Source organism: Mycobacterium heckeshornense, from assembly GCF_016592155.1.
Taxonomy (GTDB): Bacteria; Actinomycetota; Actinomycetes; order Mycobacteriales; family Mycobacteriaceae; genus Mycobacterium; species Mycobacterium heckeshornense.
Genome location: NZ_AP024237.1, coordinates 4,121,918 through 4,179,588, shown reverse-complemented (window position 1 = coordinate 4,179,588; position 57,671 = coordinate 4,121,918). Strand labels below are relative to the sequence as shown.

Here is a 57,671-nt window from a genome sequence, read left to right as displayed (position 1 = left end):
GTCGTTCCAGCCGCTCCGCAGTGCATGCTGGATGGCCTTCGCATACAGCCAGCGCGCTCGATCGGCCAGCGGCAACCGCTCGCGCCCGAGATGACATTTCTTGTATTTGCGGCCCGACCCGCACCAGCATGGCTCGTTGCGGCCGACATCGCTCCGCGGTTCGGGCCGATGCCGCGTCAGCAGTTCCATCAGCGGGTAATCCGGGTCGACGCCGGCGCGGCGCAGCAATCCCAATCCACCTTCGACGTCGCCGCGATCGGAGGCAAAACGGGCCAGGTCCAGCAACGGCAGCGGCCAGACCGGATCGATCGACTCGGCCGCCAGCAGCTCGCGTTCGGCGGCTTCGACGGCGCCGAGGCGTTCCAGTGCCACCGCCCGCAGCCAGCGGAACGCCACTTGCGCCGCCCGGGGCACCTGCGGCTCCAGCATCGCGGCCAGCAGGGCCAGCGCGGCTGCCCCCCCTCGCAGCCGGTGCCGATCGTCTCGTCCACCAACAGCTCAGCCAGCTGCGGGTCGGCCAGCGCCGCGCCGAGCTTGCCCACCAGCTCGAAGGACCGCTCGTCTCCGGGCCGCTGTGCGGCGTCGTCGACCGCGGCCAGCGCCTCGTCGCGCGGTTCGCCCGGTTCGGCGGCGTCGATCCCCAGCGACACCTGCTTGTGCAGCTGCACCAGGGTGTACAGCGCGAACGCGTCGTCCGGGTCGATGTCATGTCGCTCGACCAACCGCGCGCAGCCACGCTCGAAATCCCAACGGGCGAAATTGAATCCGGTCGGTGCCAGCCACTCACCGCGGTGTGCCAGACCGCACTCGTCGGCGATCTCGCTCAGCGGTGGCAGCGGCTCGGTGAATGCCACGGGATCCTTGACGCACACCGTCCACACCGCCGCATCGACGTACTCCGGCTCCTCGTCGTTGACCACGGCGGCCAGCTGGGCGCCCACCTCCGCAGGTGATGCCGGCGCGGTGACCCGCTCGAGCGCCAGTCCCTCGTCGGTCAGCCGTAGCCCGACGAGCTGCCCGTCGGTCACCCCTAACGCCTGGAACGTGCCGGGCGCCAGCAGCAACACGCCGCCCGGGTCGACGGCCTCGGCGGGGATGCCGCGCTCCTCGAGCAGCTCGTCGTCGAACTCGGCCAGCGCCAGCTGCGCCGCCGACCCGTCGGCGAGCCGTTGGTATTGCTCGTATTCGCAGAGCGCGGTGATGGGATCCAGGTCCGGGGTCACTATAAGCATGTCGTGGGCTGTCTCGTCGGCGCCCAGCCGCCGGGTGAACACGCGGCCGGCGAGCACCGCCGGCAGCCAGACCCATCGATCGTCGACGAGTTCTCCTGCCGGACATTCCATTTCAATGTCAGCCGGTGACGGTATATCCGGTTCAGCCACGCCGGCCTCCCGCAGCCGCTGCGCGATTTCGGCGGTGTGCAGCGGGCCGTGTCCGGTCAGAATCCTCGCGAGGGCCCGCATCGGCTGGACCGTTTTAGCCATGGCGGCCACCCTATGCCACTCCGGCCGGCCGGTCGGGTAGCTCAGCACGCTGCGTCGAACGTTCGGCGCCACGGGGAGGTGGCGCCTGCATCATGATGCGATGATGCTACGATGGGGCGTGCGTACCACCATCGATCTTCCCGATGATCTGCACAAACAGGCGCTGGCGATCGCCCGCGATACCCACCGCACGTTGAGCGAAACGGTCGCCGACCTCATCCGGCGTGGCCTGAGCACGGGCAGCGTCGCGGCGATCTCCACGGATCCCAGAACCGGGTTGCCTCTGGTGAGCGTCGGAACGGTCGTGACTTCAGAAGATGTGCGCGCATTGGAGGATGAGCAGTGACGGCGTTGCTCGACGCGAATGTGCTCATCGCGTTGGTTGTCAGCGAGCACGTGCATCATGATGCCGCCGCCGAGTGGCTTTCGGCATCCGGCACGGCGTTCGCGACGTGCCCGATCACGCAGGGAAGTCTTGTCCGGTTTCTGTTGCGGTCTGGGCAATCCGCGGCAGCCGCGCGGGATGTCGTGGCCGGGGTCGAAAATGCGCATCGTCACGAGTTTTGGTCTGACAGTGTCTCTTTCGCCGATGTGGCGTTCAGCGGTGTGGTCGGGCACCGGCAGGTAACCGATGCCTATCTTGCCCAGCTGGCCCGAAGCCGCAACGGCCGGCTGGCGACTCTGGATAGCGCCCTGGCGCACCAGCACAGCGATGTCGCGGTGCTTATCCCTGCGCGTTAGTCGTGTCGTGCTTCGGGCTGGTTCGGGCGAACTCGTGGTTCAGCGCGGGCCGGCTTCCCGATCGGAATCCGGCGGGCCGGCGCCGCGCGGTTCTTGGGCGTGCGCACGCCACGTTCGATATCCATGCCGCGCGGCGAATACGCCGGCGACAGCGGTCACGCACCACACCGCTATCGCCGCGTAGGCCAGCGACGCCGATCGCTGCGCGATCGAGGCGCCCAGCGAGGTGTAGGCGAAGGCCCGCGGCACCGACCCGATGAACGAGCCAATGGCCATCTGCCACACCGGAACTCCGAACGCCCCGAAGGCGTAGGAGGCGAGTGCATCCGATATGCCCGGAACGAAGCGCTGCCCGACCACCGCCCATAGGCCGCCGCGGTCGATCAGCGCGTCGAGACGCTCGGCGCGGTGGGTGCCCAGCAGAGCCCGCGCACTGTCCCGCCCGGCCCGACGCCCGATGAAACTCGCGACCACCGCGGTGCCCACCGTCGCCCCGAGCGTCACCGCGACCCCCAGCACTGGGCCGAACAAAAATCCGCTGCCCGTGGCCAGAACCGGGCCCGGCACGAACAACGCGCCGAGCCCGGCCGACGCCACGACATAAGCCAGCGGCGCCACCGCCCCCGTCGCCGAAATCGCGTGCCGCAGCGCCGCGACGTCGATGACCTGCCTGACAGCCACCAGGTAGAACACCACGAATAACAGGCCGGCGAAGGCGGCCAGCCGCAGGATGTGGCGTCGACGCGATGCCATCGGGGAGGTGTGCTTCATGTCGGCGGTGATTCTTCCGTAGGGTCTGGATACGTGGCGAGAACTGACGACGACACCTGGGAAATCACCGAAAGTGTGGGCGCGACCGCGCTGGGCGTAGCGGCGGCGCGCGCAGCGGAAACCGAGAGCGAGAATCCGCTGATCCGTGATCCGTTTGCGCGGATTTTCCTCGACACCGTCGGCGAGGGTGTGTGGACCTGGTATGAGGCTCGCGAGTTGCCCGCCGAGGTGGTCGACGCCGAGCCTGAGTTGCCGCTGCGGATGCGGTCGATGGTGGACTATTTCGCCTCGCGGACACGCTTTTTCGACACGTTCTTCCTCGACGCCACCGCGGCGGGCATACGCCAGGTGGTGATCCTGGCGGCGGGTCTGGACTCGCGATCCTGGCGGTTGGCCTGGCCCGACGGCACCACGGTCTATGAGCTCGACCAGCCCCGGGTGCTGGAGTTCAAATCCTCGACATTGGCCGCGCACGGCGCGGAGCCGGCCTGCAACCGGGTCGCCGTTCCGGTCGATCTGCGCCAGGACTGGCCAACGGCGTTGCGGCAGGCGGGTTTCGACGTCTCGGCGTCCAGCGCATGGTCGGCCGAGGGGCTGATGCCCTATTTGCCGGCGGCGGCGCAGGATCTGCTGTTCGACCGTGTCCAGGGTCTCACCGTCACCGGCAGCCGGATCGCCGTCGAGGCGCTGGCACCCAACTTCGCCGATCCCGAGGCCCGCGCCAAACGGCGGGAGCGGATGGATCGCGTCCGGGAATTGATGGCCAGGGTCGACCCGCAACGCGAAGTGCCCAGAACCGACGAGCTGTGGTATTTCGAGGAGCGCAGTGACGTCGGCGACTGGCTGCGCAGGCACGGCTGGCAGGTGACGGTGACACCGTCGGCCGAGCTGATGGCCGGGTATGGCCGCGCACTTCCCAAGGAAGTCGAGGACACGGCCCCACGGAATTTGTTCGTCTCGGCTCAGCGGACGCGGACCTGACGCGTTTCGCGCTCACCTGCCGGTGCGCTCGCGGTGCTTGCATCCTGGCCAGCAGCAGGGCCGACGCTGGCCTTCTTCAAGCTCTTCTTGAGTTCGGCGAATGCGGCGCTGTCGGGTTTTCTCTTGCTTGGCGTCCTCGACCCAGCAGATAAACTCGTTGCGCGCCAGGGGTGTTATGTCATTCCAGGCGGCGAGTGCCGCGGAGTTGGCGACCAGGGCATCGCGCAGATCAGCGGGCAGCTCATGCACCACGCCGCCAGGCAGATGTTTGCTCACGCCGGCCAGGGTAACTTCCCGCGCCGAGGCCTAGCGCCGGTCCATCCGCGCGACGACGGGCAAGGCCAGCGGGGTCCGGATGAACCTGGAGGACGCCAGGAAGGTTCGTATGTGCGGCCGGCCGGGAATCACTGTCGCGCGACCGCGCTCGGCGGCCTTCGGCGCGTCGGGCGACGGCCCGCTGGGCGGGAACTCGGGCGAATGCCGGGAGTCGGCTGACCAAAAAGTCGGCGTCGGCGGCTGCCTGGAATTCGCTTGGCACCGGGCCGGGGCAGACGGCGGTCACCGTCACACCGGTGCCCGCGACCTCGGCGTGCACCGCCTCCGAGAGGGCGGATGAGCCGAATTTCTGTGTTCCGGAATGCACTATCGGCCGGCATCCGCTCGAGTTGTGCCGGCAGCACTGAACCCAACTGCGACCAGGGTCATCCAGCGGCCGATCGCGTTGAGCCCGATTGCATGGACATGTGTCTCGATTTCCCGGATCGGCACGTCCCTGCGCGCGAGTGTCGCAGCGTTGGGGCGCATGTGAATCCCGCGGTGCTCGAGAAGATGCAGGGCCTCTATGCGCATGCCAATCGGATATACAAGCGCGGCAGCCGGATTTAATCTGAAAGCACCACAGCGACAGGAGGCACCATTGAGCGAGCACGAAGTCAAGATGATCGTCTTGTCGACCGACAACCTGGACGAATCGATCCAGTTCTACAGCGAAACCCTGGGCATGCCGCTGAAGTTCCGCGACGGAGCCCACTTCGCAGCCTTAGACGGTGGGCCGATCACTCTCGCGCTGGCGACGAAGGTGGACCATCCCATACCCGGGCAGGTCGTCGTGGGTATCAAGACCGCAGATGTCGACGGCGCGGCGAAGGCTGTCGAGGCCAGCGGCGGTGGCATTGTGAAAGGCCCGTACGACGACGCGCACGAGCGCCGTGCCGTGGTCTACGACAACAAGGGCAACGGCTTGGTCTTCTACAAGCCGTTGGCCCGGTGATGACGGGTCAGCACACCGGCACGACAGTCCGCGCGTGCGACCCGGGAAAGTGCCGTCTGCGGCGAGCCGGTGTTTCCGGCAGCGGTATCGCCATCACTGGAGGTATTCACGACGCGGCCAGCCGCTGGGCCAGCCCGCTTGCTCGCAGCGCACGACGTCGAATTGCCGTCCGCACACAAGCCTCGGAGCCGACCACGCGCACCTTCCGCTTGGCGCGAGTTACCGCGGTATAGAACAATTCCCGGGTAAGCAGTCTCGAATCCTCCTGCGGCAAAAGCACAGTCACTTCGTCGGCCTGACTGCCTTGGGATTTGTGGATGGTCATCGCGTGCATAGTATCGACGTTGCCGAGCCGGCTGGTGGCGAAGTCCAGCGGCCCGGTTGCGCCCGAGATCGTGGCTCGCAGCCCGTCAGGGCCGGCCACCACTACACCGGTGTCGCCGTTGTAGACGCGCAGCCCATAGTCGTTGGCCGTCATCAGCAGTGGTCGCCCGGCATACCACTCCGACCACGGCGGCATGCCCGTCTCTTCGGCGAGCCAGGTCTCGACTTGCCGGTTCCAGTGCCCCACCCCGCGGGGCCCGTCGCGGTGAGCGCACAGCAACCGATGCGCTTCCAGCGTCGCCAACGCTTCGTCGGCAACTCCCAGCAGCGCCGCCTTGCGCAATTCAAGCGCGCGCGGCAGCAGGATGGCGCGCAAACGCGCAGTGGCATCCTCCTCCTCGACGAACTCGATATGTTCGTCGCCCGACCGCAACAACTGCACGGCCCGATCCGCATCGCCGAGCCGTATTGCGTCGGCCAACGCGGCGATCGACTTGCCGAACCGGTGCGAGGTCCGCAGCACCGCCACCTCGACGTCGTCGCGCGCCGACAGACCGTCCACCAAATCGGCCAGCACCGCGCCGGCTTCCACCGACGCGAGCTGGTCGGCGTCGCCGACCAGGATCAGCCGGGTGTACGGACGCACCGCCTCCAGCAGCCGTGCCATCATGGTCAGCGACACCATCGACGTTTCGTCGACCACAATTACGTCGTGCGGCAACCGATTGCCGCGATCGTGCTTGAACCGCGACGACGTACCGGGCCTCGGGCCGAGCAGTCGATGCAGCGTCATCGCCGGTAGCTCGCCCAGCCGCGCCCGGTCGGCGGCATCGAGCTTGCCGAGCTCGATCGCCACCGCCTCCTGAAGCCGCGCCGCCGCCTTGCCGGTCGGTGCCGCCAGCGCGATCCGCAGCCGCGATGCCCCGGCGGCTTCCGCCTGCTCGGCCAGCAGCGCGAGCAACCGTGCGACGGTGGTGGTCTTGCCGGTGCCGGGGCCGCCGGTCACCACGGTAACCGGTTGTGACAGCGCCAGTTTCGCAGCCTGCCGCTGTTCTTCGAAACCGGGTGGGAAAAGTCGCTCGAGAGCGGGCAGCTCGACCGCAGGTGTCGAGGTCAGCAACGCCACTAGGTCGGCGCACACCTGGACTTCCTCCCGCCAGTATCGGTCCAGGTAGAGCAGCCGGTCGTCGTAGAGACGCAGCACCGGCGGGTCGCCGAGCAACGGGCTTGCCCGCACCGCCGCCAACCACTGCGCGGGTTCCGGCCAGGCGACGTCGTCAACCTCGGCGGTTGAGGCGATGCTCGCCAGGTCGACGCACACCGACCCGGCCCGCAGCCCGCGCACCAAAACCGCCACCGCCAGCGCCACCCGCTCATCGGATTCCTCACCGAGGACGCAGATCCGCTGTGCCACGTGCACATCGGAAACGTCGAGAACACCGGCCTGCTTGAACGTGTGCAGCAGAGCGGTGCCGTCGGCGGCGACTTCCATGCCGGTCATGCCGGCGGTCTCCCGGCGTCGAGCACATCGGAAAGCGCCACCACCAGCTCGGCCGGCGGTTGCCAATCGAAGACCCCGCAGCCCGGCGTGTGAGGGCCGCACATGCCGCGAACGAACAGGTACAAGACGCCTCCGAGATGCCTCTCGGGGTCGTAGCCGGGCTGTCGCCAGCGCAAGAACCGATGCAGCACAACCAGATACAACAGCGCCTGCAGCGGGTAGTCGGAATGCAGCATCGCCTCGGCGAGCCGCTCGCGGCGGTAATCGGCCGCGGTGTCACCCAGGTGGGTGGTTTTGTAGTCCACCACCAGATACCGCGGCCCAGGAATACGAAGCACGGCGTCGATCGATCCGGTCAAGTATCCGCGCAATGGCCGACCACCCAACGGCGCAGAGGCCAGCCGCTCAGCGTAGGGCGCGAGCGGGTCATCCGCGGGCAGGTGCAACCGCAGCAGTTCACCCACGTCGCGCAACGACACGTCGGGCGCGGCGTCCCGCAGATCTCCTCCGGCCAGCGGTACCTCGAAGTTCAACTCCCGCAACCGGTCACGCGGTCCGATCCGCCGCAGCGTGAGTTCGTCGGCTAGTGGACCCAACGGTGTGTCGTGCATCGGGACCAGCGCGTCGGCCAGGTCGCCGGCGGAGACCTCGACCGGCCACCACGTCACGTGCCGGCGCACCTGCGCGTCAAGTTCGGAGCGAAGGTCGGCCGACGAGGCATCCGCCGTCTCCAGCACCGCGTGCACCAGCGAGCCAAATGCTGCCCCTGACGGCATTCCGGCCAGCGGCGAGGCGAGGCCGGGACCGAAAGCGGGCGCGGTGACGACGACGCTGTCCATCTCGTCGTCGCGGGCCGTGACCTCGGGTTCGCTTGCCACGTCGACGGATTCCGACTCACGCACCAGCGCCGAATACGAGGTGCGCCGCCAGCTGGTATCGATCTCGCGGTGGAAATGTCGCACCTCGAAACCGGCTGCCGGAGAGAATGTTTCGACGGCTGGCGGGGAGGCGATCACCGATTCCTCCACCGCCGGCCCGCCCGCGGCCTCCCACCGCTTGAACACTGTCCAGGCGTCGCCGTCGGCGATGCCCGGTTCACAGGTATCGGGCACCTCAGGCTCGCCGATGTCGCGGCCGCGCAACAGCCGCGAAAGCCCGCCGTTGACTTCGTCTTTGGTGGGCGCCCACCACGCCACCACCTGCGACTGTGCCCGGGTGAGCGCGACGTAGGTAGCCCGCAGGTTATCGTGACCGTCCTCACGCCGGTTCAGCCTTTTTGCCGTCTCACGTTCGGCGCTGCGATCTGGACCGCCGATGTAGAGGCAACGGGTGTCGTCGTGGTGATAGAGCAGGATCTCGTTGCTGTGCGGGTGACGGTTGAACGCGAACGGCAGGTACACGATCGGGAACTGCAATCCTTTGGCCACGAAAACCGTCATGATCTGCACCGCGTCGGCGTCGCTGTCCAAGCGGCGACTGTGTTCGGTTACCCGCCCGCGGGTATCGCACTGGCGGCGCAGCCAATCCCGCAGCGCGGGCAGGCTGCAGCGCTCCCGATGCGCCGTCTGGTGCAGCAGCTGCGCGATGTGCGCCAGGTCGGTCATGTGCCGCTCGCCGCCCTGCTCGGCGAGCACGCGTCGGCCCATGCCCGCCCGCTGCGCGGCCTCGAACACGGCGGCCACACCGCGGCGGCGGGCATGACCCGCCCACTCGCGCAGCGTTTCGGCCACCCGGTCGGTCAGCGCATCACCCTCGGCGGCCAGGGTTTCGGCGGTCTCACCGAAGAACAACGTGCACGCGGCAGCGCGGATCAGCCCGCTGCGGTGCGGCGCGTCGAATGCCTCCAGCAGACACAACCAGTCCTTGGCGGCCTGCGACTCGAACACGTCGCTGTCGCCGCCGTAGATCGCCGCAATGCCCGCCGCGGTCAGGGCATTGCGGCAGGCGCGGGCGTCCTCGTGGCGGTCGACAATCACCGCGATGTCTCCGGCCTGCACCGGGCGACCGGCATAGGTGGCGCCGCTGGCCAACAGGGCCGCGATGTCGGCGGCCAGATCGGCGGGAATGTGTTGGCGTAGTCGCGCGATCGGGATGAGGGCGTCCGCGTCGTAGCCGAGCGCTGAGCGTTTGACGACGCGCAGCCGAAACGGTGCGTTGTGCGGGGCCCCGGCCAGCCGGTGCCCGTCGTGGTGAGCGTCGATGTCGTGCACGACGATCCCGGAGTGGCCCAGCGCGGCGCCCTGCAGCACGGTTTGCAGGCTGTCGACGAGCGGTTTGTCGCTGCGCCAGTTGACGCCCAATGTGTAGCGGGCATCGGCGGTGCGGGCCGCTTTGAGGTAGGTGTGGATGTCGCCGCCACGAAACCCGTAGATGGCCTGCTTGGGGTCGCCGATCAGGATCAGCGTCGCGTGCCCGCTGAATGCGCGCTCGAGCACCTGCCACTGGATCGGGTCGGTGTCCTGGAACTCGTCGACCAGCACGATGCGCCAGCGCCGCCGCATCCGGTCGCGGGCCGGAGAGTCTTGGGCCTCAAGTGTTTTCGCGAGCCGGGTCAGCAGGTCGTTGTAGCTCAGGATGCGCAGCCGGCGCTTGCGGTGGTCGAGTTCCCGGGTCACGTCGGCGGCGAAGCGCAGACGGATGCCGGCCTCCGATTCGGGGTCGGGATCGCGGGGGCGAAGCTGCGCGCACGGGTCGTTCACGACGCAGTGAGCCAGCTCACGCGCCTGCTGGTAGCTCAGCACAGGGTCGTTTTCCGCTGACCCGAAGTGCGCGAGGTAGAGGTCGTCGACGATTTCGGTGACCAAGTCGTCGAGGTTTTCCTGCAGCTTGACATCGGCGGCTGTGTCGCCCGCTACGCCAAGCGATTTGAGTACCCGGCCGCAGAACTCGTGGGTGGTGGCGATGGTCGCCGCATCGAAGTTGGCCAGCGCGTCACGTAGGCGACAGCGCCGGACCGCGCGATCGTCATCGCCACCGCGCAGCAGATGTGCGACCAGGCCGGCGCCGGCCGGCATGCGACCCTCCAACGCCGCCACGGCTTCGACGATCTGGCCGCGAACCCGCTCACGAAGTTCACGGCTCGCGTTGCGGTTGAACGTGATCAGCAGCATTTCGTCGAGGGTGATGCCGGTCTCGGCGAGATAGCGGGTGACCAGCGCGGCCAGGGCGAAAGTCTTGCCGGTGCCGGCGCTGGCCTCCAGCACGGTGGTGGAGCCTTCCGCGGGCAGCGGCCCCAGCAGGTCGAAGCGATCCATCAGCGCGGATCCTCCGTCGCCTCGATCAGCGGCGACCACAACCGCGCCGCCAGCGCGCCCAGCCGGGTATCCTCGCCGGGCACCTCCTCACCCGGGCGTGGCGGCCCGAGCAGCACGTCGAGTGGCGCATTTTTGCCGAAAGCCGTTACGATGGCTGGCTCTTCGTGCTCGCCACGGTAGTGGTTCGCCGTAACCCAGCGGCGACGGGCGGATACTCGCGGGTCGGTGCCCGAGTCGCGGGCCCTGGCCCAGGCGAACGACGTCTTGACCGGCAGCGGCAGCGGCTCGCGGCGACCCTTGTCGTACAGCGTTGCCAGCTCACGCAAGATCTCGACAGCGTTTTCCGGCGCCCGAAGTGTCTGTGCCGTAACCCGATCGGCGTCCGCATCGCGTCGTCCTATGCACCTCGCCGCCCACGCGCGACCCGGCTCGTCGGCGGCCAGCGCAAGCAGCCGCAGCCAGCATTGCAGCAGATGCCTGCCGTCCAGCTTCGAATAGGTCACCTCCACGATGCGATCCCCGAAAACCGGGGTGACCGTGCCGGTGAGGCTGCGGCCGCCGCCGAGGTCGACGGCCACGTCGTGGGCGCGCGGATCGCCGTGGCGTGCCGCCAGGGTGGCCTCGGCGAGCTTGGCGGCGCGATCGCGAATCTTCTTGGCTGTTCGCCAGCCCAGCCGCCCGGGCGGCAATGTGCCGCGCCGCCACTCGAATTCGGCCGCGGTGCGGGCGTCGATGCCGCGCAGCATGTCGTGCAGCATCCGGTCGCCGACGATCCACTCCTGCAAGGCGCTGATCTCGACCGGCATCGCGTCCTCGACGGCGTCGACGTCCCACGGCAGCGTGTAATCCAGCGCGCGGAAGAAACCCTTGACCGGGTCCTTGAAGAACTCCAGCAGATCGGCCAGGGCGATGTCGTCGGGCGGCGGCGCGGGCAGCACGTCGGCTAAGAACCGCTTTGGTGGACAGCGGTTCCCGGCCGCCGCCTCGGCCGCGGTCAGCGCGGTGGGATCGAAGGTGAAGGGTTTGTCGGGCACCAGCTCACCCGGTGTGACGTTGCGGCGGTCGAACGGCTGCAGCGGGTGTTTGGTCATGACGTGTTCGCGCACCGGGGATTGGGTCGTCTGGTCCAGCGCATCAAGCAACTCGGCCAGCGGCACCGCGGGCGGGCGCTCGTGACCGGAGTGCTCGTCGGCGCCGGTATAGGTGATCACCAGGGTCTCGGTGGCTGCGCAGATGGCGTCGAGCAGCAACTGCCGGTCCTCGGAACGGACGTCGCGTTCACCGGTCATCGGGCGGCGGGCGAGCGCGTCGTCGCCGTCCGGGGCGAGCAGTCGCGGAAACACCCCGTCGTCGAGCCCGACCAGGCACACCACCCGATGCGGCACCGAGCGCATCGGCACCATCGTGCACACCGTCAGCATGCCGGTGCGAAAGTTAGCCCGCGTCGGTCGCCCCGCCAACTCGGTGGCCAGCAGCGAGCGCACGTCGGGCAGCCGCAGCAGCATGGATGCCCGAGATCCCGCCTGCGCCAATACCGTTGCGAATTCGCGTTGCAGCTGTGCTTGCTGCCAAGCGTCTTGCGACTCGGTCAGCTTGCCGACACCTTCGCTCAGCGCTTCCAGCCACTGCGTCAACGGCTTTGCACCGCTGAGCTTTTCGACGACATCATGCAGTCGGTTGACAAATTCGGCCAGCCGCCCCGCCAGCTCCACCCGGTCGCTGCCGACGTCGTCGAGTGGCAGCGCGGTGCCCAGCCAGGCCCGCGAATCGTCCGACATCGCGACCCCGGTCAAGATGCGGTCCAGTCCGAACCGCCAGGTGTTGTGCACGATGTGGTCCAGCCCGTAGGGCTGACGGTGTTGCTGGTCGAAACCCCAGCGGATATTGGCGTTGCGCACCCAATCGGTGATCACGTCGAGGTCGTCGTCGCTGAACCCGAACCGGGCCCGCACCGGCGGGGATTGCGCGAGGTCGAGCACCTGGCTGGCGGTGGCGCGGGTCCCGGCGATCGTGAGCAGCTCGGCGGCCACTGCCAGCAGCGGGTTGGTCTGGGTGAGCGCCCGGTCGGCCAGCTTGACGCGCAGCCGGTGCGCGGGATGGCTGTCCGCGGCGGTCTCGCCGAGCCCGAAACCGGCGACGATCAGCGGCGCATAGGTCTCGATGTCCGGGCACATCACCACGATGTCGCGCGGCTCCAGCGTCGGGTCGTCGTCCAGCATCCCGAGCAGTACCTCGCGCAGCACGTCGATCTGCCGCGCCGGGCCGTGGCAGGCGTGCACTTGCACCGAACGATCGTCTGCGGCGAGGGTGCGGCCCTCGGGCCGGACCGCATTGGCGGCGATATCGGACTGCAGCCAGCCCAGCAGCGTCTCGGGTTTGTCTGTGCCCCCGAGGAATTCGTCGGATGCAGTGTCGGCGGGCAGTGCCCGCTGTAGCTCGCGCAGGTCGCGGCCCAGCGTTTCCAGAAGGGGGTGCTTGGCGCAACGGCGGCTGGTGTCCTCGGCGCGCGGCACCGTGCCGTGAACGCTGTCCAGCGCCCGCCAGAGGTCGTTGCTGGGATGCGGCAGCCACAGGTGCAGGTCGTGGTGGGTGGCCAGCGCGTCGAGCAGCTCGACCTCGGTGCCGGCCAGCCGGGTATGCCCGAACAGCGACAGCCGTGGCGGCAGATCCGCCGGTCCCTCCCGCAGCCGGGCCACGGTCTTGTCATGCCGGACATGTGGGGGATCGGCGTCGGCGCGCTCTACCAGCGCCCGCCACAGCGGCGGCTGCCAGGCCAGGTCGGCGTCGATGCCGCCCGTGATGCCGGCCAGCCAGTCGATCAGCAGCTGCGGCCGCTGCCGGGCATACGACGCGAACAGCCCGGCCAGCCGCCGCGCCACCGAATACCGGCGGCCGCGTCGCAGCTCCGCCTCGTCGGGCTCGGGGTCGAAGTGGCCCAAGTGTTTTGCCAGCGGCGCACACCAGGGCTGGTCCAGCGAACAGTCGATGACCTCCAGCAACGGCCAGGTCATCGCCTCCGGCGACCAGGGGTCGTCGTCGAGGGTGCCGGTGATCTCGGCGATCAGCGAGTTCGGACTGCGAAACGCCACGCCGGCGCACACCCCGTCGGCGCCGCGGCCCCGGCCCAGCACGTGCGAAAGCCGCTGGCTCAGCCAGCGTTCCACGCCCCGCGCCGACACCAGCACCAGCTCCTCGGCGAACGGGTCGGGCAGCGGATCGGACAACAGCCTGGCCAGCCCGTCGGCGAGCAGGTCGGTGCGTTCGGCACGGTGCAGATGAAGCGCCATCGCGGCGTCACTATAGGCCGGGCCGCCGACACCGGCGGCGGCTTCGCAGTCGGCCGCACCGCCGATGGCAGCATGGTCGGTGGCAGCGGCGCGGACGAGAGGATGCCTTCGCCATGACGCACGACCGAAAGGGCGACTACGGAATCGACGGGGCATTCCACACCGTTTCGGCGCCCGCGCAAGGCGCGGGTATCGCCGTCGGATCCGCGGCTTTGCTGCTCTGCGCCGGGATCGGCCTTGCCCGCGGCAAACGGGTGATCGCCGCCCTGGCCGGAACCGCGGGCCTCGGGATGATCGGCAGCGCAGGTCTTTACCTGCATGCGACCCGGATCGGCAAGTTTCAGGTGTGGGACGAGATCCTCGACGACCTGCGGCTGCGCGGCGACGAGACGTTGCTGGATCTGGGCTGCGGTCGCGGCGCGGTATTGCTGGCCGCGGCGAAGCGGCTGCCCCGCGGGCAAGCCATCGGCATCGATTTGTGGCGCGCCGACCAGACCGACAATTCACCGACGGCCACGATGACCAACGCGAGACTGGAGAACGTCGCCGACCGCGTCGAGGTGCGCACCGCCGACATGACCGCGCTGCCGTTCGACGACGAAAGCTTCGACGTGGTTGTGAGTAGCCTTGCTATCCATAACATTCCGACGCGCGACGGTCGCCGTGTGGCTCTGCTCGAGGCGGTTCGCGTGCTGCGCCCGGGCGGTCGGCTGGCCATCGCGGACCTGTGGGAAACCCGTCAGCACGCCCGCCAATTGCGCGAACTCGGCTGGGCCGATGTGCAGCGGCGCAACCTCGGATGGCGCATGTGGTACGGCGGTCCGTGGGGGTCGACGCGGTTGGTGACCGCCACCAAACCGCGCTGAGCCGTCAGGCGAGTTGCATTCTGGTGGTATGACCCGAAACGAGATCACCGAGCAGATCGTGGCGGCCCGCCTGGAAAAGGGCCTGTCCTGGCAGGAACTCGCCGACGCGATCGGCAAACCGGTGGCCTGGACCACCTCGGCACTGCTGGGCCAGCACCCGATACCGGTCGAGCTCGCCAAGGTGCTCGTGGAGATGCTGGGCCTCGACGAGTCGGTGGTGCCGGTGCTGGCGGCGCCGCCGATGCGCGGCGGCCTGCCCACCGCGGTGCCGACCGACCCGACCATCTACCGCTTCTACGAGGCCCTGCAGGTCTACGGGCCGGCGATCAAGGAACTGATCCACGAGCAGTTCGGCGACGGCATTATGAGCGCGATCAACTTCAGCGTCGACGTGCAGAAAAAGCCGCACCCGTCGGGCGATCGGGTGGTCGTGACGTTCGACGGGAAATTCCTTCCCTACGAATGGAATTCGGCTCAACGCTGACGGCCCGCGCGGCAATCGGCGGCACGGCCGCCCCGCACCCTGATTAGGGCGTCGCCGCCGTGACCTCTAAGCTCCACCCAACAGGGAGGGAGCTATGGCCGACGCGCGCACCACGACAGTGGCCGATCTTGTCCTTTCCGGCGGCGGCGTGAAGGGCATCGGCCTGGCCGGGGCGGTGGTCGCGTTGAAGGATGCCGGGTATTCGGTCAAGCGGGTTTCGGGCGTGTCAGCGGGATCGGTGGTCGGCTCGATTCTGGCGGCCGCGTCCAACGGCGATCAGCTCACGGCCGAGGAGATCAAAGAACTTGCACTCGGCCTGCCCTACCACAAGTTCCGCGACGCCGGGCCGCTCGAGCGCATTCCCCTGCTGGGCCAGGCCTGGGGCCTGCTGCGCGAGACCGGGCTGTACCGCGGCGACTTCGCTCACGACTGGGTGCGCAGCGAGCTGAAGAACCTGGGTGTGACGACGTTCGGCGACCTGGCTTTCGACGACGACTACCTGATCCCCGAACGGCGCTACCGGCTCGTGGTCACCGTCGCCGATGTGACCACGGGTCAGCTGGTGCGGCTGCCGTGGGACTACCGGCGCGTCTACGGGCTCGACCCCGACGAGCAGCCGGTGGCCGATGCGGTACGGGCGTCGATGGCGATCCCGTTTTACTTCCGGCCGGTCACGTTGACCGGCGCCGACGGGCGAAAATCCACCCTGGTCGACGGTGGGGTGCTGTCCAGCTTCCCGATCGACTCCTTCGACCGGCCCGACCGCTCCCCGCCGCGCTGGCCGACCTTCGGGATCACCGTCATGCCGAACCTTCCCGAGGGCAACGACCAAGTGATCCCCGCATTAGGCGTGCTGCGTCTGCTGGGGCCGCCGAGCCTGCTGGAGCGGCTGATCACCACCATCCTGGTCGGCCGCGACCAGGCCTACCTCAACCAGCCGTGGGTGGATGCCCGCACCATTCGGGTGGACTCGACCGAGGTCAACTTCCTCGACTTCGGCATCTCCCGCCAGGACGCCGAAGCGCTGTTCGACAAGGGCTATGAGGCCGCGCATGCGTTTATCTCCACGTGGGATTGGGCCGAGTACCTCGAGCGGTTCCGCCGGCTTCGCGCATCGGTTGCGCGGGCATGATCTCGGGCGGTCGGTCGCCGCGGCGCACCACCGGTGCCGTCGGCTAGAGCCCCAACTCGGCGGCCATGCCGTCGATCCCGGCCCGGATGCCGTTGAGCGCCTCGGCGCGCGCCCGCAACTTGGTCGCGGCGTGGGCGTGCTGGTTCAGCGTGGCGAACTCGCGGGCGGCCTCTTCGGCGCGGGAACGCACCATCTCGGGCAGCACGATCTCGTCGATCCAGCCCGCCGCGATCGCGGTTTCGCCGAAGAAGGTTTTGGCCAGCCCGGCGGCCTGCTGAAACGCCGACGGCGTCAACCGAAGCTTCATGATCTCCAACGCCGGGTACGGAATCGTCATACCGATCGCGACCTCGTTGGCCTGAATGTTGTAGGCGGGCGCGGCGATTCGATGATCCCCGCTGGAGAGCAGGAACGCGCCCATGGCGATGGCGTGGCCGGTGCAGGCCATCACCACCGGCTTGGGATACGACAGCAGCCGGTGAGCGAGTTCGAAGCCACCCTTGAGCATCGCCAGCGCCGGCTGGACCTGCCCGCCGGTCAGGATTTTCAGGTCGAACCCGCCGCTGAACACCCGGTCGTTGCCGGTGATCACCACGGCGCCGACATCGTCGCGGTCGGCGTTGTCGAGCGCGTCGTTGAGGGCCTGTTGCATGGCGGGGCCCAATGCGTTGACCTTGCCGTCGTCCATCCGGATGACCGCGATCGAGTCGTCGCGACGGTAGGTGACCGGGCTGTTCATCGCGTCAGACCCGCTGGTCGTGGTGCTTGCCCAGTTCCTCCTCGGCCTCACCCCAGCGCAAGCTGACGTCGGTGGGCTCCTCGAGTTGCCGCGTGCGCCAGCGATCCTGGGTCTCTCGCACCGCGCGGTTGATGCGCTCGATCTCGCTGCGGAACACGTCGGGCCGGGTTTCTTTGCTTGCGTAGTGGAAGTAGGTCAGCAGGCTGCGCAGCAGCTCCAGCTTTTGCTTTTCCCGCTTGGCCAAATCGTGGGTTGTCATCAACTCGACGCGCTGCACCGGCGGCAGGGCATCCCAGTCCAGCACCACATTGGTCTGGAAGGGACGCCGCCCGCCCTGCCAAAACTTCCAGCCGCGCGGCTGCTCGGGGCGCTCGTAGTAGGTGACGGTGCCCAAGAAGCGCGACTCGATGCCCTCGCCGAGTTCGGCGCGGTCGAGCGCCGAATCCCACACCATGCGCCATTCCTGACCGGGCGCGAGCACGGGCAGTTCACTGGGCAGCTTCAGTTCGACGACGTCTGCATAGCCGTCGTGGGCGTTCTCGTATTCGGCCACGGTCGGCGGGTTGGTGAACGAAAACCGGATGTCGTAGGCCGCGGTCTTGCCGAAGTTACGCACCACCAGTTCGATCACATGCCAGTCGGCGGCGTGCGGTTCCATGAACATCGCGACGTGCGGCCGGATCTGCTCCGCGGTCAAGCGGTTGCGGCGCTGGATCTGCCGGTTGGTGTAGACGATCGCGATGACCGCGAGCGCGAGCGCAACCCACGCCGCCCAGGCCAGCCACGTGCCCCAGCCCGCGCCGGTCACGTCGTGCCAGCGGTTCTGGATCCATCCCGTCGAATCCATCCTCCGCTTATATCACACGCGCCCGCACGCACCGGAAAGTTGGCTGACGCACGCGCTTTGCTGAGCGGCCGATACTGCGCTTCAGCCGCCCATCAGCATTCGCCACTGATCCAGATTCGAGGCGCGGTAGACGTAGTTGGAGCGCTTGACCTCCGACAGCGCGGCACTCGGTTCGGCCGAATACCAATGCCCGGGAAACACTGTCGGGTCGCCGGGCAGCTTGGCCAACTGCTGCAGGCTGCGGTACATCTCGTCGGAGTCGCCGCCGGGAAAGTCGGTGCGTCCGCAGCCTTCCAGGAACAACGTGTCGCCGGCGACCAGCCGTCCGTCGAGCAGGAAGCACTGGCTTCCCGGTGTGTGACCCGGAGTGTGCAACAGCTCGATCTCGACGTCGCCGACCCGGACCTTGTCGCCGTGGAAATGCTCGGTCAGGTCAGCCATGCCGATCCCGGTGACGCGCGAAACCCACAGCGCCTCATGGGTATTCACGTGTACCGGGACATTGGTGCGCTCCAGCAGCTCGGCTAGGCCCTTGAGCTGGAAACCCATCATCGTGCCGCCCACGTGGTCGGGATGGTGGTGGGTGACCAGTACCCCGGACAGGCGCATCCCGTCGGTCTCGAGCGCGTCGAGCAGGTCGCCCGCCGCGTAGGCCGGGTCGACCACCACGGCCTCGCCGGTCTGGCGGTCGCCGATCAGGTAGGCGAAATTGCGCATCTGCGCCGCGAACATGTCGCCGCGGGCGAAATCGCGGCCGGAAAGCAATTGGCGGAAATACAGCCGGTCCGAATCTGGCACGCCTCTAAGAGTAGGACTGGGCGGACGTCGAAGCAGGGCGCACCGGGCGTTGCCTGCTTAACTGGTTGACGGTATGGCTAACTGGGTATCGTTTGGACATGGCGCTTCGGAAGTATGAGATCCAGATCGATGAGGAGCTCCTCAACGAGGCAATACGCCGTTACCACGTGCACGGCCCCCGTGAAGCCGTCCATCTCGCGCTGCGGACCCTGGTCCGCGGAACAGACGAGGAAGACCTTTCGCTGGAAGACGAAGACCCGTACGGTTTGAGCGCGCTCGACCCGCATCGAGCCGGGGAGAAAGGCTGACCGCGCGGTTGGCTTGAGCGGCTGGCGTAGTCCGATCCGCGCCGGCTCATGGTTTGGTCGGGCTGTGGCGCAGGCTGTACCCTCTGTTAGGCCCGCGGCACGGCTCGGTCGCTTCGGGTGACGCCCCCTTAGCTCAGTCGGCAGAGCGTTTCCATGGTAAGGAAAAGGTCAACGGTTCGATTCCGTTAGGGGGCTCGGCGGACGCCGAGCAGGCTGGCGGCGCGTACCTGGGGCGATGTAGCTCAGTCGGTTAGAGCGAACGACTCATAATCGTTAGGTCGCCGGTTCGAGTCCGGCCATCGCTACAAGACAACAACGGATCCGTGAGAGAGAACTGACGTGGCCTCCAGCACCGACATTCGACCGAAGATCACTTTGGCATGCGAGGTGTGTAAGCACCGCAACTACATCACCAAAAAGAACCGGCGCAACGACCCCGACCGGCTGGAGCTGAAGAAGTTCTGCCCCAATTGCGGCAAGCACCAGCCGCATCGAGAGACACGGTAGCCCCGGCCCACACGCGGTTACGCAGGCTGGCTAGGTAAGGTTACGGCTCGTGTCGCTGTCTTCCAAGTTGGTCGGGATGCACTATCGCTACCCCGACCACTACGAGGTCGAGCGGGAGAAGATCCGCGAATACGCCGCCGCCGTCAAGAACGACGACCCGGCGTTTTTCGAGGAGAAGGCCGCCGCAGAGCTAGGTTATGACGGTTTGCCGGCACCGCTGACTTTCATCTCGGTGTTCGGTTACCAGGCGCAATCAGCGTTTTTCGAATTCGCTAACATCGCGATCCACGAAGCTCAGGTGGTCCAGGTCGACCAGGTGCTCAAGTACCTCAAGCCGATCAAAGTCGGCGACAAGCTCTACTGCGACGTGTACGTGGATTCGGTGCGCACGGCGCACGGCACCGACATCATCGTCACCAAGAACATCTGCACCAACGATGCCGGAGAGTTGGTCATGGAGACCTACACGACACTGGCCGGTCGTGCCGGCGAGGACGGAGAAGAGGGATTTTCTGATGGCGCTGCGTGAGTTCAGCTCGGTGAAAGTGGGCGACCAGCTTCCGGAACGGACGTACCCGCTGACCCGCCAGGATCTGGTGTTCTACGCGGGGGTCTCCGGCGACTTGAACCCGATCCACTGGGACGACGAAATCGCCAAACATGTGGGGCTCGACACCGCCATCGCGCACGGCATGCTGACCATGGGCATCGGCGGTGGCTATGTCACGTCGTGGGTGGGTGACCCGGGCGCGGTGACCGAGTACAACGTGCGGTTCACCTCCGTGGTGCCGGTGCCCAACGACGGCAAGGGCGCCGAGATCGTGTTCAACGGCCGGGTCAAGTCGGTGGACCCGGAATCCAAGTCGGTGACGATTGCGCTCACCGCCACCACCGGGGGCAAGAAGATCTTCGGTCGCGCTATCGCGTCGGCGAGGCTGGCGTAACCATGGGGGCGATCAAAACCGATGTCCGCGGGATGATCTGGCGGTACCCGGACTACTTCGTGGTGGGCCGCGAACAAATCCGCGACTTCGCGCGGGCGACCAAGTGTGAGGACCCGGCCAGCTTCGACGAGGACGCCGCCGCCGAACTGGGCTACGACAACATCGTCGCACCGCTGACCTTCACCAGCATTTTCGCCCGGCTGGTCCAGCAGGACTTCTTCAAGCACGTCGACACCGGCTACGAGACCATGCAGATCGTCCAGGTCGACCAGAAGTTCATCTACCACAAGCCGATCAAGGCCGGCGACAAGCTGTGGGCCCGCATGGACATTCACTCGGTGGATGAGCGGTTCGGCGCCGACATCGTGGTGACCAGAAACCTGTGCACCAACGACGCCGGCGAACTGGTGCTGGAGGCCTACACCACGTTGATGGGTCAGCAGGGCGCGGGCTCCACCATGATCAAGTGGGACAGGGAATCCGGGCAGGTCATCCGGATCGCGTGATTGGTCACTAAGACCTGCTCCGATGTACACTCGGGCCTCGGGGTTTGCCCATCACCAGCGCGCTGTCCGGTTACCTGACGGGTAGCGCGCGCGTTATGCGCGCCGACGACGATGCTTAAGCGAAGCGATGCTGGCCCCGCAGCAACGCAGGTTGGCCGGCCAACCTCGAAGGGGCGTAGCTCAACTGGCAGAGCAGCGGTCTCCAAAACCGCAGGTTGCAGGTTCAAGTCCTGTCGCCCCTGCTGACGGGCAAGGCGTGCGGTGACGACCCGGGCTCAGACGGCCCCGGGGGAACCGGACAAAGGAACCGTGCCATGGTGGACACTGGAGGGTGGCCACAGGCAGCACAGACGAGGCGAACGAAGGAGCACGCGGTGAGCGACGAGCGCGTCGGTGCGGACGCCGGCACCGACATCGAGGGGCGGCGCGGCGGCCGGACAGCGGTGGTGACGCGGCCGCAGCGGCCCACCGGCAAGCGGTCGCGGCTGCGCGCCGACACGGCGGTGGACCTCGCCAAAAACGGCGCGGACACCAAGGTCAAGACCGCCACGAAGGTGTCCGGCCCGTCCCGCAACCCGTTCGCGTTCGTCTACGACTACCTCAAGCAGGTCGCTGCCGAGCTGCGCAAGGTGATCTGGCCCAACCGCAAGCAGATGATGACCTATACCTCGGTGGTGCTGGTGTTTTTGGCGTTCATGGTGGCGCTGATCGGGCTGGCGGATTTCGGCCTGGCCAAGCTGGTGCTGCTGGTGTTCGGCTAGGGCGCACGAAGTTATAGAGAGGACGAACAACCGTGACTACCTTCGACGGCGACATGCCTTCGGGTGAGACGGTCGACCTAGCGGAGGCGGCAGAGGCTAACCCCGACGCGGTTGCTGACGACGCCGGTGCAGCCGAGCCGGCTCCTGGCGAGCCGGCTCCTGGCGAGCCGGCCGAGGAACTCGACCCGGCCGAAGCGCTCAAGCAAGAGCTGCGCGGCAAACCCGGGAAGTGGTACGTCATTCACTCCTACGCGGGCTACGAGAACAAGGTGAAAGCCAACCTCGAGACTCGCGTACAAAACCTCGACGTCGGCGATTACATCTTCCAGGTCGAGGTACCCACCGAGGAAGTCACCGAGATCAAGAACGGCCAGCGCAAGCAGGTCAACCGCAAGGTATTGCCGGGCTACATCCTGGTGCGCATGGAACTGACCGACGACTCCTGGTCCGCGGTGCGCAACACCCCGGGGGTCACCGGGTTCGTCGGCGCGACTTCCCGGCCGTCTCCGCTGTCGCTCGACGACGTCGTGAAATTCCTGCTGCCGCAGGGCGCGGCGAAGAGGCCGGCCAAAGGCGCGGGGGTGGCCGCTGCTCCTGCCGAGGGCGGGCTGGAGCGGGCCCCGGTCGAGGTCGACTACGAGGTCGGCGAGTCGGTCACCGTCATGGACGGGCCGTTCGCCACGCTGCCGGCCACGATCAGCGAGGTCAACGCCGAACAACAGAAACTCAAGGTGCTGGTGTCCATCTTCGGCCGCGAGACACCGGTGGAATTGACCTTTAGCCAGGTCTCCAAGATCTAGCCGCCGGATAGCCGGCAACGAGCCCAGAAAGGAACACATGGCCCCGAAGAAGAAGGTCGCCGGGCTGATCAAGCTGCAGATCGAGGCGGGACAGGCCAACCCTGCGCCGCCGGTCGGCCCCGCGCTCGGCCAGCACGGCGTCAACATCATGGAGTTCTGCAAGGCCTACAACGCCGCAACGGAAAACCAGCGCGGCAACGTGATCCCGGTGGAGATCACCGTCTACGAAGATCGCAGCTTCACGTTTGCGCTCAAGACACCGCCGGCCGCCAAGCTGCTGCTCAAGGCTGCGGGCGTGCAGAAGGGCTCGGCCGAGCCGCACCGGGACAAGGTGGCCAAGGTCAGTTGGGATCAGGTCCGCGAAATCGCCGAAGCCAAGAAGGCCGACCTCAACGCCCACGACATCGACGCCGCCGCCAGGATCATCGCCGGCACCGCACGCTCGATGGGCATCACGGTCGAGTAGCGCTGGGCCGGCCGCGGCCACGAACAGACGTGGGAGGGCCAGCTGCGGCCCGCATCGCAACCACAACCGTTGATTGGATGGGTATTCAATGAGCAAGAAAAGCAAGGCATATCGCGCCGCCGCCGAGAAGGTCGACCGCACTCGGGTGTACTCCCCGCTGGAAGCGGCCAAGTTGGCCAAGGAGACTTCGTCGAAGAATCAGGACGCGACCGTCGAGGTGGCGATCCGGCTCGGTGTCGACCCGCGCAAGGCCGACCAGATGGTCCGCGGCACCGTCAACCTGCCGCACGGCACCGGCAAGACGGTAAGGGTCGCGGTGTTCGCGGCAGGGGAGAAGGCCGCTGAGGCCGAGTCCGCCGGCGCGGACGTGGTCGGCAGCGATGACCTGATCGAGAAGATCCAGGGCGGCTTCTTGGACTTCGACGCCGCGATCGCCACGCCCGACCAGATGGCCAAGGTCGGGCGCATCGCCCGGATTCTCGGGCCGCGCGGCCTGATGCCCAACCCCAAGACCGGTACCGTCACCACCGACGTGGCTAAGGCGGTGGCCGACATCAAGGGCGGCAAGATCAACTTCCGGGTGGACAAGCAGGCCAATCTGCACCTTGTCATCGGCAAGGCCTCGTTCGACGAGAAGCGACTGGCGGAGAACTACGGCGCCGCAATCGACGAGGTGTTGCGGCTCAAGCCGTCGACGTCGAAGGGCCGGTATCTGAAGAAGGTCACCATGTCGACGACCACCGGCCCGGGCATTCCGGTCGACCCGACGATCACGCGCAACTTCGCCGAGGTGTAGCTGCCCGCCGCCGGCGGCCGCTAGCCGCCGCCTTCGGCGATGCGGCGGCCCAGGAAATCGCGGCTGGGATCAGAACCGTTGATCTGCAACGCCTTTCGATACCAGACAAGCGCTTCGTCGGGCCGGCCGGCGCGGCGCAACAGGTCGGCGCGGATCGACGGCACGACGCGCGGCGAATCCGACAACCGCCCGCGTCGGCACGGAAAAGCGGGCTTTGCGTTTCCGGGCGCTATCGAGCCGCGCCCGGTTTGAGGTAGGTGACCAAGCTGCAGTCCAGCATCTCGTCGGCGAAGTAGTCGCGGCAGCCGCGCAGGTACTTCATGTACCGGTTGTAGACCTCTTCGGAGGCGACCTCGATGGCCTTCTCCCGGTTCGCCTCCAGCGAATCACCCCAGATCGTCAGCGTCTTGACGTAATGCGGCCGCAGTGAAAGTGGTTCGGGCACAATGAAACCCGCTTCCTGGCCGCGCTCGACCATCATCTCGGTGGTCGGCAGCCGACCGCCGGGGAAGATCTCGGTGACGATGAACTTGATGAACCGTGCGGTCTGGAAGTTGACCCTCTTGCCGCGCATCCTCGGGTCGTGCGGGTGGTAGCTGACGCTGCTTTGCACCGTCATCCGCCCGTCGTCGGGCATGATCGCGTAACAGTTCTTGAAGTACGGGACGTAGTTTTCGTGGCCGAAGTGCTCGAAGGCCTCGATGGACACGATCCGGTCGACGGGCTCGTGGAAGTCCTCCCAGCCCTGCAGCAGCACCCGATGTGAGCGGTTGGTGTCGACCCCGTCCAGCACCCGCAGGGAGCGGTCGCGCTGGTTCTTCGACAGCGTCAGCCCGATGACATTGACGTCGTACTTCTCGATCGCCCGCTTCATCGTGGTGCCCCAGCCGCAGCCGACGTCCAGCAGGGTCATGCCGGGCTTGAGGTCCAGCTTGTCGAGGTTCAGGTCGATCTTGGCGATCTGAGCCTCTTCCAGTGTCATGTCGTCGCGCTCGAAGTACGCGCAGCTGTAGGTCCGGGTGGGATCCTGGAACAGACCGAAGAAGTCGTCGGACAGGTCGTAGTGGGCTTGAATGTCTTCAGGGCGCGTCCGGGTCTTCGTGGTGCCAGTCGGTTGGTCAGACATGGTGGTCTTGGTCTCCTGGTCGGTATTGAAGGGCTGACGCACGCACGAACTGTCGGGCGGTGACGAGCAACCATACCTGACGTCGGCGTTGCCGCCACGAAGTTGCTCGCATCCGCAACCTACTTTTCCAGCGTGAATTGGTTGACGTCGATGTAGCCGGTCCGGAACCCCTTGGCGCACCCGGTCAGGTACTTCATGTAGCGTTCGTAGACCTCTTCGGACTGGATCGCGATGGCCTCGCTTTTGTGGGACTGAAGGGCGGCCGCCCAGTGTTCGAGGGTCTTCACGTAGTGCGGCTGCAGCGACTGCCTGCGGGTCAGCGTGAAACCTGCTCTGGCAGAGTGCTCCTCGACCATTTCGATCGACGGCAGCCGGCCGCCCGGGAAGATCTCGGTGACGATGAACTTGATGAAGCGGGCCATCTCGAAGGTCAGCGGGATGCCACGCTCGATGCACTGCGGCCCGGTCAGCCCGGTGATGGTGTGCAGCAGCATCACCCCGTCATCGGGCAGCACGTCGTGGGCCATCGTGAAGAAGTCGTCGTAGCGGTCGTGGCCGAAATGCTCGAACGCCCCGATCGACACGATCCGGTCGACGGGCTCGTCGAACTGCTCCCAGCCCTGCAGCAGCACCCGCCGCGAACGGGGAGTATCCATGTCGTCGAACATCTTCTGCACGTAGGCGGCCTGGTTCTTGCTCAACGTCAAGCCGACGACGTTGACGTCATACTTCTCGATCGCCCGGCGCATGGTGGCGCCCCAGCCGCAGCCGACGTCCAGCAGCGTCATACCCGGGCGCAGACCCAGCTTGCCCAGCGCCAGATCAATCTTGGCGATCTGCGCTTGCTCGAGCGTCATGTCGTCACGCTCGAAATACGCACAGCTGTAGGTGCGGGTCGGGTCGAGAAAGAGGGCGAAAAAGTCGTCGGACAAGTCGTAGTGCGCCTGCACGTCCTCGAAGTGCGGCGTCAGCTTTTCTGCCATGACAGTGGTGCGCCTTTCTGAGATTCGGCGGCGTTCACCGGTTTGGCCGGGCCTGCGCGGATGCAGCGTGAACTGCCCCATTGCGTGCTCGAGGCATGCTAACCGACCCCGGCGGCCCTGGCGAAATTGGCTTTGAGCTCGCTGATCACCCGATCCCACAGCTGTTCGGGCAGCTCGTGTCCCATGCCCTCGAACAGCACCAAACGGGCCCCGGTGATGGCCCGTGCGACGGCACGCCCGCCCGAGGGCCGCATCAGTTTGTCCGCCAGACCGTGCAGGACCACGGTCGGCGCGGTGATTCGCCGGTCGTAGCCGACCAGGCTGCCGCTGGCCAGCACCGCCCCGAAATGCCGCGGTATGCCCCACGGGTAAAAGCTGCGCTCGTAGCCCTCGATCGCCTCCGCGCGGATGCGTTCCTCCGGAGCGGGGTAAGCGGGGCTGCCGATGATGCGGGCGACCCGCACCGCGTTGTCGACGATCACGTCGCGCGGCGAGCTCGGTGGTGGCGCTTTGAGCACCGCCATCAAGGCTCGCGGCGCCGGCGGCGGCAGGAAGCGCCGGTTGTTGCTGGAGAAGATCACCGCCAGCGAGCGCGTCCGCTCAGGGAAGCGAGCCGCGAAGATCTGCGCGATCATCCCGCCCATCGACGCGCCGACGACGTGGGCGTGCCCGATGCCGAGGTGGTCGAGGACCGCGGTGGCATCGTCGGCCATGTCCTCGAGCGTGTACACCGATTCGGCGGGCAGGCCCAGCCAGAACTTGATCATGTTGACGATCCGCGATCCAGCGACTTTGCGCCGATCGAACTTGCTGGACAGCCCGACGTCGCGGTTGTCGTAGCGGATAACCCGCAGCCCCTCGGCGACCAGCTTTTCGCAGAACGCCTTGCGCCACAGCAACAGCTGCGCGCCCAGCCCCATGATCAGCAGCACCGCCGGGTCGTCGGGGTGGCCCATGTCCTCGTAGTAGATGTCCAGCTCGCCGGAGCGGGCCGTGCCCGACCTCACCGGAACGTGCGCCGCGTCGGTCAGCGGTTCATCCGCCATGCGCGACACCGGCACTGTCGGGGTCGTATTCGCGGCTGACCTCGACCATAAAGTTGGCGAAGTAACCGGTCAGCTGCGGGTCCGACATCATCTGCCACTTGGGGGCCAGCAGCTTCATGTACCGCTCGACGTAGAGGAATTGCTTTCCGATTAATACCAGTTCGCGGGGGAGCTTGACGTCGTAGGCGTCGGCCAGCGCCGAAAGCTGCCGGCCGATGGCGGCATAGGACATCTCGCCCAGCGACTTCATCGTCAACGGGGTGGCAAATGCCTCCAGATCCTTGGCGGCTTGCTTTTCGGGTTTGGTGGTGCCCACCGCGCCCATCAGTACCACGATCTTGCCGGCGGCGGCGTGGTCTTTTTTGACCAGCAGCGCGTAGACCAGCTCGCGCAGCAGCCAGCGGGTGCGCGGCTCGATACGGCCCATGATCCCGAAGTCGAAGAACACGATGCGGCCCTGCTCGTCGACGTAGAGGTTGCCGGCGTGCAGGTCCCCGTGGAACAGCCCGTGCCGCAGCCCGCCCTCGAACAGGCTGAACAGCAGCGCCTTGACCAGCTCCGTGCCGTCGAACCCGGCCTTGCGGAGGGCCGCCGCATCATCGATGCGGATGCCCTCCACCCGCTCCATGGTCAGCACCCGTTCGGTGGTGTAGTTCCAGTACACGGTCGGCACCCGGATGTTGCGGCCCAGCGGCGAGGCGTGCAGGTGCGCCACCCACGCTTCCATCGACTGCCCCTCCAGGCGGAAGTCGAGCTCTTCGGCCAGGTTGTCGGCGAAATCGGCGACGATGTCTTGTGCGGAGAGCCGACGGCCCAACTTGGCCAGCTCGACGAGCTGCGCGAAGCGTTTCAGGATCTGCAGGTCGGCGGCCACCCGGCGGCGGATGCCCGGCCGCTGGATCTTGACGACGACGTCTTCGCCGGTGCGCAACTTCGCGTAGTGCACCTGGGCGATGGAGGCCGAGGCGAACGGCTGCTCGTCGAACTCGGCGAACAGCTCCGCCGGCTCGGCGCCCAGATCCTCGACGAAGAGCTTGTGCACTTCGGCCGGCTTGGCGGGCGGGACCGCGTCGAGCAGGCTGCGGAATTCGCGGGAAAGCGCCTCCCCGAACGCGCCCGGGCTCGACGCGATGATCTGCCCGAACTTGACGTAGGTGGGGCCCAGGTCGGCGAAGGTCTTGGGCATCTGCTTGATGACCTTCTGCTGCCAGCCGCCACGGCCCGCCAGTTTGGGGATGACGCGGGCGGCGGTACGGGTGATCTGCCACCCCGTCGCACCGATGCGGGCCGCCTCGACCGGCAAGGGCACCCGATCAAGCTTGGCTACCTCGCGGTGTTTGGTGGAGCTCATTTGAGCAAGTGTGCCAAAGGGTTGCTGTCAACTCCCAATCGACGTGAGCCCGCTCACGTCGGCGACCCGCCGTCACGAGCGGGCGCAACCGCACGGCTGCACCGGCGTGCCGGGGACCGAAACACGCCCGCTCGCGGTGGGCTCAGCGTGCTTTGGCTCCCGGCTGCCAGGGTGTGACCCACGGCCGCGGCGGCCACTTCTCCCGCGCGGCGATCAGCTCGTACATCGTTGCGCCGTCGATGCTTTCGCGGATGATGTCGGCGTGGCCGGCGTGGCGGGCCAGCTCCCCGATCACGTGCAGGATCACCCACCGCACCGACCAGGCGTCGACGTCGTTGGGAAACCAGGGCACGTTGCGGGGCACCGGCACCGCGGCGTCGAGATCGCACGTATCGACCAGCCGCAGCGATTCGGCGTTTTGTGCGACCAGGGCGTCGCACAGCCCCGTCAGGGTGTCGTTTGGGGCCATCACGTACTCGCCTTGGTAGTTCTTGGCGGCCTCGGCGAACGGCAGGCTGTCGGCGGGCGGGGCATCGGGGGCCGCGGCGACCCGCGCCATCCAATGCCGCTGCACACCGGTGGCGTGTTTGATCAGCCCACCGATGGACAACGCGCTGACCGTCGGCGTCGAGCGGGCCTGCTCGTCGGTGAGGCCGTAGGACACCGCCAGGAAGGCGCTCTGGTGATAGGCCAGGTACTGGTGCAGGGCGTCGCGTTCGTCGGCGACGGGCGGGGCGAGGGCGGGCATGCTGGGCTAGACAGTAATGCCCAGCCGGCGGGCACAGGTAGAAACACCCGACCCGCCGAGGTCGGCGGGACCCGCGCGTCTGCTCGTCCGGGGCACCTGTGCCGGTCGTAAAGTGCGGGAATGCGGGTGCTTTCCGCGGAGTCGACCGAGCTGTTCGTCGGGCCGCCCGACGCGCCGCTGCAGCTGGCGCGCATCACCTATACCGACTGCGGCCAGCTGACACCGGTCCGCATCGACGGTCACGGCCTGGCCGGTGAGGCGGTGGCCCAAGCCGGGGACGGCGTCGTCGAAATCCCGGTAGCGGTCGACGACCCGGTCGTCGGCCGGCGGCGCGCCGCGCGCGTGCATACCGCCGGGTTGGCCGTGCCGTTCACCTTCACCGTGGCGGAGCCCGGCTGGACGGTGTTCATGATCAGCCACTTCCACTACGACCCGGTGTGGTGGAACACCCAGGGGGCCTACACCAGCGTCTGGCGCCCGGATCCGCCGAGCAGCTGCCGGAACGGCTTCGAGCTGGTGCGCGCGCATCTGGAGATGGCCCGCCGCGAGCCCGAGTACAAGTTTGTCCTCGCCGAAGTCGACTACCTCAAGCCCTATTGGGACACCCATCCCGAGGACCGCGCCGACCTGCGCCGGTTCATCGCAGAAGGCCGGGTGGAGGTGATGGGCGGCACCTACAACGAGCCCAACACCAACCTCACCAGTGCCGAGACGACGATCCGAAACTTCGTGCACGGCAGCGGATTCCAACGCGACGTGCTGGGCTCCACACCGGCCACCGCCTGGCAGCTCGACGTGTTCGGCCACGACCCGCAGTTTCCCGGCATGGCCGCCGACAGCGGGCTGACGTCGAGTTCGTGGGCCCGCGGACCGCACCACCAGTGGGGGCCGATGCACAGCGACACCGGGCTGGCCGGCATGCAGTTCTGCAGCGAGTTCGAGTGGATCGCGCCATCGGGGCGCGGCCTGCTCACGCACTACATGCCCGCACACTATTCCGCGGGCTGGTGGATGGACGAGTCGGCGTCGCTGGCCGAGGCCGAGCAGGCCACCTACCGGCTGTTCGAGGAGTTGAAGCAGGTGGCGCTCACCCGTAACGTGCTGCTGCCGGTCGGCACCGACTACACCCCGCCGAACAAATGGGTCACCGCCATCCACCGGGACTGGGCGACCCGCTACACCTGGCCGCGGTTCGTGTGCGCGCTGCCGCGGGAGTTTTTCGCCGCGGTCCGCGCCGAGCTGGACACCCACGGGTTGGCGCCGTCGCCGCAAACTCGCGACATGAACCCGATCTATACCGGCAAGGACGTGTCGTTCATCGACACCAAACAAGCCAATCGGGCCGCCGAAACCGCAGTCCTTGACGCTGAGAAGTTCGCCGTGTTCGCCGGGCTGGTGGCCGGCGCCGAGTACCCGCAGGCCGCGCTGGCCAAGGCGTGGGTGCAGCTGGCTTACGGCGCGCACCACGACGCGATCACCGGCTCGGAATCCGACCAGGTCTACCTCGACCTGCTCACCGGCTGGCGCGACGCCTGGGAACTCGGCCGGGCAGTGCGGAATAACTCGCTGGCGCTGCTGTCACGGGCGGTCACTGGCGACGTCGTAGTGTGGAATTCCTTGGCGCACGAGCGAACTGATGTGGTGACAGTTCAGCTGGACACCCCAGGCAGGGTTTTCGATGCCGACGGCGACGAAATGCCCGCGGTGCTCGAGCCCGACGGACGCTCGGTGACGTTTCTGGCTCGCGACGTTCCCTCGCTTGGTTGGCGGGCCTACCGGGTGGTTTCCGGCGAGGCCCCATCGGGCTGGAAGCCCTTGCCGGGCAACGTGATTGCCAACGAGCATTACCGGCTGAGCGTCGACCCGGCGCGCGGCGGCGGGGTGTCGTCCTGGGTGCACGACGGCCGCGAGCTGATCGCCGAGGGAAGGGTCGGCAACGAGCTTGCGCTGTATGAGGAGTACCCGTCACACCCGAGCGCGGGCGAAGGCCCCTGGCACCTGCTGTCCAAGGGCCCCGTGGTGTGCTCTTCGGAAGCCTCCGAGGTGCGCGCCTATCACGGACCGCTCGGGCAGCGGCTGGTCATCCGCGGCCGCATCGGCACACTGCTGCGCTATACCCAGACGCTGACCCTGTGGCACGGCATCGCGCGGGTGGACTGCCGGACCAGGATCGACGAGTTCACCGGCGTCGACCGGTTGCTGCGGCTGCGCTGGCCGTGTCCGGTGGCGGGCGCCATGCCGGTCAGCGAGGTCGGTGACGCCGTCGTCGGCCGCGGCTTCGCGCTGCTGCACGCCGATGGCCGGGCGGTGGACACCGCACGGCATCCATGGACGCTGGATAACCCGGCCTACGGCTGGTTCGGGCTGTCCTCGGCGGCGCGGGTGCGGGTGGGTGACGCGGTGCGGGCGGTGTCGGTGGCCGAGGTGGTGTCGCCGACGGAGACGACTTCGGCTCCGCTGGCACGCGCGCTGATGGTTGCGCTGGTGCGCGCCGGGGTCACGGCCACGTGCAGCGGCGCCGACAAACCCCGCTACGGTCACCTCGGCGTCGATTCCAATTTGCCGGACGCCCGTGTCGCCCTGGGCGGCCCCGACCAAAACGTGTTCACCAAAGCGGTGCTGGCCGCGGCCCACCCGGCCTACGGCGTCGAACTCGACCGTCAGCTCGCGCAGACCGGTCGGGCCAGGGTGTGGGTGCCCGCGGTGGCGCCGCTTGTCACGGCCTGGGTGCCCGGCGCCGACCTGCGCGAGCCGCGGGCACTGCCGGTGCTGGTGGTCGCCGGCCGCGACGACTCCGACCTGGCCGCCGCGGTGGCGGCGCTCGCCGACGACCTCGCCGACGCCGAGGTCGTCGTCACCCAGCAGGTGCCCGCCCAGCTGCCGCCGTTTGAGGCGCGCACGGTGGCGCTGCTCAACCGCGGTGTGCCCAGCTTCGCGGTCGACGTTGACGGGACGCTGCACACCGCGCTGATGCGGTCCTGCACCGGCTGGCCGTCGGGAATCTGGATCGACGGGCCGCGCCGCAGCACTCCCGACGGCTCGGGCTTCCAGCTTCAGCACTGGACCCACGCCTTCGACTACGCGCTGGTCGCCGACCGCGGCGACTGGCGCGACGCCGCCATCCCGGCCCGCAGCGCGGAGTTCTCCCATCCGCTGCTCGCCATGGCGGCCAGCGGGCGCGCCGGCCCGCTGCCCGCGGCCGGATCGTTGCTGCGTGTCGAGCCGGCCGGCGTGGTGCGGCTCGGCGCGCTGAAAGCGGCCGGCAACCCGCTGGCCCGCGGCCGCGCAACGCCCGTTGACCCCGCCGTCGTCGCCATGCGGCTGGTCGAAACCCACGGCACCGACACCGCCGTCAACGTCAGCTCGGCGCTGGGCACGGTATCGGCGGCGTGTTCGGCCGATCTGCTGGAACACCCGCGGCCGCATCAGCCGGCCAGCGTGCTGCACGGCTATCAGATCGCCACGGTCACCGCCCGTCTCGAGATGCCCGAGATCTTCGGCGCCGAGGCCGCCCTGGTAGCGGAAGCCGAAGCCGCGCAACCGCTTTACGCGCGCTACTGGCTGCACAACCGCGGCCCCGCCCCGCTCGGCGGGCTGCCCGTGGTCGCCTACCTGCACCCGCACATCGCGGCCGTCGAGCCGGGCTCCGAGGTAATGCTGCGGCTGACCGTGGCCAGCGACTGCACCGATACCGAGGTCTGCGGCACCGTCACGCTGGTATGCCCGCACGGCTGGGTGCCCGGCCCCGGCCAGCTGCCGGTGAAGTTGCGGCCCGGGGCATATCGGGAGACCGACGTGGTGGTCGCGATGCCGCCGGGCACCGAGGCCGGGCTCTACCCGATCCGTGCCCAACTGCGCCTCACCGGCGACGGGTTGCCGTCCTCGTGGCGACAAGTCGTGGAAGACGTGTGCACGGTCGCCGTCGACGCGCCCGCCGACCACCGGCTGGTGTACCTCGTCGACGGGCCAACCGACGTCGAACTCGCTGCCGGGGGGGCACGCGCGGCTGAGCGTCGTCGTCGGCACCGACGCGCACGCTCCCCCTGGCGATCGAGGCCCATCTCATCAGCCCGTGGGGCACCTGGGACTGGATCGCTCCGGGAGCTTGCGGCGCCGTATTGCCCGCCCGCGGCACGGTCAGCCTCGACTTCGACGTCACGCCACCGGTGGGCGCCGCACCCGGCGAATGGTGGGCCCTGGTTCGGGTCGGGTGTGCCGGCCAGCTGCTGTACTCGCCCGCGGTGAGAGTGAGGATCCGATGATCGTCGCGACGGTCGGCGCGGTGGCAGTGCCGGTCGAGGAGGTCGACGTCCGCGAAACCCGGTTGCGGCACGGCCCGCTCGCCTCGTCGTTACCGGCCCCCGGCACCAGCGAGGGCCGACAGCTGCGCCGCTGGTTGACCCAGCTGATCGTGACCGAACGACTGATTGCCGCCGAGGCCGATGCCGTGGGCCTGACCGCGGCCGACGCGCCCGCCCAAGCCGAGGTGCTGCCGGACCCGACGGCCCGGCTGGAGATCGGCAGCATCGCCGCGGCCGCGTTGGCCGACCCGCGGGCCAGGGCGTTGTTCGCCCACCTGACCGCCGCGGTCGAGGTCAGCGACGACGAGGTGGCCGACTACCATTCCCGCAACCCGATGCGATTCGCCGCCTCCGCGACCCGCCCCGACGGCTGGCGCGGCCCGGCCGCCGCGGCCCCACCGTTGGCGCAGGTGCGCTCCGCGATCACCGCACACCTGCGCGGCGCCGCGCGGCGCCGCGCCTTCCGGATGTGGCTCGACGAACGTCGCGCCGCCCTGGTGTGGCTGGCCCCCGGGTACGAGCACCCGGGCGACCCGCGTCAACCCGACAACACCCACCGGCACTGATCAGATGCTCACGCTCGCCCTCGATGTCGGCGGTACCACGATCGCCGCCGGTCTCGTCGACCCGGCCGGCGCGCTCGTCCACACCGCCACCCGACCCACCCCGAATTCCCCACGCGCCGAAGATGTTTGGGCCGCCGTCGCGGACATGATCGCCGCTGCTCTAGTGGCAGCCCAGGGCGCTGTGCGCGCGGTGGGCGTCGCGTCGGCCGGTCCTATCGACGTGTCCAGCGGCACCGTCAGCCCGATCAACATCACCGGCTGGCGCGGTTTCCCGCTGCGGGACCGCGTCGCGGCCGCTGTGCCCGGCGTGCCGGTCCGGCTGGCCGGCGACGGATTGTGCATGGCTGTGGGCGAGCACCGCTACGGCGCTGGCCGCGGCGCGCGCTTCCTGCTCGGCATCGTGGTGTCCACCGGCGTCGGCGGTGGTCTGGTGCTGGACGGGTCCGGCTACGGCGGGCGCACCGGCAACGCCGGACACGTCGGCCACGTCGTCGTCGACCCGGACGGTCAGCCGTGCTCCTGTGGCCGGCGCGGCTGCGTCGAGACCCTGGCCGCCGGACCGGCCCTGGTCCGCTGGGCGCGCGCCAACGGCTGGGAGGCTCCACCGAGCGTCGGCGCCAAAGAGCTCGCCGATGCCGCCAGGTCCGGCGATCCGGTTGCCGTGCAAGCCTTCCAGCGCGGCGGCGCCGCATTGGCCGCGATGATCGCCTCGGTTGCCGCGGTCTGCGACTTCGACCTCGTCGTTATCGGCGGGGGAGTGGCCAACGCCGGCCCGTTGCTTTTCGACCCGCTGTGCGCGGCGCTGGCCGAGCACAGCGGCCTGGCCTACCTCGGCGGCCTGCGGGTGGCGCCCGCAGAGCTCGGCGGCAATGCCGGGTTACTCGGGGCGGCGACGCTTGCCGGACTCTGAGCCGGGGGTGACGTGCCGTGTGGCGGGCGTCGAGCGATCACACCAGCGCGGCTTTGCCCTGCTGGCCGCGGCCGATCCGGGCGCCGTTTTGGCTGATAGCGGCCACCGCGCTATTGTGGTGGCCGATCCACCGAAGACCGTCGGTCACCGAGGAATCGGTTGAAAGCCCGGGAACATCCCGGCGGCCCACGCAGGAGGACGAGGCCACCACGTCGGCACGCGTCGACGATGCACGCCCCGACCGTATCCTGCGGCGGGGCGTTCGTGATTTCCGGGGCCAGTTCTAAGCGGTCAAAGCCGTGGATGGGCAACGACTGTCACGCCAGCACACGTCAGGAGGCAGGCATGGTCAGGGCTGAGAAGGCCACCGCGGTCGCAGATATCGCGGAGCGGTTCAAGGCCGCAACGGCGACCCTGATCACCGAATACCGCGGGCTGACGGTCGCCAACCTCGCCGAACTGCGCCGCGCGCTGGGCACGTCGGCCACCTATTCGGTGGCCAAGAACACGCTGGTCAAGCGCGCTGCTTCGGAGGCGGGCATCGAGGGTCTCGACGAGCTGTTCGTCGGTCCGACCGCGATCGCCTTCGTGACCGGTGAGCCGGTCGACGCCGCCAAGGCCATCAAGACCTTCGCCAAGGAGCACAAGGCGCTGGTCATCAAGGGCGGCTACATGGATGGCCACCCGCTGAGCGTCGCCGAGGTCGAGCGCATCGCCGACCTGGAATCCCGCGACGTGCTGCTGGCCAAACTGGCCGGCGCGATGAAAGGCAACCTCGCCAAGGCGGCGGGGCTGTTCAACGCGCCGGCCTCGCAAGTGGCCCGGCTCGCCGCCGCGCTGCAGGACAAGAAGGAGGCCGCGCCCGCCGCGGCGACAGACACCCCGGCCGAATAACCCCGTCATCCCCGCACTAAGGAAGGACCTACCCCCATGGCAAAGCTGTCCACCGACGAGCTGCTCGACGCGTTCAAGGAAATGACGCTGTTGGAGCTCTCCGACTTCGTCAAGAAGTTCGAGGAGACCTTCGAGGTCACCGCGGCCGCCCCGGTCGCGGCGGTGGCCGCCGCTCCCGGCGCCGCGCCGGCCGCCGCGGAGGAGGCCGGCGAAGAGCAGACCGAGTTCGACGTCATCCTGGAGTCGGCCGGCGACAAGAAGATCGGCGTCATCAAGGTCGTCCGCGAGATCGTCTCCGGCCTGGGCCTCAAGGAGGCCAAAGACCTCGTCGACGGCGCGCCCAAGCCGCTGCTGGAGAAGGTCGGCAAGGAGGCCGCCGACGAGGCCAAGAGCAAGCTCGAGGCGGCCGGCGCCACCGTCACCGTCAAGTAAGCCGACCCAACCCCGAAGCCGCGGCCCGCTGCGACTGTCGTACACGCTCCGGTGAATCACCGAGCGCCACAAGCAGATTCGCCGTGCCCGCGGCGAGCACGGGCTCGACGGCAGCGGCCCCGCCGGCGTAGTGGCCGGCCAGCTCCAGCATCACGAACCCGTGAATCAACGCCCAAAACTGGGCGGCTATCGCCACTACCGCGGCGTCGTTGTCGGCCGAGCCGGCGGTGATGCGGCCGGCGAGCATCGACCGGTGCACGGCCCGCACCACGTGCGCAAAGCTGGGGTAGCGATCGTTGATCTCGGCCACGCTCACCGCGAGCAGGTTGTGGGCCGGCGCGTTGATGCCGTGCGCGCTGGTACTGCCGAACATCAACCGGTACATGTGGGGGCGCGCCATGGCGTAGCGGCGGTAGGCAATCCCGGTCGCCACCAGGTCGGCGACCGGGTCAGACGTCGGCGGCACCGCCAGCGCTGCGGCGAATTGGCGCAACCCCTCCTGGGCGATCTCGGCGATCAAACCGCGCATCCCGCCGAAGTGGGTGTAGACGGCCATCGTCGAGGTGCCCGCGGCGTTGGCCACCTTGCGGGTCTGCAGCGCGTCGGGGCCATGGTCGTCGAGCAAGCCGACAGCCGCGTGTAACAGCTTGTCCCGCCCGCTGGGCTCGGTCTGCGAAGTCATCGTTGCCATCCTCGCACACCCGGTGTAACGTGCAATAACAACGTTATACCACCGTTATAGGAGTGCCCGTGTCCACGACGTCTACCTCCTCGATCCGTCAGAGCACCGCGCCGAACCCGTACCTGAACGACTTCCTGGCGCCCGTCCACACCGAGGTGACCGCCACCGGCTTACCGGTCACCGGCCACATTCCCGACTACCTGGACGGGCGCTACCTGCGCAACGGGCCCAACCCGGTCGCCGACGTCGACCCGGTGATCTACCACTGGTTCAGCGGAGACGGCATGGTTCACGGCGTCGCGCTGCGCGACGGCAAGGCAAACTGGTACCGCAACCGCTGGATCCGAAGCCCGCGCGTATCGGAGATCCTCGGCGAGCCCGGGCCCACGAGGCTTAGCCCGCGCGCCGGCATGCTCAACCTCGGCGCCAACACGAACGTGCTCACCCACGCCGGGCGCACGCTGGCGCTGGTGGAAGGCGGCGTCGCCAACTACGAACTGACCGACGACCTCGACACCGTGGGCACCTGCGACTTCGACGGCACCCTGGCCGGCGGCTACACCGCGCACCCGCACCGCGATCCGCGCACCGGCGAGCTGCATGCGGTGTCCTATTCTTTCGCGCGCGGGAATACCGTCCAGTACTCGGTGATCGACGCGCAGGGACGGGCGCGCCGCACCGTCGACATCGAGGTGGGCGGCTCGCCGGCGATCCACGACTTTTCGTTGACCGACAAATACGTCGTCATCTACGACCTTCCGGTGACGTTCGATCCGGTGCAGGTGCTACCGGTCAACGTTCCGCGCTGGCTCGGCTTGCCGGCCCGCCTGGTGCTGCAGTCGCTGATCGGACGCGTCCAGATACCGAGCCCGATTCTGGCGAGGATCAACCGCGACCCGAGGCGCAGCGACCGCTATCCCTATGCGTGGAACCCGAAATATCGGGCCCGAATCGGCGTCATGCCCCGCGAGGGCGGCAACGCCGACATCCGGTGGTTCGACATCGAACCGTGCTACGTGTTCCACCCGGTCAACGCCTACTCCGAAAACCGTGACGGCGCCGAAGTCCTCGTCCTCGACGTGGTCCGCTACGAGCGCATGTTCGAGCGTGACCGACGCGGGCCCGGCGACAGCCGTCCGACCCTGGATCGCTGGACCGTCAACCTGGCGACCGGGTCGGTGAGCACCGAACGGCGCGACGACCGCCCGCAAGAGTTCCCCAGGATCAACGAGGGCCTGACCGGCCGCCGGCACCGCTTCGGCTACACCGTCGGCCTGGACGACGGATTCCTCTCCGGCGGGGCGTCGGCATTGCGCACGTCGCTGTACAAGCACGACTACCAGACCGGATCGACCGCCGTCGCCGCCTTCGATCCGGACTTGGTGATCGGAGAGATGTGCTTCGTGCCGGCACCGTCGGCCCGCCCGCAGGGCCACGCCGAAGACGACGGCATCCTGATGGGCTTCGGCTACCACCGCGGCCGCGACGAGGGCCAACTGCTCGTGCTCGATGCCCAGACGTGTGAGCCGGTCGCCATCGTGCACCTGCCCCAGCGGGTGCCGATGGGATTTCATGGCAACTGGGCGCCCAACACCTGACGGCCGCTTGGGTCGGGGCAGCCGCCCCAGGGCAATGGTTGACCGGTTGCGCTACAGTGACACATACCACAGGCCACGAGCCGGTGGCGGGAGTTGGGCCGTCGGAAGGATTTCGCATGGGTATCGCGATCGAGGTTGAGGGGCTGACCAAGTCCTTCGGACCCCAGCGGATCTGGGAAGACGTCACGATGGAGATCCCCGCCGGCGAGGTCAGCGTGCTGCTGGGCCCGTCGGGTACCGGTAAGTCGGTGTTCCTGAAGTCGTTGATCGGGCTGCTCAAGCCGGAGCGGGGGTCGGTCATCGTCGATGGCACCGATATCACCGAGTGCTCGGCCAAGGAGCTCTACGAGATCCGGCGGCTCTTCGGCGTGATGTTCCAAGACGGTGCGCTGTTCGGGTCGATGAACATCTACGACAACACGGCGTTCCCGTTGCGTGAGCACACCAAGAAAAAGGAAAGCGAAATCCGTGACATCGTCATGGAAAAGCTGGAGATGGTCGGTCTTGCCGGTGACGAGAAGAAGTTCCCCGGCGAGATCTCCGGCGGTATGCGCAAGCGCGCCGGATTGGCCCGCTCGCTGGTGCTGGACCCCGAGATCATCCTGTGCGACGAGCCCGACTCGGGTTTGGACCCGGTTCGCACCGCCTATCTGAGCCAGCTGCTGATCGACATCAACGCCCAAATCGACGCCACGATCCTGATCGTCACGCACAACATCAACATCGCCCGCACCGTGCCGGACAACATCGGCATGCTGTTTCGCCGCAAGCTGGTGATGTTCGGGCCTCGGGAAGTGCTGCTGACCAGCGACGAGCCGGTCGTTCGGCAATTCCTCAACGGCCGGCGCATCGGCCCGATCGGCATGTCGGAGGAAAAAGACGAGGCCACCATGGCCGAGGAGCAGGCCCAGGTCGAGGCCGGCCACCACCACGGCGGTGTCGAAGAGATCGAAGGCGTACCACCGCAGATCACCGCCACGCCCGGCATGCCGGAGCGCAGGGCGGTCGCGCGTCGTCAGGCGCGGGTCCGGGCAAACCTGCACCTGCTGCCCAAGAGCGCTCAGGAAGCGATCCTCGACTCGCTGGAGGGCACCCACAAGTACCCGACGCACGAGCTGCCCGACGAGGTGGGCACCGGCCGGCACCGTGGCGACGAGGCATCGACCGCCACGATGCCCACCCAGCGGCCGTAATCAACAATCTGGCGTCAGCGCCCCGCCCGGAAGGAACGCTGCTCGACAACTTCACGACAACTTGGCGCGTCACCCCTTGACGGACGGGCGCAAACGGGTCAGTCTGTTGGGCAGCATGCGTGCACGATCGGTCGAGACGCCAGCCAGCGCCCGATATGTCGATCAGGCTCGTGCACGGTAGTTGAGGAATGCGCCGTCCTGCGCTATGGTTGGACGTTGCGCTGGCTGCTTCCTGCCCATCTCACCCACCACCTGACACCGTGGTCCTAGCCTGAGCCCCCTTTCTGGCTCAGCCGTCTAGTTGTGTGCGTGAGATCCGGACAGATCGTTCGCCAGCCGACCCAACATAGTTACCGCGGCGAACGGGTCCATCACCGGCGAGCCGCACGAGGTGCTGGAAGGATGCATCTTGGCAGTCTCCCGCCAGAGCAAGAAAAACCCCTCAGGTACTCAAAGTTCTTCCTACAACTCCGTCCCCGGAGCACCCAACCGAATTTCCTTCGCCAAGCTGCGGGAACCGCTGGAGGTTCCCGGTCTGCTCGACGTGCAGATCGACTCGTTCGACTGGCTGATCGGGTCGCCGCGCTGGCGCGAGGCCGCTATCGCGCGCGGTGAAGCCAACCCGGTCGGTGGCCTCGAAGAGGTGCTGGACGAGCTCTCGCCGATCGAGGATTTCTCCGGGTCGATGTCGCTGTCCTTCTCCGACCCGCGCTTCGACGAGGTCAAGGCGCCCGTCGACGAATGCAAAGACAAGGACATGACGTTTGCGGCCCCGCTGTTCGTCACCGCGGAGTTCATCAACAACAACACCGGCGAGATCAAGAGCCAGACGGTGTTCATGGGCGACTTCCCGATGATGACCGAAAAGGGCACGTTCATCATCAACGGGACCGAGCGGGTCGTGGTCAGCCAGTTGGTGCGCTCCCCCGGGGTGTACTTCGACGAGACCATCGACAAGTCCACCGAGAAGACGCTGCACTCGGTCAAGGTGATTCCCAGCCGCGGCGCGTGGCTGGAGTTCGACGTCGACAAGCGCGACACCGTCGGCGTGCGCATCGACCGCAAGCGCCGCCAGCCGGTCACCGTGCTGCTCAAGGCGCTGGGCTGGACCAACGAACAGATCACCGAGCGGTTCGGCTTCTCCGAGATCATGATGTCGACGTTGGAGAAGGACAACACCGTCGGCACCGACGACGCATTGCTGGACATCTACCGCAAGCTGCGTCCGGGTGAACCGCCCACCAAGGAGTCCGCGCAGACCCTGCTGGAGAACCTGTTCTTCAAAGAAAAGCGCTACGACCTGGCCCGGGTTGGCCGTTACAAGGTCAACAAGAAACTCGGCCTGAACACCGAGAATGCGCCGACGAGCACGACCCTGACCGAAGCGGACGTCGTCGCCACCATCGAATACCTGGTGCGCCTGCACGAGGGGCACGCCACGATGAAGGTCCCCGGCGGCGTCGAGGTGCCGGTGGAGACCGATGACATCGACCACTTCGGCAACCGGCGGCTGCGCACGGTCGGCGAGCTGATCCAAAACCAGATCCGGGTCGGCATGTCGAGGATGGAGCGGGTGGTCCGCGAGCGGATGACCACCCAGGACGTCGAGGCGATCACGCCGCAGACCTTGATCAACATCCGGCCCGTCGTGGCCGCGATCAAGGAATTCTTCGGCACCAGCCAGCTCTCGCAGTTCATGGACCAGAACAACCCGCTGTCCGGGCTCACCCACAAGCGGCGGCTCTCGGCGCTCGGCCCGGGCGGTCTGTCGCGGGAGCGGGCCGGACTGGAGGTGCGCGACGTGCACTCGTCCCACTACGGGCGGATGTGCCCGATCGAGACCCCGGAAGGGCCGAACATCGGGCTGATCGGCTCGCTGTCGGTGTACGCGCGGGTCAACCCGTACGGGTTCATCGAGACGCCGTACCGCAAGGTGGTCGACGGTGTGGTCACCGACGAGATCGAGTACCTGACCGCCGACGAGGAGGACCGTCACGTGGTGGCCCAGGCAAACTCGCCGATCGACGAGGACGGCCGTTTCACCGAGCCGCGGGTGCTGGTGCGCCGCAAGGGCGGGGAGGTCGAGTACGTGTCCTCCTCCGAGGTGGACTACATGGACGTCTCACCGCGCCAGATGGTCTCGGTGGCGACCGCGATGATCCCGTTCCTCGAGCACGACGACGCCAACCGGGCCCCTGATGGGCGCCAACATGCAGCGCCAGGCGGTCCCGTTGGTGCGCAGCGAGGCCCCGCTGGTGGGCACCGGGATGGAATTGCGCGCCGCGATCGACGCCGGCGACGTCGTCGTCGCCGACAAGAGCGGTGTCGTCGAAGAGGTGTCGGCCGACTACATCACGGTGATGGCCGACGACGGCACCCGCCACACCTACCGGCTGCGCAAGTTCGCCCGGTCCAACCACGGCACCTGCGCCAACCAGCGCCCGATCGTCGACGCCGGGGACCGGGTCGAGGCGGGCCAGGTGATCGCCGACGGCCCGTGCACCGACCACGGCGAGATGGCGCTGGGCAAGAACCTGCTGGTCGCGATCATGCCGTGGGAGGGGCACAACTACGAGGACGCGATCATCATCTCCAACCGGCTCGTCGAGGAGGACATCCTCACCTCGATCCACATCGAGGAACACGAGATCGACGCCCGCGACACCAAACTGGGCGCCGAGGAGATCACCCGCGACATCCCCAACGTCTCCGATGAGGTGCTGGCCGACCTCGACGAGCGCGGCATCGTTCGGATCGGCGCCGAGGTCCGTGACGGCGACATCCTGGTCGGCAAGGTGACCCCGAAGGGGGGAGACCGAGCTGACCCCCGAGGAGCGGCTGCTGCGCGCCATCTTCGGGGAGAAGGCCCGCGAGGTGCGCGACACCTCACTGAAGGTGCCGCACGGCGAGTCCGGCAAGGTCATCGGCATCCGGGTGTTCTCCCGCGAGGACGACGACGAGCTGCCGGCCGGGGTCAACGAGCTGGTCCGGGTCTACGTCGCACAGAAACGCAAGATCTCCGACGGCGACAAGCTGGCCGGCCGGCACGGCAACAAGGGTGTGATCGGCAAGATCCTGCCGGTCGAGGACATGCCGTTTTTGCCGGACGGCACGCCGGTGGACATCATCCTCAACACCCACGGGGTGCCGCGGCGGATGAACATCGGCCAGATCCTGGAAACCCACCTGGGCTGGTGCGCCCACAGCGGCTGGAAGGTCGACACGTCAAAGGGAGTGCCGGACTGGGCATCTCGGTTGCCCGAGGAGCTGCTGGAGGCCGAGCCGAACAAGATCGTGTCGACCCCGGTGTTCGACGGCGCCCGGGAGGAGGAGCTGCAGGGGTTGCTGTCAGCCACGCTGCCCAACCGAGACGGCGACGTGCTGGTCGACGGCGACGGCAAGGCGACACTGTTCGACGGCCGCTCCGGTGAGCCGTTCCCGTACCCGGTGACGGTCGGCTACATGTACATCATGAAGCTGCACCACCTGGTCGACGACAAGATCCACGCCCGCTCCACCGGCCCGTATTCGATGATCACCCAGCAGCCGCTGGGTGGTAAGGCGCAGTTCGGTGGCCAGCGCTTCGGTGAGATGGAGTGCTGGGCCATGCAGGCCTATGGCGCGGCCTACACGCTGCAGGAGCTGCTGACGATCAAGTCCGACGACACCGTTGGGCGGGTCAAGGTGTACGAGGCGATCGTCAAGGGCGAGAACATCCCGGAGCCGGGCATCCCCGAGTCGTTCAAGGTGCTGCTCAAGGAGCTGCAGTCGCTGTGCCTCAACGTCGAGGTGCTCTCCAGCGACGGTGCTGCCATCGAGTTGCGCGAAGGCGAAGACGAGGACCTGGAACGCGCTGCGGCTAACTTGGGAATCAACTTGTCCCGCAACGAATCTGCCTCTGTTGAGGACCTTGCTTAATAGTTACTAGTCCCGAAAAGGGGAAAGGGAGTTACGTGCTCGACGTCAACTTCTTCGATGAGCTCCGCATCGGCCTGGCCACCGCGGACGATATCCGGCAATGGTCTTACGGCGAGGTCAAGAAGCCGGAGACCATCAACTACCGCACGCTGAAGCCGGAGAAGGACGGGCTGTTCTGCGAGAAGATCTTCGGACCGACTCGCGACTGGGAGTGCTACTGCGGCAAATACAAGCGCGTGCGCTTCAAGGGCATCATCTGTGAGCGCTGCGGAGTGGAGGTCACCCGCGCCAAGGTGCGCCGTGAGCGGATGGGCCACATCGAGCTGGCCGCACCCGTCACCCACATCTGGTACTTCAAGGGCGTGCCTTCGCGGCTGGGGTATTTGCTCGATTTGGCGCCGAAGGATCTGGAGAAGATCATCTACTTCGCGGCGTATGTCATCACCGACGTCGACGAGGAGCTGCGCCACAACGAGCTGTCCACGCTCGAGGCCGAGATGGCCACCGAGCGCAAGCAGATCGAGGACCAGCGTGACGCCGAGCTGGAGGCGCGCGCCCAGAAGCTGGAAGCCGACCTGGCCCAGTTGGAGGCCGAAGGCGCCAAAGCCGATGCCCGGCGCAAGGTTCGCGACGGCGGCGAGCGGGAGATGCGCCAGATCCGCGACCGGGCGCAGCGTGAGCTGGACCGGCTGCAGGAGATCTGGGACACCTTCACCAAGCTGGCCCCCAAGCAGCTGATCGTCGACGAGAACCTCTACCGCGAGCTGGTCGACCGCTACGGCGAGTACTTCACCGGCGCCATGGGCGCGGAGGCGATCCAGAAACTCATCGAGAACTTCGACATCGACGCCGAGGCCGAGGCGCTGCGCGAAGTTATCCGAAACGGGAAGGGGCAGAAGAAGCTTCGCGCTCTCAAACGGCTGAAGGTGGTGGCTGCGTTCCAGCAGTCGTCGAACTCGCCGATGGGCATGGTGCTTGACGCCGTCCCGGTGATCCCGCCGGAACTCCGCCCGATGGTGCAGCTCGACGGCGGCCGGTTCGCCACGTCGGATCTCAACGACCTGTATCGGCGGGTGATCAACCGCAACAACCGGCTCAAGCGACTGATCGACCTCGGCGCGCCCGAGATCATCGTCAACAACGAGAAGCGGATGCTGCAGGAGTCGGTGGACGCGCTGTTCGACAACGGCCGCCGGGGTCGCCCGGTCACCGGGCCGGGCAACCGTCCGCTGAAGTCGCTCTCGGATCTGCTCAAGGGCAAGCAGGGCCGGTTCCGCCAGAATCTGCTCGGCAAGCGGGTCGACTACTCGGGCCGCTCGGTGATCGTGGTCGGCCCGCAGCTCAAGCTGCACCAGTGCGGTCTGCCCAAGCTGATGGCGCTGGAGCTGTTCAAGCCGTTCGTGATGAAGCGGCTGGTCGACCTCAACCACGCGCAAAACATCAAGAGCGCCAAGCGGATGGTGGAGCGTCAGCGTCCGCAGGTGTGGGATGTGCTCGAGGAGGTCATCGCCGAGCACCCGGTGCTGCTGAACCGCGCACCAACCCTGCACCGCCTCGGCATCCAGGCCTTCGAGCCAATGCTGATCGAAGGCAAGGCGATTCAGCTGCACCCGTTGGTGTGTGAGGCGTTCAACGCCGACTTCGACGGTGACCAGATGGCGGTGCACCTGCCATTGAGCGCCGAGGCACAGGCCGAGGCCCGGATCTTGATGCTGTCCTCCAACAACATCCTGTCGCCGGCGTCGGGGCGTCCGCTGGCCATGCCGCGGCTGGACATGGTCACCGGGTTGTACTACCTGACCACCGAGGTGCCCGGCGACACCGGTGAATACCAGCCGGCCACCAAGGACTCGCCCGAGCGGGGCGTGTACAGCTCGCCGGCCGAGGCGATCATGGCGATGGACCGCGGCGCTTTGAGCGTGCGGGCCAAAATCAAGGTGCGGTTGAGCCAGCTGCGCCCGCCCATCGAAATCGAGGACGAGCTGTTCGGCCGAAACGGTTGGCGCCCAGGGGATTCCTGGATGGCGGAGACCACGCTGGGCCGGGTGATGTTCAACGAACTGTTGCCGATGGGTTACCCCTACGTCAACAAGCAGATGCACAAGAAGGTGCAGGCCACCATCATCAACGATCTCGCCGAGCGCTACCCGATGATCGTGGTCGCCCAGACCGTCGACAAGCTAAAAGACGCCGGTTTCTACTGGGCCACCCGCTCGGGTGTCACGGTGTCGATGGCCGACGTGCTGGTGCCGCCGAACAAGCAGGAGATCCTCGACGCCTACGAGGAGCGGGCCGACAAGGTCGAAAAGCAGTTCCAGCGTGGTGCTTTGAACCACGACGAGCGCAACGAGGCGCTGGTGGAAATCTGGAAGGAAGCCACCGACGAGGTGGGTCAGGCGCTGCGCGAGCACTACCCGGACGACAACCCGATCATCACGATCGTGGAATCCGGTGCCACGGGTAACTTCACCCAGACCCGCACACTCGCGGGGATGAAGGGGTTGGTGACCAACCCGAAGGGGGAGTTCATTCCGCGCCCGATCAAGTCGTCGTTCCGCGAGGGCCTGACCGTGTTGGAGTACTTCATCAACACCCACGGCGCGCGGAAAGGCCTGGCCGACACCGCATTACGTACCGCCGACTCCGGTTACCTGACCCGCCGGCTGGTGGACGTTTCGCAGGACGTCATCGTCCGCGAGGCGGACTGCGGCACCGAACGCGGCATCACGGTCGAGCTGGCCGAGCGTCAGCCCGACGGCACGCTCATCCGCGACCCGTTCATCGAGACGTCCGCGTACGCACGCACATTGGGCGTCGACGCGGTCGACAAGGACGGCAACGTCATCGTCGAACGCGGTCGCGACCTGGGCGATCCGGAGATCGAGGCACTGCTGGCGGCGGGCATCACCTCGGTGAAGGTGCGCTCGGTGCTGACCTGTGCGACCGGCATGGGTGTGTGCGCGACCTGCTACGGGCGGTCCATGGCCACCGGCAAGCTCGTCGACATCGGCGAAGCTGTCGGCATCGTGGCCGCGCAGTCCATCGGGGAGCCGGGTACACAGCTGACCATGCGCACGTTCCACCAGGGTGGTGTCGGTGAGGACATCGTCAGCGGTCTGCCGCGGGTGCAGGAGCTGTTCGAGGCCCGCATCCCGCGCGGCAAGGCGCCGATCGCCGACGTCAGCGGACGGGTGCGACTCGAGGAGGGCGACCGCTTCTACAAGATCACCATCGTTCCCGACGACGGTGGCGAGGAAGTGGTCTACGACAAGCTTTCCAAGCGCCAGCGGCTGCGGGTCTTCAAGCACGAGGACGGCAGCGAACGGGTGCTCGCCGACGGCGACCACGTCGAGGTGGGCCAGCAGCTGATGGAAGGCTCCGCCGACCCGCACGAGGTGCTGCGGGTGCAGGGTCCGCGCGAGGTGCAGATCCATCTCGTCAAGGAGGTCCAGCAGGTCTACCGGGCCCAGGGCGTGTCGATCCACGACAAGCACATCGAGGTGATCGTGCGCCAGATGCTGCGCCGGGTGACGATCATCGACTCGGGGTCGACGGAGTTCTTGCCGGGTTCGCTGATCGACCGGGCCGAGTTCGAGGCCGAGAACCGTCGGGTGGTGGCCGAGGGCGGCGAGCCCGCCGCCGGTCGTCCGGTGTTGATGGGGATCACCAAGGCGTCGCTGGCCACCGACTCGTGGCTCTCCGCGGCGTCGTTCCAGGAGACCACGCGAGTGCTGACCGATGCGGCGATCAACTGCCGCAGCGACAAGCTCAACGGTTTGAAGGAGAACGTGATCATCGGCAAGCTGATCCCGGCCGGTACCGGGATCGCCCGCTACCGCAATATCCAGGTGCAGCCGACCGAGGAGGCCCGGGCCGCGGCGTACACGATCCCGTCCTACGAGGACCAGTACTACAGCCCGGACTTCGGCCAGGCCACCGGTGCCGCGGTGCCGCTGGACGACTACGGCTACAGCGACTACCGCTAGTCCTCGCCGAGCAGACGCAGAATCGCACGCCCAGTGCCTTGGCGATGCGATTCTGCGTCTGCTCGCCGTTATCCCCAGGGCTGGTTAGCCAACTTGGCGTAACCGCCGCATGCTGCCGGGGTGCACGGTGACGCGATTGCGGTCCTGGAAAAGGGCGGTGGGTTCGCAACTACAGCACAGCTGCTCGCCGTTATGACCCGTCAACAGCTTGATGTCCAAGTGAAAAACGGCGGTCTCGTCCGGGTGTGGTATGGGGTCTACGCCGCAGCTGAGCCGGACCTCTTGGGACGTTTAGCTGCGTTGGATCTTTTCGTGGGCCGACATGTCGTCGCGTGTATGGGAACCGCCGCAAGGTTGTACGGGTTCGACGTGGAAAACTCTACTGCGATACACGTTTTGGATCCTGCGGTGCGGATGCGGCCAACCACCCGGCTGATGGTTCACCAGCGGACTGGTGCAGAATTGCGGCACGTTGCAGGCCGTCTCGCGACGGCGCCGGCATGGACCGCTATTGAAGTCGCACGCGAGTTGCCACGTCCGCGCGCATTGGCAACCCTCGACGCAGCCCTGCGCTCGGGTTGGACGACCCAGCGCGAACTTGAGCGCGCTGTGCACGAGCAGCGCGGACGACGTGGCATCGTCGCCGTACGCGGGCTGCTTCCCTATGCCGATGCGCGGGCGGAGTCGGCAATGGAAAGCGAAGCACGCCTTGTGATGATCGATTACAAGTTGCCACTTCCCGAACTGCAGTACGAGATTCGGGGTCGAAACGGCGAGATATGGCGAGTGGACTTTGCGTGGCCGGAGGCGCGGGTCGCGGCGGAATACGAAAGCGTTGAATGGCATGTGGGTCGGCTTGAGATGATCAGAGACAAAGCCCGATTCGCAAGGGTGCAAGAACTTGGCTGGACGGTAATTCCGGTTGTGGTCGACGACGTGCGACGCCATCCTGATCTCTTGGCGGCCAGGATTGGCCGACACCTCGCGCGGTCCCGGATAGCGGGCTGACCCACTACACCTGGCCAGCAGACGCAGAATCGCACGCCAAGTGCCTTAGCGATGCGATTCTGCGTCTGCTCGCCGGAAACCCAGAGCGACTAGACTGGCCGACGTGCTCATTGGATCGCACGTAAGTCCCCAGGATCCCCTTGCCGCCGCCGAAGCAGAAGGCGCCGACCTCGTGCAGATCTTCCTGGGCAACCCGCAGAGCTGGAAAAAGCCAAAGCCGCGCGACGACGCCCCTCGGCTGAGGTCGGCAAGCCTGCCGGTGTACGTGCACGCGCCGTATCTGATCAACGTCGCGTCGGCCAACAACCGGGTGCGCATCCCGTCGCGCAAGATCCTTCAAGACACCTGCGACGCCGCCGCCGATATCGGGGCCGCCGCCGTGATCGTGCACGGCGGCCATGCCGACGATAACGACATCCGGGCGGGCTGCGAGCGATGGCGCAAGACGATGGAGCGACTGGAAACCGACGTGCCGGTCTACCTGGAGAACACCGCCGGCGGTGAGCACGCGATGGCCCGTCACTTCGAGACCATCGCACGGCTCTGGGACCACATCGGCGATACCGGCATCGGCTTTTGCCTCGACACCTGTCACGCCTGGGCGGCGGGCGAGGCGCTGATCGACGCCGTCGATCGCATCAAGACCATCACCGGTCGCATCGACCTGGTGCACTGCAACGACTCACGGGACGCCGCAGGCTCAGGCGCGGACCGCCACGCCAATATCGGCGCCGGTCAGATTGATCCGGAATTGTTGATCGCGGTGGTTACCGCGGCCGATGCGCCCGTCGTCTGCGAGACGGCCGATGAGGGCCGCAAAGACGACATCGCTTTTCTTCGCAATCGTGTCGGCTAGGCCGTCATTTTCGCTCGGCTCGCGGTGCTGATCGGTGTGCTCGCCGACGGCGTCGACGATTTCCCGAGGGCACCAAGCGTGTACTCACTCGATGTCGGCCGCCCGCGCGGTGGTATCGGGTGTATGAGCCCGACGGTCTGCTGGCCGTCATGCTGCACGGTGGCTTCGGCAGCGTGGAACAGGCCGAAAGTTCCTACCCCGACGCAGTGGCCCGCGCATGGAACGGTGGCCCCGCGCGCGACGGCATCGACGATGTCGGCTTGGTCACGGCTGCAGTCGATGACCTGGCCGAGCATCGATGCGACCGGTATCAGCAACGGCGGCATCATGGCCTACCGGCTGGCGTGTAACAGCGGCATTTTCGCCGCCCACAGCCGATGACAGGTGTTACGTCTCTTGTTCAGCTGTCGGAAAAATGTAACACTGAGCCCATGCCAGACACTCATGCCGTCATCAACCAGGTTCCGCCGCTGGAGAACCACAACCCGGCGTCCTCCCCGGTGCTCATCGAGGCACTGATCCGCGAGGGCGGACAGTGGGGCCTTGACGAGGTTACCGAGCTCGGCGCGATCGCGGGTTCCAAGCAAGCGCAACGCTGGGGTGAGCTCGCCGATCGCAACCGGCCCATCCTGCACACCCACGACCGCTACGGGCACCGCATCGACGAGGTGGAATACGACCCGGCCTACCACGAGTTAATGCGCACCGCGATCCGACACGGCCTGCATGCCGCACCCTGGGCGGACGCCCGGCCGGGCGCACACGTGGTACGCGCCGCCAAGACCGGCGTGTGGACCGTCGAACCAGGCCACATGTGCCCGATTTCGATGACCTACGCGGTCGTCCCCGCGTTGCGCAACAATCCGGAGCTGGCCGCTGTCTACGAGCCGCTGCTGACCAGCCGTGAATACGACCCGGAGCTCAAAGTGCCGACCGCGAAAGCCGGTATCACCGCAGGCATGTCGATGACCGAAAAGCAGGGCGGCTCCGACGTGCGGGCCGGCACCACCCAGGCCATCCGCAACGCCGACGGCAGCTACAGCCTGACCGGTCACAAATGGTTCACCTCGGCGCCGATGTGTGACATCTTCCTGGTGCTCGCCCAGGCGCCGGGCGGGCTGTCGTGCTTTTTACTGCCCCGAGTGCTGCCCGATGGCAGCCGCAACCGAATGTTGTTGCAGCGGCTCAAAAACAAGCTCGGCAACCACGCTAACGCCTCCAGCGAAGTGGAATACGACGGGGCGGTCGCGTGGCTGGTCGGTGAGGAGGGCCGCGGCGTGCCGACCATCATTGAGATGGTCAACCTGACCCGGCTGGACTGCACACTGGCCAGCGCCACCAGCATGCGCGCCGGCGTCACGCAGGCCATTCACCATGCTCAACACCGCAAGGCGTTCGGCGCCTACCTCATCGACCAGCCGCTGATGCGAAATGTATTGGCGGACTTGGCTATCGAAGCCGAAGCGGCCACCATGGTGGCGATGCGGATGGCTGGCGCCACTGACAACGCGGTGCGCGGCGACGAAACCGAAGCGCTGCTGCGCCGCATCGGGTTGGCCGCCAGTAAGTACTGGGTGTGCAAGCAGGCCACCCCACATGCCGCGGAAGCGATGGAATGCCTCGGCGGCAACGGCTATATCGAAGACTCGGGCATGCCGCGGCTGTACCGCGAGGCACCGCTGATGGGCATCTGGGAAGGCTCCGGTAACGTCAGCGCCCTGGATACTTTGCGCGCCATGGCAACCCGGCCCGAATGCGTCGACGTGCTGTTCGCCGAGCTGGCCAAGACCGCCGGGCAGGACGCGCGGCTGGACGCCCACGTCCAACGGCTCAAGCCGCAGCTCGCCGACTACGACACCATCCAGTACCGCGCTCGCACCGTCGCCGAACACATCAGCCTCGCGCTGCAGGCCTCGCTGTTGGTGCGCCACGGACATCCGGCCGTCGCCGAGGCGTTCCTGGCCACCCGCCTCGACGGCCGGTGGGGCAGGGCATTCGGCACGCTGCCCACTGGCCTGGACCTGGCGCCGATCCTCGAGAGAGCGCTGGTGAAGGGATGACTCACGCGATCAGGCCGGTCGACTTCGACAACCTCAAGACGATGACCTACGAGGTCACCGACCGAGTTGCGCGGATCACCTTCAACCGGCCGGAAAAGGGCAACGCGATCATCGCCGACACTCCGCTAGAGCTGTCGGCACTGGTCGAGCGGGCCGACTTGGACCCCAATGTGCACGTCATCTTGGTGTCCGGCCGCGGTGAAGGGTTTTGCGCGGGCTTCGATTTGAGTGCCTACGCCGACCGGACAGCCTCGGCCGGCGGCGGCAGCGCATACAAGGGCACGGTCCTCGACGGCAAGACGCAGGCGATCAACCACCTGCCAAACCAGCCCTGGGACCCGATGATCGATTACCAGATGATGAGCCGGTTCGTGCGCGGGTTCTCGGCCCTGATGCACGCCGACAAGCCGACCGTGGTCAAGATCCACGGCTATTGCGTGGCCGGCGGCACCGACATTGCCCTGCACGCCGACCAGGTGATCGCCGCCGCTGACGCCAAAATCGGGTACCCACCGACCCGGGTGTGGGGGGTACCGGCCGCCGGGTTGTGGGCGCACCGCCTGGGCGATCAGCGTGCCAAACGTCTTCTGCTGACCGGAGATTGCATCACCGGTAAGCAGGCCGCCGAGTGGGGTTTGGCGGTGGAGGCGCCGGATCCCGATGAGCTTGACGAGCGCACGGAGCGATTGGTGCAGCGTATCGCCGCCCTGCCGGTCAACCAACTGATCATGGTAAAACTCGCACTGAATTCGGCTCTGCTGCAACAAGGTGTGGCAACCAGCAGGATGGTAAGCACCGTGTTCGATGGCATCGCCCGGCACACACCGGAAGGCCACGCCTTCGTCGCCGACGCCGTCGAGCACGGTTTTCGCGAGGCGGTGCGTCACCGCGACGAGCCATTCGGTGATTACGGTCGCAAGGCTTCCGAGGTCTAAACGCATGCCTGAAGGGTTGGCGCGGATGACGGCTCGGTCGGTGGTGCTGTCAGTGCTGCTGGGCGCCCACCCGGCCTGGGCCACGTCAGCCGAATTAATAAGGCTCACAGGTGATTTCGGCATCAAGGAGTCGACACTGCGAGTTGCATTGACCAGAATGGTCAGCGCCGGCGACCTGATCCGGTCGGCCGACGGCTACCGGCTCTCCGACCGGCTGCTGGCCCGCCAGCGCCGCCAGGACGACGCGATCAGTCCACGGGTTCGTGGGTGGCGGGGCTGCTGGGCCACTGTCATCGTCACCAGCGTTGGAATCGACGCCCGCACCCGGGCTGGACTACGAAATACATTGCAGAAGAAGCGGTTTGGGGAACTGCGTGAAGGGGTATGGATGCGTCCCGATAACCTCGAGTGGAATGTGGGACCCGACATCCGCAGCCGGGTGCGGATATTGCGGGCACGCGACGACGCACCCGCCGAACTCGCCGAGCGGCTGTGGGACTTGCGCGGATGGGCGCGAATCGGGCACCGGCTACTTGATGAGATGGCGGGCGCAACCGATATCCCCGGCCGGTTCGTGGTAGCGGCTGCGATCGTGCGCCACCTGCTCACCGATCCGGTGCTGCCCGACGAACTGCTGCCGACGAACTGGCCCGGCGGCCAACTGCGCTCCGCTTACCACGACTTCGCCGCCGAGCTGATCCGACGGCGCAACCTAACCCAACTTGTGGAGGCGAAATGAGCGACGAGGTGCGGGTAGAACGCAACGGGCCGGTCACCACGGTGATCCTGAACCGACCGCATGCACGCAATGCCGTCAACGGCCCGACCGCGGCGGCACTGTTCAGCGCGTTCGATGAGTTCGACCGCGACGACACCGCGTCGGTGGCGGTGTTGTGCGGTGAGGGTGGAACCTTTTGCGCCGGAGCGGATTTGAAGGCCTTCGGTACACCCGAGGCCAATGCGGTGCACCGCACCGGGCCTGGGCCGATGGGGCCGACGCGGATGGTGTTGTCCAAGCCGGTGATCGCCGCGGTCAGTGGTTACGCGGTGGCAGGTGGTCTGGAGCTGGCGCTGTGGTGCGATTTGCGGGTGGTCGAGGAAGACGCGGTATTCGGTGTGTTCTGCCGGCGCTGGGGTGTACCGCTGATCGACGGCGGCACGATCCGCTTGCCGCGACTGATCGGGCACAGCCGGGCGATGGACATGATCCTCACCGGCCGCGCCGTCAAGGCTGACGAAGCGTTGGCCATCGGGCTGGCCAACCGCGTGGTGCCCAAAGGACAGGCACGCCGAGCCGCCGAAGAACTGGCGGCCCAGCTGGCCGCGCTGCCGCAGCAGTGCATGCGCTCGGATCGGCTTTCCGCACTGCATCAGTGGGGAGTGCCGGAGGCCGACGCCCTCGACTTCGAATTCGCCAGCATTTCGCGGGTTGCCGAGGAGGCCATGGAAGGTGCGGGACGGTTCGCCGCCGGTGCCGGCCGCCACGGGGCCCCAGCGCACTAGCCCGGCGCGCTAACCCGGGCGAACATCACCGTCAGCCCTTGGTGATGGTGTTGCCAGAGCCCAGGTTTTCCACTTTCGGGTCACCGGACTTGTACGTGACGGTGTTGTTGAGCCCGACAACGCTGAGCTGTTTGTCCACCTTGTCGAAGGTGATCTTGTTGTCGGCGCCGCCGATACTCACCGATGAGCAAGTGCCCTTCACTGTCAGCGTGTTGTTGGATCCGCCCACGTTGAGCGATTTGCCATCAGCGCAGTCGAGATCGGCGGTAGTTCCGAAGGACCCGTAATTGAGTGTGTTGCCGACCTCGAATTGGGCGGTCGAACTTCCCGAGGTAGTCGTGGTCGACGGCGCCGCGCCCTTGTTCTTCGGGCCACAGCCGGCCAGGCCCGCAGCGGCCAGCACGATGGCCACTGCCAAAACAAGCGTTGCCGCTGCCGATCTGGGGACGTTGCGCATTGCTCCTCGCTTTGTCAACTGATCAGTGGTGACGACGTTCACGCCGGAACCCGGTCGATGCGGTTGGGCATTCCCAGTTCTCGACCCCGGTCCCAGATAAACGGCTCGCCATTGCGGAAATACACCGTTTCGTCCCAGCCGTAGACCGTGATGTCGTTGACGACGGTCTCGGCGATGACGGTATTGCCCGAACCCATCATCGTCACGGCCCAGCACGTTCCCAACGCGTTGACGGTATTCGAAGTACCGTCGACCAACAGCGTGGAATCGTTGCAGTCCACGGTCTGGTTGACGCCCTGCCCCGTGACATGGGTATCACCGTTTTTGGCGTGCGCGTCCGGTACCCCGACGGCCAGCGCGGCAGGAATGGCGACGGCGCAGCCAGCCAGCGCGGCGCTGACGGTTCTCCGGTTCACTGCGAGCCCCTCTGCCCTTGCAAGTGGTCTAAGCGACTGAGCCTACGTGCATTCGGTTACACGCTGGCTGACTTCGCCGATTTGACGTCCATCTCGACACCGCCGCCCATCGGGTTGCCTCCTGGCCCGACTCCTTCGCGCGCCGCTGCGCGGCTCGTCGTCGGGCTAGAGTTCTTTGCTGACCTCGGACCCATCGAAGGGCGATCGCCATGGCAGCTCAGCCGGAACCACCGTCAGCGGGCGGTCGTCCGCGCGCTGGCGGGCGGACGACCGCCCGCCCGGCCAAGCTCAGCCGCGACATCATTGTCAACGCCGCACTGACTTTCCTGGACCGCGAAGGCTGGGATGCGCTGACCATTAATGCGCTGGCGACCCAGCTGGGAACCAAGGGCCCGTCGCTGTACAACCACGTGGACAGCCTGGAGGACCTGCGCCGCACGGTGCGGATGCGCGTCATCGACGACATCATCGCGATGCTGCATCGCGTCGGCGAGGGCCGGGCCCGCGACGACGCGGTGCTGGTGATGGCCAGCGCCTACCGCAGCTACGCCCACCATCATCCCGGCCGCTACGCGGCGTTCACCCGCATGCCGCCGGGCGGCGACGACCCCGAATACACGGCTGCCACCAGGGCAGCCGCGGCGCCGGTGATCGCGGTGTTGTCCTCTTACGGTCTCGACGGCGAGGAAGCCTTCTACGCGGCGCTGGAATTCTGGTCCGCACTGCACGGGTTCGTCCTGCTGGAGATGACCGGGGTCATGGACGACATCGACACCGACGCTGTGTTCACCGATATGGTGCTCCGACTGGCCGCTGGCCTGGAACGCCGCAGCGGAGCTGCCGGAAGCGGTTCCGCGGCCGGGCGCCCCGCGTCGCTTTGACCTGCCCGACCAGCGGCGGGTATTGTGGGTGCTCGTGCCTGGCGGCTCAAGGCGCTGGTGAGGCGCGCACGCCGGGCCAATTCGCATGTCCACGATGCCACGGATAGTGCCGGGGCAACCGCATGCGACACTCCCGGCCGCGGGGGCCCGTGGCTGGGCATAACTGCAGTACACAGACTTGAATCGAGAGCGCAACACAGGAAGCCGGTAGATGCCAACCATTCAGCAGCTGGTCCGCAAGGGTCGCCGCGACAAGATCGGCAAGGTCAAGACTGCGGCCCTGAAAGGCAGCCCGCAGCGCCGTGGCGTGTGCACCCGCGTGTACACCACCACCCCGAAGAAGCCCAACTCGGCCCTTCGGAAGGTGGCGCGCGTCAAGCTGACCAGCCAGGTTGAGGTCACCGCCTACATTCCCGGCGAGGGCCACAATCTGCAGGAGCACTCCATGGTCCTGGTGCGCGGCGGCCGGGTCAAGGATCTGCCGGGCGTGCGGTACAAGATCATCCGGGGCTCGCTCGACACCCAGGGCGTCAAGAACCGCAAGCAGGCTCGCAGCCGCTACGGCGCCAAGAAGGAGAAGGGCTGATGCCGCGCAAGGGGCCCGCGCCCAAGCGTCCGCTGGTCAACGACCCGGTCTACGGATCGCAGCTCGTCACCCAGCTGGTGAACAAAGTGCTGATGAAGGGGAAGAAATCGCTTGCCGAACGCATTGTTTACGGTGCGCTCGAACATGCTCGCGAAAAGACGGGTACCGATCCCGTCATCACGCTCAAGCGTGCCCTCGACAATGTCAGGCCGGCGCTGGAGGTCCGCAGCCGGCGGGTCGGCGGTGCCACCTACCAGGTACCCGTCGAGGTGCGCCCGGATCGGTCCACCACGCTGGCGCTGCGCTGGCTGGTCAATTACTCCCGGCAGCGTCGCGAAAAGACCATGGTCGAGCGTCTGGCAAACGAGATCTTAGATGCCAGCAACGGCCTCGGGGCCTCGGTCAAGCGACGTGAGGACACCCACAAGATGGCCGAGGCAAACCGCGCCTTCGCGCATTATCGCTGGTAGAGGCGCCGCCGGCGCCAAACTAACAGGCGCCGGTGACGCAGACGACAGCAAACGACGTAGTAGAGCAACGACAAAGAGTGGGAAGACTTCTGTGGCACAGAAGGACGTGCTGACCGACCTGAGCAGGGTCCGCAACTTCGGCATCATGGCGCACATCGACGCCGGAAAGACGACGACGACCGAGCGGATCCTGTACTACACGGGCATCAACTACAAGATCGGTGAGGTCCATGATGGCGCCGCCACCATGGACTGGATGGAGCAGGAGCAGGAGCGCGGCATCACGATCACCTCCGCCGCCACCACCACCTTCTGGAAAGACAACCAGCTCAACATCATCGATACCCCCGGCCACGTCGACTTCACCGTCGAGGTGGAACGCAACCTGCGGGTGCTCGACGGTGCCGTGGCCGTGTTCGACGGCAAGGAAGGTGTCGAGCCGCAGTCCGAACAGGTGTGGCGGCAGGCCGACAAATACAACGTCCCGCGGATCTGTTTCGTCAACAAGATGGACAAGATCGGCGCCGACTTCTACTTCTCGGTCAAGACGATGCACGAGCGGCTTGGCGCTAACGCGGTGCCGATCCAGTTGCCGATCGGTTCGGAGAACGAGTTCGAAGGCGTCGTCGACCTGGTCGAAATGAACGCCAAAGTCTGGCGCGGCGAAACCAAACTCGGCGAGCGCTACGACATCATCGACATCCCGGCCGAGCTGGCCGAGACCGCCGAGGAGTACCGCACCAAGCTGGTGGAGACCGTGGCGGAGTCCGACGAGCACCTGCTCGAAAAGTATGTCGGTGGTGAGGAGATCACCGTCGACGAGATCAAGGCCGCGATCCGCAAGCTGACCATCGCCAGCGAGATCTATCCGGTGCTGTGCGGCAGCGCGTTCAAGAACAAGGGCGTGCAGCCGATGCTCGACGCGGTCGTCGACTATCTGCCCTCGCCGCTGGATCTGCCGCCCGCGATCGGGCACGCGCCCGGTCACGAGGACATCGAGGTGGTTCGCCACGCGAGCACCGACGAACCGTTCTCGGCGCTGGCGTTCAAGATCGCCACGCACCCGTTCTTCGGCAAGCTGACCTACATTCGCGTCTACTCAGGCACCGTCGAGTCGGGCAGCCAGGTCATCAATGCCACCAAGGGCAAGAAAGAGCGGCTGGGCAAGCTGTTCCAGATGCACTCCAACAAGGAGAAC

The 57,671-nt window shown here is 67.1% G+C and carries 50 protein-coding genes, 3 tRNA genes and 4 pseudogenes (2 of these 57 running past the window's edge); 39 read left to right on the top strand and 18 right to left on the bottom strand.

From position 1 onward, the window contains the following. Window positions 1-1,484, bottom strand: a pseudogene (locus tag MHEC_RS20195) (YecA family protein) (it extends 1,075 nt beyond the left edge of the window). 118 nt (window positions 1,485-1,602) lie between these two features. Between MHEC_RS20195 and MHEC_RS20190 the strand changes: the two are divergent. Together MHEC_RS20190 and MHEC_RS20185 are read left to right on the top strand one after the other, a co-directional pair. Beyond that, window positions 1,603-1,830, top strand: a complete 228-nt coding sequence (locus MHEC_RS20190; protein ID WP_048890328.1) for a hypothetical protein — start codon at window positions 1,603-1,605, stop codon at window positions 1,828-1,830. Beyond that, window positions 1,827-2,225 carry a TA system VapC family ribonuclease toxin gene (locus MHEC_RS20185; RefSeq protein ID WP_048890327.1) on the top strand — a complete coding sequence of 133 codons (399 nt, stop codon included), beginning with the start codon at window positions 1,827-1,829 and terminating at the stop codon, window positions 2,223-2,225. Before MHEC_RS20190 ends, MHEC_RS20185 begins: the two co-directional genes overlap by 4 nt. 39 nt (window positions 2,226-2,264) lie before the next feature. Here the strand turns inward: MHEC_RS20185 and MHEC_RS20180 are convergent, their stop codons facing one another. Continuing rightward, window positions 2,265-2,996, bottom strand: coding sequence for a TVP38/TMEM64 family protein (locus MHEC_RS20180; RefSeq protein WP_048890326.1), 732 nt, complete (start codon window positions 2,994-2,996; stop codon window positions 2,265-2,267). A gap of 33 nt (window positions 2,997-3,029) precedes the next feature. Here MHEC_RS20180 and MHEC_RS20175 point away from each other — a divergent pair, with 33 nt between their 5' ends. Beyond that, window positions 3,030-3,977: a class I SAM-dependent methyltransferase gene (locus MHEC_RS20175; RefSeq protein WP_048890325.1), complete on the top strand. Its 948-nt coding sequence runs from the start codon at window positions 3,030-3,032 to the stop codon at window positions 3,975-3,977. 12 nt (window positions 3,978-3,989) lie between these two features. Here MHEC_RS20175 and MHEC_RS20170 read toward each other — a convergent pair whose 3' ends face one another. Then, window positions 3,990-4,241, bottom strand: a complete 252-nt coding sequence (locus MHEC_RS20170) for a YdeI/OmpD-associated family protein (protein WP_082169627.1) — start codon at window positions 4,239-4,241, stop codon at window positions 3,990-3,992. 652 nt (window positions 4,242-4,893) lie between these two features. Between MHEC_RS20170 and MHEC_RS20165 the strand changes: the two genes are divergently transcribed. Beyond that, window positions 4,894-5,247 (top strand): VOC family protein, encoded by a 354-nt coding sequence (locus tag MHEC_RS20165; protein ID WP_048890321.1) that lies wholly within the window; start codon window positions 4,894-4,896, stop codon window positions 5,245-5,247. A 106-nt stretch (window positions 5,248-5,353) separates the two neighbouring features. Here MHEC_RS20165 and recD read toward each other — a convergent pair whose 3' ends face one another. Genes recD through recC form a run of 3 tightly spaced genes read right to left on the bottom strand, consistent with a single transcriptional unit; the run spans window position 5,354 to window position 13,613 of the window. Continuing rightward, entirely contained in the window at window positions 5,354-7,072 is a 1,719-nt protein-coding gene (recD, locus tag MHEC_RS20160; protein WP_048890320.1) for an exodeoxyribonuclease V subunit alpha, read from the bottom strand. Beyond that, window positions 7,069-10,326, bottom strand: coding sequence for an exodeoxyribonuclease V subunit beta (recB, locus tag MHEC_RS20155; protein WP_048890319.1), 3,258 nt, complete (start codon window positions 10,324-10,326; stop codon window positions 7,069-7,071). The genes recD and recB overlap by 4 nt, the downstream gene beginning before the upstream one ends. Further along, window positions 10,326-13,613 carry an exodeoxyribonuclease V subunit gamma gene (gene recC, locus MHEC_RS20150; protein WP_048890318.1) on the bottom strand — a complete coding sequence of 1,096 codons (3,288 nt, stop codon included), beginning with the start codon at window positions 13,611-13,613 and terminating at the stop codon, window positions 10,326-10,328. The genes recB and recC overlap by 1 nt, the downstream gene beginning before the upstream one ends. 113 nt (window positions 13,614-13,726) lie before the next feature. On the opposite strand from recC, the gene MHEC_RS20145 reads away from it, so the two are divergent. The 3 genes from MHEC_RS20145 (at window position 13,727) to MHEC_RS20135 (ending at window position 16,095) form a co-directional block, all read left to right on the top strand. Further along, window positions 13,727-14,479, top strand: a complete 753-nt coding sequence (locus MHEC_RS20145) for a class I SAM-dependent methyltransferase (protein ID WP_048890317.1) — start codon at window positions 13,727-13,729, stop codon at window positions 14,477-14,479. 28 nt (window positions 14,480-14,507) lie between these two features. Continuing rightward, entirely contained in the window at window positions 14,508-14,963 is a 456-nt protein-coding gene (gene cynS / locus MHEC_RS20140; protein WP_048890316.1) for a cyanase, read from the top strand. Between the two features lie 94 nt (window positions 14,964-15,057). Continuing rightward, complete coding sequence (locus tag MHEC_RS20135; protein WP_048890315.1) at window positions 15,058-16,095, top strand: patatin-like phospholipase family protein; 1,038 nt, start codon at window positions 15,058-15,060, stop codon at window positions 16,093-16,095. Window positions 16,096-16,138: 43 nt separating this feature from the next. Here MHEC_RS20135 and MHEC_RS20130 read toward each other — a convergent pair whose 3' ends face one another. From MHEC_RS20130 to MHEC_RS20120, 3 genes are all read right to left on the bottom strand, one after another. Then, window positions 16,139-16,834, bottom strand: coding sequence for a crotonase/enoyl-CoA hydratase family protein (locus MHEC_RS20130; protein ID WP_048890314.1), 696 nt, complete (start codon window positions 16,832-16,834; stop codon window positions 16,139-16,141). Window positions 16,835-16,838: 4 nt separating this feature from the next. Further along, a complete protein-coding gene (locus tag MHEC_RS20125) occupies window positions 16,839-17,681 on the bottom strand; it encodes a hypothetical protein (protein WP_048890313.1) in 843 nt (280 codons plus the stop codon). Window positions 17,682-17,762: 81 nt separating this feature from the next. Then, window positions 17,763-18,413, bottom strand: a complete 651-nt coding sequence (locus MHEC_RS20120; protein WP_235434748.1) for an MBL fold metallo-hydrolase — start codon at window positions 18,411-18,413, stop codon at window positions 17,763-17,765. Between the two features lie 164 nt (window positions 18,414-18,577). On the opposite strand from MHEC_RS20120, the gene MHEC_RS20115 reads away from it, so the two are divergent. The 12 genes from MHEC_RS20115 (at window position 18,578) to rplA (ending at window position 23,567) form a co-directional block, all read left to right on the top strand. Next, a complete protein-coding gene (locus MHEC_RS20115; protein WP_071700551.1) occupies window positions 18,578-18,787 on the top strand; it encodes a type II toxin-antitoxin system VapB family antitoxin in 210 nt (69 codons plus the stop codon). 122 nt (window positions 18,788-18,909) lie between these two features. Then, window positions 18,910-18,982: transfer RNA gene (locus tag MHEC_RS20110), tRNA-Thr, on the top strand. A 36-nt stretch (window positions 18,983-19,018) separates the two neighbouring features. Further along, window positions 19,019-19,092 (top strand) — tRNA-Met (locus MHEC_RS20105). Window positions 19,093-19,126: 34 nt separating this feature from the next. Further along, window positions 19,127-19,294, top strand: coding sequence for a 50S ribosomal protein L33 (gene rpmG, locus MHEC_RS20100; RefSeq protein WP_048890310.1), 168 nt, complete (start codon window positions 19,127-19,129; stop codon window positions 19,292-19,294). Window positions 19,295-19,370: 76 nt separating this feature from the next. Continuing rightward, the gene (hadA, locus tag MHEC_RS20095) at window positions 19,371-19,823 is read left to right on the top strand and encodes a (3R)-hydroxyacyl-ACP dehydratase subunit HadA (protein WP_275999288.1); all 453 of its coding nucleotides are present in this window, start codon (window positions 19,371-19,373) and stop codon (window positions 19,821-19,823) included. After that, entirely contained in the window at window positions 19,810-20,238 is a 429-nt protein-coding gene (hadB, locus tag MHEC_RS20090; protein WP_048890308.1) for a (3R)-hydroxyacyl-ACP dehydratase subunit HadB, read from the top strand. Before hadA ends, hadB begins: the two co-directional genes overlap by 14 nt. 2 nt (window positions 20,239-20,240) lie before the next feature. Continuing rightward, window positions 20,241-20,744, top strand: a complete 504-nt coding sequence (hadC, locus tag MHEC_RS20085; RefSeq protein ID WP_048890307.1) for a (3R)-hydroxyacyl-ACP dehydratase subunit HadC — start codon at window positions 20,241-20,243, stop codon at window positions 20,742-20,744. 169 nt (window positions 20,745-20,913) lie between these two features. Continuing rightward, window positions 20,914-20,986, top strand: a tRNA-Trp gene (locus tag MHEC_RS20080). A 132-nt stretch (window positions 20,987-21,118) separates the two neighbouring features. Beyond that, a complete protein-coding gene (gene secE / locus MHEC_RS20075; protein ID WP_048890306.1) occupies window positions 21,119-21,505 on the top strand; it encodes a preprotein translocase subunit SecE in 387 nt (128 codons plus the stop codon). A 32-nt stretch (window positions 21,506-21,537) separates the two neighbouring features. After that, on the top strand, window positions 21,538-22,305 hold the full coding sequence (gene nusG / locus MHEC_RS20070; RefSeq protein WP_048890305.1) for a transcription termination/antitermination protein NusG: 768 nt from the start codon (window positions 21,538-21,540) through the stop codon (window positions 22,303-22,305). Between the two features lie 37 nt (window positions 22,306-22,342). Continuing rightward, the gene (gene rplK, locus MHEC_RS20065) at window positions 22,343-22,771 is read left to right on the top strand and encodes a 50S ribosomal protein L11 (protein ID WP_048890304.1); all 429 of its coding nucleotides are present in this window, start codon (window positions 22,343-22,345) and stop codon (window positions 22,769-22,771) included. Window positions 22,772-22,859: 88 nt separating this feature from the next. Next, window positions 22,860-23,567: a 50S ribosomal protein L1 gene (gene rplA / locus MHEC_RS20060; RefSeq protein ID WP_048890303.1), complete on the top strand. Its 708-nt coding sequence runs from the start codon at window positions 22,860-22,862 to the stop codon at window positions 23,565-23,567. Window positions 23,568-23,587: 20 nt separating this feature from the next. Here the strand turns inward: rplA and MHEC_RS20055 are convergent. The 6 genes and pseudogenes from MHEC_RS20055 to MHEC_RS20030 all read right to left on the bottom strand — a co-directional run. Continuing rightward, a pseudogene (locus MHEC_RS20055) lies at window positions 23,588-23,722 on the bottom strand (tetratricopeptide repeat protein); the annotation flags it as partial. A gap of 74 nt (window positions 23,723-23,796) precedes the next feature. Then, window positions 23,797-24,693, bottom strand: a complete 897-nt coding sequence (locus MHEC_RS20050) for a cyclopropane mycolic acid synthase family methyltransferase (protein ID WP_048890376.1) — start codon at window positions 24,691-24,693, stop codon at window positions 23,797-23,799. A gap of 119 nt (window positions 24,694-24,812) precedes the next feature. Further along, a complete protein-coding gene (gene mmaA2 / locus MHEC_RS20045) occupies window positions 24,813-25,676 on the bottom strand; it encodes a cyclopropane mycolic acid synthase MmaA2 (protein WP_048890375.1) in 864 nt (287 codons plus the stop codon). Between the two features lie 98 nt (window positions 25,677-25,774). After that, a complete protein-coding gene (locus MHEC_RS20040; protein WP_048890374.1) occupies window positions 25,775-26,722 on the bottom strand; it encodes an alpha/beta fold hydrolase in 948 nt (315 codons plus the stop codon). After that, the gene (locus MHEC_RS20035) at window positions 26,712-28,073 is read right to left on the bottom strand and encodes an ABC1 kinase family protein (RefSeq protein ID WP_048890302.1); all 1,362 of its coding nucleotides are present in this window, start codon (window positions 28,071-28,073) and stop codon (window positions 26,712-26,714) included. Before MHEC_RS20035 ends, MHEC_RS20040 begins: the two co-directional genes overlap by 11 nt. Before the next feature lie 142 nt (window positions 28,074-28,215). Further along, entirely contained in the window at window positions 28,216-28,821 is a 606-nt protein-coding gene (locus MHEC_RS20030; RefSeq protein WP_048890301.1) for a DinB family protein, read from the bottom strand. A gap of 120 nt (window positions 28,822-28,941) precedes the next feature. Between MHEC_RS20030 and MHEC_RS20025 the strand changes: the two are divergent. The 5 genes and pseudogenes from MHEC_RS20025 (at window position 28,942) to rplL (ending at window position 35,924) form a co-directional block, all read left to right on the top strand. Then, window positions 28,942-33,083, top strand: a pseudogene (locus tag MHEC_RS20025) (glycoside hydrolase family 38 N-terminal domain-containing protein). Continuing rightward, window positions 33,080-33,688 carry a DUF7158 domain-containing protein gene (locus tag MHEC_RS20020; RefSeq protein WP_048890299.1) on the top strand — a complete coding sequence of 203 codons (609 nt, stop codon included), beginning with the start codon at window positions 33,080-33,082 and terminating at the stop codon, window positions 33,686-33,688. Before MHEC_RS20025 ends, MHEC_RS20020 begins: the two are co-directional and overlap by 4 nt. Window positions 33,689-33,692: 4 nt before the next feature. Next, on the top strand, window positions 33,693-34,598 hold the full coding sequence (locus MHEC_RS20015; RefSeq protein WP_048890298.1) for an ROK family protein: 906 nt from the start codon (window positions 33,693-33,695) through the stop codon (window positions 34,596-34,598). 345 nt (window positions 34,599-34,943) lie between these two features. Then, window positions 34,944-35,492, top strand: coding sequence for a 50S ribosomal protein L10 (gene rplJ, locus MHEC_RS20010; RefSeq protein ID WP_048890297.1), 549 nt, complete (start codon window positions 34,944-34,946; stop codon window positions 35,490-35,492). A 36-nt stretch (window positions 35,493-35,528) separates the two neighbouring features. Further along, window positions 35,529-35,924 carry a 50S ribosomal protein L7/L12 gene (rplL, locus tag MHEC_RS20005; RefSeq protein WP_048890296.1) on the top strand — a complete coding sequence of 132 codons (396 nt, stop codon included), beginning with the start codon at window positions 35,529-35,531 and terminating at the stop codon, window positions 35,922-35,924. Here rplL and MHEC_RS20000 read toward each other — a convergent pair. Beyond that, a complete protein-coding gene (locus MHEC_RS20000) occupies window positions 35,917-36,606 on the bottom strand; it encodes a TetR/AcrR family transcriptional regulator (protein WP_048890295.1) in 690 nt (229 codons plus the stop codon). The two genes, rplL and MHEC_RS20000, sit on opposite strands and share 8 nt — an antisense overlap. A 68-nt stretch (window positions 36,607-36,674) precedes the next feature. Between MHEC_RS20000 and MHEC_RS19995 the strand changes: the two genes are divergently transcribed. The 11 genes and pseudogenes from MHEC_RS19995 (at window position 36,675) to MHEC_RS19945 (ending at window position 53,663) form a co-directional block, all read left to right on the top strand. Continuing rightward, window positions 36,675-38,204 carry a carotenoid oxygenase family protein gene (locus MHEC_RS19995; protein ID WP_048890373.1) on the top strand — a complete coding sequence of 510 codons (1,530 nt, stop codon included), beginning with the start codon at window positions 36,675-36,677 and terminating at the stop codon, window positions 38,202-38,204. A gap of 116 nt (window positions 38,205-38,320) precedes the next feature. Next, the gene (locus MHEC_RS19990) at window positions 38,321-39,397 is read left to right on the top strand and encodes an ABC transporter ATP-binding protein (RefSeq protein ID WP_048890294.1); all 1,077 of its coding nucleotides are present in this window, start codon (window positions 38,321-38,323) and stop codon (window positions 39,395-39,397) included. Window positions 39,398-39,806: 409 nt separating this feature from the next. Then, window positions 39,807-43,315: pseudogene (rpoB, locus tag MHEC_RS19985) on the top strand (DNA-directed RNA polymerase subunit beta). Window positions 43,316-43,350: 35 nt separating this feature from the next. Then, window positions 43,351-47,301, top strand: coding sequence for a DNA-directed RNA polymerase subunit beta' (locus tag MHEC_RS19980; protein ID WP_048890292.1), 3,951 nt, complete (start codon window positions 43,351-43,353; stop codon window positions 47,299-47,301). Between the two features lie 120 nt (window positions 47,302-47,421). After that, window positions 47,422-48,309 (top strand): hypothetical protein, encoded by an 888-nt coding sequence (locus MHEC_RS19975; protein WP_048890291.1) that lies wholly within the window; start codon window positions 47,422-47,424, stop codon window positions 48,307-48,309. A gap of 103 nt (window positions 48,310-48,412) precedes the next feature. Next, on the top strand, window positions 48,413-49,165 hold the full coding sequence (locus MHEC_RS19970) for a deoxyribonuclease IV (RefSeq protein ID WP_048890290.1): 753 nt from the start codon (window positions 48,413-48,415) through the stop codon (window positions 49,163-49,165). Window positions 49,166-49,284: 119 nt separating this feature from the next. Then, entirely contained in the window at window positions 49,285-49,515 is a 231-nt protein-coding gene (locus tag MHEC_RS19965; protein WP_048890289.1) for an alpha/beta hydrolase family protein, read from the top strand. An 81-nt stretch (window positions 49,516-49,596) separates the two neighbouring features. Next, window positions 49,597-51,225: an acyl-CoA dehydrogenase family protein gene (locus tag MHEC_RS19960; protein ID WP_048890288.1), complete on the top strand. Its 1,629-nt coding sequence runs from the start codon at window positions 49,597-49,599 to the stop codon at window positions 51,223-51,225. After that, the gene (locus tag MHEC_RS19955) at window positions 51,222-52,160 is read left to right on the top strand and encodes a crotonase/enoyl-CoA hydratase family protein (RefSeq protein ID WP_048890287.1); all 939 of its coding nucleotides are present in this window, start codon (window positions 51,222-51,224) and stop codon (window positions 52,158-52,160) included. The genes MHEC_RS19960 and MHEC_RS19955 overlap by 4 nt, the downstream gene beginning before the upstream one ends. A gap of 16 nt (window positions 52,161-52,176) precedes the next feature. Continuing rightward, a complete protein-coding gene (locus MHEC_RS19950; protein ID WP_372507330.1) occupies window positions 52,177-52,899 on the top strand; it encodes a PaaX family transcriptional regulator C-terminal domain-containing protein in 723 nt (240 codons plus the stop codon). Then, a complete protein-coding gene (locus tag MHEC_RS19945) occupies window positions 52,896-53,663 on the top strand; it encodes a crotonase/enoyl-CoA hydratase family protein (RefSeq protein ID WP_048890285.1) in 768 nt (255 codons plus the stop codon). The genes MHEC_RS19950 and MHEC_RS19945 overlap by 4 nt, the downstream gene beginning before the upstream one ends. A gap of 31 nt (window positions 53,664-53,694) precedes the next feature. Here MHEC_RS19945 and MHEC_RS19940 read toward each other — a convergent pair whose 3' ends face one another. Continuing rightward, window positions 53,695-54,120 (bottom strand): DUF3060 domain-containing protein, encoded by a 426-nt coding sequence (locus MHEC_RS19940; protein WP_048890372.1) that lies wholly within the window; start codon window positions 54,118-54,120, stop codon window positions 53,695-53,697. Between the two features lie 38 nt (window positions 54,121-54,158). After that, complete coding sequence (locus MHEC_RS19935) at window positions 54,159-54,536, bottom strand: DUF3060 domain-containing protein (RefSeq protein WP_099868725.1); 378 nt, start codon at window positions 54,534-54,536, stop codon at window positions 54,159-54,161. Between the two features lie 209 nt (window positions 54,537-54,745). Between MHEC_RS19935 and MHEC_RS19930 the strand changes: the two genes are divergently transcribed. The 4 genes from MHEC_RS19930 to fusA form a co-directional block, all read left to right on the top strand. After that, on the top strand, window positions 54,746-55,417 hold the full coding sequence (locus MHEC_RS19930) for a TetR/AcrR family transcriptional regulator (protein ID WP_048890284.1): 672 nt from the start codon (window positions 54,746-54,748) through the stop codon (window positions 55,415-55,417). A gap of 211 nt (window positions 55,418-55,628) precedes the next feature. Then, window positions 55,629-56,003, top strand: a complete 375-nt coding sequence (rpsL, locus tag MHEC_RS19925) for a 30S ribosomal protein S12 (RefSeq protein ID WP_003923350.1) — start codon at window positions 55,629-55,631, stop codon at window positions 56,001-56,003. Continuing rightward, on the top strand, window positions 56,003-56,473 hold the full coding sequence (gene rpsG, locus MHEC_RS19920) for a 30S ribosomal protein S7 (protein WP_048890283.1): 471 nt from the start codon (window positions 56,003-56,005) through the stop codon (window positions 56,471-56,473). Before rpsL ends, rpsG begins: the two co-directional genes overlap by 1 nt. Window positions 56,474-56,564: 91 nt before the next feature. Continuing rightward, on the top strand, window positions 56,565-57,671 hold the 5' portion of the coding sequence (fusA, locus tag MHEC_RS19915) for an elongation factor G (protein ID WP_048890282.1). The gene runs 999 nt beyond the window's last position; 1,107 of the gene's 2,106 nt are visible here — the first part of the coding sequence; the start codon lies at window positions 56,565-56,567; the stop codon falls past the right edge of the window.

Coding starts and splice junctions, on each gene's coding strand:
- rplK (WP_048890304.1), top strand. CDS start 22,343: ATGGCCCCGAAGAAGAAGGTCGCCGGGCTGATCAAGCTGCAGATCGAG.
- hadC (WP_048890307.1), top strand. CDS start 20,241: ATGGGGGCGATCAAAACCGATGTCCGCGGGATGATCTGGCGGTACCCG.
- recB (WP_048890319.1), bottom strand. CDS start 10,326: ATGGATCGCTTCGACCTGCTGGGGCCGCTGCCCGCGGAAGGCTCCACC.
- MHEC_RS20145 (WP_048890317.1), top strand. CDS start 13,727: ATGACGCACGACCGAAAGGGCGACTACGGAATCGACGGGGCATTCCAC.
- MHEC_RS19955 (WP_048890287.1), top strand. CDS start 51,222: ATGACTCACGCGATCAGGCCGGTCGACTTCGACAACCTCAAGACGATG.
- rplA (WP_048890303.1), top strand. CDS start 22,860: ATGAGCAAGAAAAGCAAGGCATATCGCGCCGCCGCCGAGAAGGTCGAC.
- MHEC_RS20030 (WP_048890301.1), bottom strand. CDS start 28,821: ATGCCCGCCCTCGCCCCGCCCGTCGCCGACGAACGCGACGCCCTGCAC.
- MHEC_RS20125 (WP_048890313.1), bottom strand. CDS start 17,681: ATGGATTCGACGGGATGGATCCAGAACCGCTGGCACGACGTGACCGGC.
- MHEC_RS19930 (WP_048890284.1), top strand. CDS start 54,746: ATGGCAGCTCAGCCGGAACCACCGTCAGCGGGCGGTCGTCCGCGCGCT.
- cynS (WP_048890316.1), top strand. CDS start 14,508: ATGACCCGAAACGAGATCACCGAGCAGATCGTGGCGGCCCGCCTGGAA.
- MHEC_RS19945 (WP_048890285.1), top strand. CDS start 52,896: ATGAGCGACGAGGTGCGGGTAGAACGCAACGGGCCGGTCACCACGGTG.
- MHEC_RS19940 (WP_048890372.1), bottom strand. CDS start 54,120: ATGCGCAACGTCCCCAGATCGGCAGCGGCAACGCTTGTTTTGGCAGTG.
- MHEC_RS20135 (WP_048890315.1), top strand. CDS start 15,058: ATGGCCGACGCGCGCACCACGACAGTGGCCGATCTTGTCCTTTCCGGC.
- rplJ (WP_048890297.1), top strand. CDS start 34,944: ATGGTCAGGGCTGAGAAGGCCACCGCGGTCGCAGATATCGCGGAGCGG.
- mmaA2 (WP_048890375.1), bottom strand. CDS start 25,676: ATGGCAGAAAAGCTGACGCCGCACTTCGAGGACGTGCAGGCGCACTAC.
- MHEC_RS20120 (WP_235434748.1), bottom strand. CDS start 18,413: ATGTTCGCGGCGCAGATGCGCAATTTCGCCTACCTGATCGGCGACCGC.
- MHEC_RS20180 (WP_048890326.1), bottom strand. CDS start 2,996: ATGAAGCACACCTCCCCGATGGCATCGCGTCGACGCCACATCCTGCGG.
- recD (WP_048890320.1), bottom strand. CDS start 7,072: ATGACCGGCATGGAAGTCGCCGCCGACGGCACCGCTCTGCTGCACACG.
- hadB (WP_048890308.1), top strand. CDS start 19,810: ATGGCGCTGCGTGAGTTCAGCTCGGTGAAAGTGGGCGACCAGCTTCCG.
- MHEC_RS20040 (WP_048890374.1), bottom strand. CDS start 26,722: ATGGCGGATGAACCGCTGACCGACGCGGCGCACGTTCCGGTGAGGTCG.
- MHEC_RS19990 (WP_048890294.1), top strand. CDS start 38,321: ATGGGTATCGCGATCGAGGTTGAGGGGCTGACCAAGTCCTTCGGACCC.
- rplL (WP_048890296.1), top strand. CDS start 35,529: ATGGCAAAGCTGTCCACCGACGAGCTGCTCGACGCGTTCAAGGAAATG.
- rpsL (WP_003923350.1), top strand. CDS start 55,629: ATGCCAACCATTCAGCAGCTGGTCCGCAAGGGTCGCCGCGACAAGATC.
- MHEC_RS20050 (WP_048890376.1), bottom strand. CDS start 24,693: ATGTCTGACCAACCGACTGGCACCACGAAGACCCGGACGCGCCCTGAA.
- MHEC_RS20015 (WP_048890298.1), top strand. CDS start 33,693: ATGCTCACGCTCGCCCTCGATGTCGGCGGTACCACGATCGCCGCCGGT.
- MHEC_RS20115 (WP_071700551.1), top strand. CDS start 18,578: ATGGCGCTTCGGAAGTATGAGATCCAGATCGATGAGGAGCTCCTCAAC.
- recC (WP_048890318.1), bottom strand. CDS start 13,613: ATGGCGCTTCATCTGCACCGTGCCGAACGCACCGACCTGCTCGCCGAC.
- MHEC_RS20130 (WP_048890314.1), bottom strand. CDS start 16,834: ATGAACAGCCCGGTCACCTACCGTCGCGACGACTCGATCGCGGTCATC.
- MHEC_RS19960 (WP_048890288.1), top strand. CDS start 49,597: ATGCCAGACACTCATGCCGTCATCAACCAGGTTCCGCCGCTGGAGAAC.
- rpsG (WP_048890283.1), top strand. CDS start 56,003: ATGCCGCGCAAGGGGCCCGCGCCCAAGCGTCCGCTGGTCAACGACCCG.
- MHEC_RS20035 (WP_048890302.1), bottom strand. CDS start 28,073: ATGAGCTCCACCAAACACCGCGAGGTAGCCAAGCTTGATCGGGTGCCC.
- MHEC_RS20020 (WP_048890299.1), top strand. CDS start 33,080: ATGATCGTCGCGACGGTCGGCGCGGTGGCAGTGCCGGTCGAGGAGGTC.
- MHEC_RS20000 (WP_048890295.1), bottom strand. CDS start 36,606: ATGACTTCGCAGACCGAGCCCAGCGGGCGGGACAAGCTGTTACACGCG.
- hadA (WP_275999288.1), top strand. CDS start 19,371: ATGCACTATCGCTACCCCGACCACTACGAGGTCGAGCGGGAGAAGATC.